The organism is Micromonospora sp. WMMD730 (assembly GCF_049178955.1).
GTDB lineage: Bacteria > Actinomycetota > Actinomycetes > Mycobacteriales > Micromonosporaceae > Micromonospora > Micromonospora wenchangensis.
The window spans coordinates 4,406,854-4,464,524 of record NZ_JBMHML010000002.1; the positions used below are offsets into that span (position 1 = coordinate 4,406,854).

General features: G+C 68.0%; 41 protein-coding genes and 4 pseudogenes (2 of these 45 only partly in view). 22 read left to right on the top strand and 23 right to left on the bottom strand.

From position 1 onward, the window contains the following. The 6 genes from ACN265_RS18905 to ACN265_RS18930 all read left to right on the top strand — a co-directional run. A protein-coding gene (locus ACN265_RS18905) for a cytochrome P450 (RefSeq protein WP_421408764.1) crosses the window boundary here: on the top strand, window positions 1–2,471 show its 3' portion. 511 nt of this gene lie to the left of the window's left edge; only the last 2,471 of its 2,982 coding nucleotides appear in the window; its start codon lies beyond the left edge, outside the window; the stop codon is at window positions 2,469–2,471. A gap of 44 nt (window positions 2,472–2,515) precedes the next feature. Continuing rightward, the gene (locus ACN265_RS18910) at window positions 2,516–2,791 is read left to right on the top strand and encodes an acyl carrier protein (RefSeq protein WP_421408765.1); all 276 of its coding nucleotides are present in this window, start codon (window positions 2,516–2,518) and stop codon (window positions 2,789–2,791) included. A gap of 84 nt (window positions 2,792–2,875) precedes the next feature. Beyond that, a complete protein-coding gene (locus ACN265_RS18915) occupies window positions 2,876–4,006 on the top strand; it encodes an SDR family oxidoreductase (RefSeq protein WP_421408766.1) in 1,131 nt (376 codons plus the stop codon). Further along, on the top strand, window positions 3,996–4,403 hold the full coding sequence (locus ACN265_RS18920; RefSeq protein WP_421408767.1) for a nuclear transport factor 2 family protein: 408 nt from the start codon (window positions 3,996–3,998) through the stop codon (window positions 4,401–4,403). The genes ACN265_RS18915 and ACN265_RS18920 overlap by 11 nt, the downstream gene beginning before the upstream one ends. A 98-nt stretch (window positions 4,404–4,501) precedes the next feature. Beyond that, the gene (locus ACN265_RS18925; protein ID WP_421408768.1) at window positions 4,502–4,741 is read left to right on the top strand and encodes an acyl carrier protein; all 240 of its coding nucleotides are present in this window, start codon (window positions 4,502–4,504) and stop codon (window positions 4,739–4,741) included. Then, complete coding sequence (locus tag ACN265_RS18930; RefSeq protein ID WP_421408769.1) at window positions 4,738–5,961, top strand: beta-ketoacyl-[acyl-carrier-protein] synthase family protein; 1,224 nt, start codon at window positions 4,738–4,740, stop codon at window positions 5,959–5,961. Before ACN265_RS18925 ends, ACN265_RS18930 begins: the two co-directional genes overlap by 4 nt. Here the strand turns inward: ACN265_RS18930 and ACN265_RS18935 are convergent. Then, a complete protein-coding gene (locus ACN265_RS18935) occupies window positions 5,954–6,307 on the bottom strand; it encodes a transposase (RefSeq protein ID WP_421408770.1) in 354 nt (117 codons plus the stop codon). The genes ACN265_RS18930 and ACN265_RS18935 overlap by 8 nt on opposite strands. A 180-nt stretch (window positions 6,308–6,487) precedes the next feature. Then, window positions 6,488–10,552: an NACHT domain-containing protein gene (locus ACN265_RS18940; protein ID WP_421408771.1), complete on the bottom strand. Its 4,065-nt coding sequence runs from the start codon at window positions 10,550–10,552 to the stop codon at window positions 6,488–6,490. A 351-nt stretch (window positions 10,553–10,903) separates the two neighbouring features. Between ACN265_RS18940 and ACN265_RS18945 the strand changes: the two genes are divergently transcribed. Continuing rightward, window positions 10,904–11,833 (top strand): hypothetical protein, encoded by a 930-nt coding sequence (locus tag ACN265_RS18945; protein ID WP_421408772.1) that lies wholly within the window; start codon window positions 10,904–10,906, stop codon window positions 11,831–11,833. 126 nt (window positions 11,834–11,959) lie between these two features. Here ACN265_RS18945 and ACN265_RS18950 read toward each other — a convergent pair. Together ACN265_RS18950 and ACN265_RS18955 are read right to left on the bottom strand one after the other, a co-directional pair. Further along, window positions 11,960–12,472 (bottom strand): annotated as a pseudogene (locus tag ACN265_RS18950) (transposase); the annotation flags it as partial. A gap of 202 nt (window positions 12,473–12,674) precedes the next feature. Beyond that, window positions 12,675–13,771: pseudogene (locus tag ACN265_RS18955) on the bottom strand (IS701 family transposase); the annotation flags it as partial. Between the two features lie 422 nt (window positions 13,772–14,193). On the opposite strand from ACN265_RS18955, the gene ACN265_RS18960 reads away from it, so the two are divergent. From ACN265_RS18960 to ACN265_RS18985, 6 genes are all read left to right on the top strand, one after another. Then, a complete protein-coding gene (locus ACN265_RS18960) occupies window positions 14,194–15,603 on the top strand; it encodes a Wadjet anti-phage system protein JetD domain-containing protein (RefSeq protein ID WP_421408773.1) in 1,410 nt (469 codons plus the stop codon). Between the two features lie 33 nt (window positions 15,604–15,636). Next, window positions 15,637–16,911 (top strand): hypothetical protein, encoded by a 1,275-nt coding sequence (locus ACN265_RS18965; RefSeq protein ID WP_421408774.1) that lies wholly within the window; start codon window positions 15,637–15,639, stop codon window positions 16,909–16,911. A gap of 112 nt (window positions 16,912–17,023) precedes the next feature. Then, window positions 17,024–17,485, top strand: a complete 462-nt coding sequence (locus tag ACN265_RS18970) for a hypothetical protein (protein ID WP_421408775.1) — start codon at window positions 17,024–17,026, stop codon at window positions 17,483–17,485. Next, window positions 17,482–18,096 carry a hypothetical protein gene (locus ACN265_RS18975; RefSeq protein WP_421408776.1) on the top strand — a complete coding sequence of 205 codons (615 nt, stop codon included), beginning with the start codon at window positions 17,482–17,484 and terminating at the stop codon, window positions 18,094–18,096. The genes ACN265_RS18970 and ACN265_RS18975 overlap by 4 nt, the downstream gene beginning before the upstream one ends. Then, window positions 18,093–21,212, top strand: a complete 3,120-nt coding sequence (locus ACN265_RS18980) for a hypothetical protein (RefSeq protein ID WP_421408777.1) — start codon at window positions 18,093–18,095, stop codon at window positions 21,210–21,212. Before ACN265_RS18975 ends, ACN265_RS18980 begins: the two co-directional genes overlap by 4 nt. A gap of 588 nt (window positions 21,213–21,800) precedes the next feature. Next, complete coding sequence (locus ACN265_RS18985; RefSeq protein ID WP_421408778.1) at window positions 21,801–22,793, top strand: DUF4238 domain-containing protein; 993 nt, start codon at window positions 21,801–21,803, stop codon at window positions 22,791–22,793. A gap of 775 nt (window positions 22,794–23,568) precedes the next feature. Here the strand turns inward: ACN265_RS18985 and ACN265_RS18990 are convergent. The 12 genes from ACN265_RS18990 to ACN265_RS19045 form a co-directional block, all read right to left on the bottom strand. Then, entirely contained in the window at window positions 23,569–23,916 is a 348-nt protein-coding gene (locus ACN265_RS18990) for a hypothetical protein (RefSeq protein WP_421408779.1), read from the bottom strand. A 174-nt stretch (window positions 23,917–24,090) separates the two neighbouring features. Further along, a complete protein-coding gene (locus tag ACN265_RS18995; protein WP_421408780.1) occupies window positions 24,091–24,771 on the bottom strand; it encodes a hypothetical protein in 681 nt (226 codons plus the stop codon). Window positions 24,772–24,889: 118 nt separating this feature from the next. Further along, window positions 24,890–25,801, bottom strand: coding sequence for an endonuclease/exonuclease/phosphatase family protein (locus ACN265_RS19000; RefSeq protein ID WP_421408781.1), 912 nt, complete (start codon window positions 25,799–25,801; stop codon window positions 24,890–24,892). Next, on the bottom strand, window positions 25,798–27,849 hold the full coding sequence (locus tag ACN265_RS19005) for a Helicase associated domain protein (protein ID WP_421408782.1): 2,052 nt from the start codon (window positions 27,847–27,849) through the stop codon (window positions 25,798–25,800). Before ACN265_RS19005 ends, ACN265_RS19000 begins: the two co-directional genes overlap by 4 nt. Further along, window positions 27,846–28,970: a hypothetical protein gene (locus ACN265_RS19010; RefSeq protein ID WP_421408783.1), complete on the bottom strand. Its 1,125-nt coding sequence runs from the start codon at window positions 28,968–28,970 to the stop codon at window positions 27,846–27,848. Before ACN265_RS19010 ends, ACN265_RS19005 begins: the two co-directional genes overlap by 4 nt. 93 nt (window positions 28,971–29,063) lie before the next feature. Beyond that, on the bottom strand, window positions 29,064–30,200 hold the full coding sequence (locus ACN265_RS19015; protein ID WP_421408784.1) for a class II histone deacetylase: 1,137 nt from the start codon (window positions 30,198–30,200) through the stop codon (window positions 29,064–29,066). Window positions 30,201–30,348: 148 nt separating this feature from the next. Further along, window positions 30,349–31,611, bottom strand: coding sequence for a histidine decarboxylase (locus ACN265_RS19020; RefSeq protein ID WP_421408785.1), 1,263 nt, complete (start codon window positions 31,609–31,611; stop codon window positions 30,349–30,351). Next, window positions 31,608–32,276, bottom strand: a complete 669-nt coding sequence (locus ACN265_RS19025; protein ID WP_421408786.1) for a hypothetical protein — start codon at window positions 32,274–32,276, stop codon at window positions 31,608–31,610. The genes ACN265_RS19020 and ACN265_RS19025 overlap by 4 nt, the downstream gene beginning before the upstream one ends. A gap of 363 nt (window positions 32,277–32,639) precedes the next feature. Then, window positions 32,640–34,097 carry an APC family permease gene (locus ACN265_RS19030; RefSeq protein ID WP_421408787.1) on the bottom strand — a complete coding sequence of 486 codons (1,458 nt, stop codon included), beginning with the start codon at window positions 34,095–34,097 and terminating at the stop codon, window positions 32,640–32,642. Then, window positions 34,094–34,486: a hypothetical protein gene (locus ACN265_RS19035; RefSeq protein ID WP_421408788.1), complete on the bottom strand. Its 393-nt coding sequence runs from the start codon at window positions 34,484–34,486 to the stop codon at window positions 34,094–34,096. Before ACN265_RS19035 ends, ACN265_RS19030 begins: the two co-directional genes overlap by 4 nt. Before the next feature lie 113 nt (window positions 34,487–34,599). Beyond that, window positions 34,600–35,283, bottom strand: coding sequence for an N-acetyltransferase (locus tag ACN265_RS19040; protein ID WP_421408789.1), 684 nt, complete (start codon window positions 35,281–35,283; stop codon window positions 34,600–34,602). Then, window positions 35,280–36,506 carry an FAD-binding oxidoreductase gene (locus tag ACN265_RS19045; RefSeq protein ID WP_421408790.1) on the bottom strand — a complete coding sequence of 409 codons (1,227 nt, stop codon included), beginning with the start codon at window positions 36,504–36,506 and terminating at the stop codon, window positions 35,280–35,282. Before ACN265_RS19045 ends, ACN265_RS19040 begins: the two co-directional genes overlap by 4 nt. A 265-nt stretch (window positions 36,507–36,771) precedes the next feature. Between ACN265_RS19045 and ACN265_RS19050 the strand changes: the two genes are divergently transcribed. Further along, window positions 36,772–38,412: a hypothetical protein gene (locus tag ACN265_RS19050; RefSeq protein ID WP_421408791.1), complete on the top strand. Its 1,641-nt coding sequence runs from the start codon at window positions 36,772–36,774 to the stop codon at window positions 38,410–38,412. Here ACN265_RS19050 and ACN265_RS19055 read toward each other — a convergent pair. After that, window positions 38,395–38,961 (bottom strand): GNAT family N-acetyltransferase, encoded by a 567-nt coding sequence (locus ACN265_RS19055; protein ID WP_421408792.1) that lies wholly within the window; start codon window positions 38,959–38,961, stop codon window positions 38,395–38,397. The genes ACN265_RS19050 and ACN265_RS19055 overlap by 18 nt on opposite strands. A gap of 134 nt (window positions 38,962–39,095) precedes the next feature. Then, window positions 39,096–42,152 (bottom strand): tetratricopeptide repeat protein, encoded by a 3,057-nt coding sequence (locus ACN265_RS19060; RefSeq protein ID WP_421408793.1) that lies wholly within the window; start codon window positions 42,150–42,152, stop codon window positions 39,096–39,098. A gap of 365 nt (window positions 42,153–42,517) precedes the next feature. Between ACN265_RS19060 and ACN265_RS19065 the strand changes: the two genes are divergently transcribed. Beyond that, window positions 42,518–42,955 (top strand): hypothetical protein, encoded by a 438-nt coding sequence (locus tag ACN265_RS19065; protein WP_421408794.1) that lies wholly within the window; start codon window positions 42,518–42,520, stop codon window positions 42,953–42,955. Window positions 42,956–42,993: 38 nt separating this feature from the next. Then, the gene (locus ACN265_RS19070; RefSeq protein WP_421408795.1) at window positions 42,994–46,836 is read left to right on the top strand and encodes a tetratricopeptide repeat protein; all 3,843 of its coding nucleotides are present in this window, start codon (window positions 42,994–42,996) and stop codon (window positions 46,834–46,836) included. Between the two features lie 515 nt (window positions 46,837–47,351). On the opposite strand, the gene ACN265_RS19075 is transcribed toward ACN265_RS19070, so the two are convergent. Continuing rightward, complete coding sequence (locus ACN265_RS19075) at window positions 47,352–47,774, bottom strand: Imm1 family immunity protein (protein ID WP_421408796.1); 423 nt, start codon at window positions 47,772–47,774, stop codon at window positions 47,352–47,354. A 170-nt stretch (window positions 47,775–47,944) separates the two neighbouring features. Between ACN265_RS19075 and ACN265_RS19080 the strand changes: the two genes are divergently transcribed. Next, the gene (locus ACN265_RS19080) at window positions 47,945–48,355 is read left to right on the top strand and encodes an Imm1 family immunity protein (protein ID WP_421408797.1); all 411 of its coding nucleotides are present in this window, start codon (window positions 47,945–47,947) and stop codon (window positions 48,353–48,355) included. A gap of 56 nt (window positions 48,356–48,411) precedes the next feature. Here the strand turns inward: ACN265_RS19080 and ACN265_RS19085 are convergent, their stop codons facing one another. Then, complete coding sequence (locus tag ACN265_RS19085) at window positions 48,412–48,969, bottom strand: hypothetical protein (protein WP_421408798.1); 558 nt, start codon at window positions 48,967–48,969, stop codon at window positions 48,412–48,414. A gap of 350 nt (window positions 48,970–49,319) precedes the next feature. On the opposite strand from ACN265_RS19085, the gene ACN265_RS19090 reads away from it, so the two are divergent. The 3 genes from ACN265_RS19090 (at window position 49,320) to ACN265_RS19100 (ending at window position 52,184) form a co-directional block, all read left to right on the top strand. Then, window positions 49,320–49,862, top strand: a complete 543-nt coding sequence (locus ACN265_RS19090; protein WP_421408799.1) for an excalibur calcium-binding domain-containing protein — start codon at window positions 49,320–49,322, stop codon at window positions 49,860–49,862. Between the two features lie 1,262 nt (window positions 49,863–51,124). Continuing rightward, window positions 51,125–51,553, top strand: a complete 429-nt coding sequence (locus ACN265_RS19095) for a hypothetical protein (protein WP_421408800.1) — start codon at window positions 51,125–51,127, stop codon at window positions 51,551–51,553. 379 nt (window positions 51,554–51,932) lie between these two features. Beyond that, entirely contained in the window at window positions 51,933–52,184 is a 252-nt protein-coding gene (locus ACN265_RS19100) for a hypothetical protein (RefSeq protein WP_421408801.1), read from the top strand. Window positions 52,185–52,311: 127 nt separating this feature from the next. On the opposite strand, the gene ACN265_RS19105 is transcribed toward ACN265_RS19100, so the two are convergent. Beyond that, window positions 52,312–52,608 (bottom strand): hypothetical protein, encoded by a 297-nt coding sequence (locus ACN265_RS19105; RefSeq protein ID WP_421408802.1) that lies wholly within the window; start codon window positions 52,606–52,608, stop codon window positions 52,312–52,314. 524 nt (window positions 52,609–53,132) lie between these two features. Here ACN265_RS19105 and ACN265_RS19110 point away from each other — a divergent pair. After that, window positions 53,133–53,312, top strand: a pseudogene (locus ACN265_RS19110) (hypothetical protein); the annotation flags it as partial. Here the strand turns inward: ACN265_RS19110 and ACN265_RS19115 are convergent. Beyond that, window positions 53,293–55,383: a cyclic nucleotide-binding domain-containing protein gene (locus ACN265_RS19115; protein WP_421408803.1), complete on the bottom strand. Its 2,091-nt coding sequence runs from the start codon at window positions 55,381–55,383 to the stop codon at window positions 53,293–53,295. The pseudogene ACN265_RS19110 and the gene ACN265_RS19115 overlap by 20 nt on opposite strands. 756 nt (window positions 55,384–56,139) lie before the next feature. On the opposite strand from ACN265_RS19115, the gene ACN265_RS19120 reads away from it, so the two are divergent. After that, on the top strand, window positions 56,140–57,189 hold the full coding sequence (locus ACN265_RS19120) for a hypothetical protein (RefSeq protein ID WP_421408804.1): 1,050 nt from the start codon (window positions 56,140–56,142) through the stop codon (window positions 57,187–57,189). A 98-nt stretch (window positions 57,190–57,287) separates the two neighbouring features. Here the strand turns inward: ACN265_RS19120 and ACN265_RS19125 are convergent. Then, a pseudogene (locus tag ACN265_RS19125) lies at window positions 57,288–57,671 on the bottom strand (IS701 family transposase) (its annotated part continues 243 nt past the right edge of the window); the annotation flags it as partial.

Below are 57,671 nucleotides of genomic sequence, written 5' to 3' on the forward strand. Positions count from 1 at the left end.
CCGAGTCCGACCTGCCGCGGCTACGGCACTGGTCGACGGCGGTGATGGACGCCAACGACTTCAACCCGCCGGGAACGGATCTCACGGCAGCCGACGCCGCCGTCCACGAGCTGCGCGACTATCTGCGAGACCGCCTGCTCGGGGCCACGGCCGGACCGCGGTCGGACCTCACCGCCGACCTGGTCGGAGGGTGGCCGGCGGAGGACGTCGAGGGCCTCGTCGACAACGTCACCTTCCTGCTGGGCGCCGGCAACGAGACATCGGCGGCGATGCTGGGCACGGGGGTGTTCCTGCTGGCCGAACAGCCGCACCTCGCCGCCCTGCTGCGCGACCGGCCGGACCTGGCGTCGGCGTTCACCCGCGAGGTGCTGCGTTACGACCCGCCGGCCAAGATGACCGGCCGGTGGGTGACCCGACCCACCACCCTCGGCGGGGTGCGTCTGCCGCAGGGGTGCATGGTGGTCGTGCAGGTGGCCGCGGCGGGCCGCGATCCGCGCCAGTACCCCGATCCTGATCGTTTCGACCCGTTCCGGTTCGCCCCGGTCAGCGCCGACGGCGTCGCCCAGGATCCGTCCCGGTCGCTGACCCTCGGTGTCGGCCCCCACTACTGCGTCGGGTCGACGCTGGCACAACTCACCGGTGAGATCGTCTTTCCGCTCGTCGCCCGCGTCTGCGCCGGCCTGAGGGTCGCCGGTCCGGTGGTGCGGGCCGCAGGCATGGTGGTGCACGGCTGGGACCGGCTGCCGGTGGCCATCCCGGCACCGGTGCACGGGCCGGTCAACCCGCCGCAACCCGCGCGGATCGAGGGCGCGACGCTGCCCGACGCCCTGCGTCGGTTGGCCGTCGCGGCACCGGACACCGGCTGGGTGTTCCCGGGTGTGTCGCAGCGGCTGACCGCAGCGCAGCTGTATCGCGGGGCCGTCGCCGCCGGACGTGGCCTGGTCGCCGCCGGTGTCCGTCCCGCAGACCGGGTCGGGCTGCTCACGCCCACCGGCCCCGACCTGTGGCTCGGCGCGTTCGGCATCATGCTGGCCGCCGGCAGCGTGTCCGCGTTGCCGATGCGTCCGATGGGCGAGTCGCCGCAGGTGGCGGCGGCCCGCATCACCCGCATCATCGACGCCGCCGGGATGCGCCTCATCGTGGCCCACCCGCGGTACGAGCGGCTGGTCCGGGCGGTGCGTCAGCTCAGGCCGGGGCTGCGCTGCGTGCCCCTGCCGGTGGCCGGTGACCGTTCCGACCGGCTGCCCGACATCACCCCGGACGAGGTGGCGGTGGTGCAGTACACCTCCGGCAGCACCGCGTTCCCCAAGGGGGTGACGCTGCCCCACGCCACCGTGCTGGCCGGGTTACGGGCCCTGCTCGCCTCGTCGGCGGTGACCGGCCGCGACAGTCTCGTCCAGTGGGTTCCCCACCACCACGACATGGGGTTCTTCACCGCTCTCGGGTACGGGCTGGCCGGGCTGCCGGTCCACATGTTCACCTCCACCGACTTCATCCGCCGACCTGTCGCGTTCCTGGAATACCTGTCGCGGCAGCAGGTCACCGCCACCACCGGCCCCGACCACGGGTACGCGCTGATGACCGAGGCGGTCGACCGGTCCGATCCTCGCGGGCTGGATCTGAGCCGGTGGCGGCTGGCGTACAACGGGGCCGAGCCGGTGCGTCCCGAAACGGTCCACCGCTTCACCGAGACCATGGCCCGGTACGGGGCCGCCGCCGGGGTGATGTATCCGGTGTACGGCCTGGCGGAGGCGACACTGTGCGCGGCGTTCCCGCCGCCGGGCAGCCTGCCGCGCATAGTCCACGTCGACCGTCAGGTTCTTGCCGCCCGCGGACACGTCCGCCACGTTGCAGCCGACGCCGACGGGGCTCGTCCACTGGTGTCCGTCGGCCGGCCGGTGCAGGGTCTGCGGCTGCGGCTGGTCGACCCGTCCGGCGTCGAGGTGCACGACGGCCGGGTCGGGGAGGTGCAGATCATCGGTGACTCGGTCACCCCCGGCTACCTGTTCGATCCCGACGCCACCGCTGCGGCCTTCGACGGAGGCTGGCTACGCACCGGTGACCTGGGGGTACGCCTCGACGGTGACCTGTTCATCGCCGGCCGCGACAAGGACATGATCATCGTGGCTGGTCGGAACATCTTCGCCGAGGACGCCGAACTGGTCACCCGCACGGTTGCGGGGGTGCATCAGGGCCGGTGCGTCGCGTTCGCCGCAGCGCAGGCCGCCGGGCAGCTCGGTCTGGACGAGGAACACCTCGTCGTGGTCGCCGAGAGCCTGGACATGGGCCACGCCGCTCACCTCGCGGCGGACATCCGCCGCCGGCTGCAGGGCGAACTCGGCGTCAGCGCCGTGCAGGTGCACGTCGTACGGCGGGGCACGTTGCCCCGCACCACCAGCGGGAAGTGGCAGCGCGGCGCAGCCCGCGACCTGCTCGCCGGCACCCGGATGCGCACGGTGGCATCGCCGTGACCCCCTCCCGGATTCCGTCGAGAACGACACCGATAGGAGATGTCATGACAACTGTCGACGCCACCCGTTCCGAGATCGTGTCGCGGGTGACGCAGTGGGCCCGCGACGTTTTCCACGCACCTGCCGCCGAGGTGGACGAGGGGACGGTGCTGATGGACATCGAGGGCGCCGACTCCGTCCGGATGCTGCACCTGCTGGGACGCCTCGAAGCGCACTACGGCGTCGTCCTGATGGCCGAGGACACGTGGGTGCCGGCAACCGTCGGCGAGCTGGCCGAGGACCTACGGCAGGCCGTCTGCCGTCGCCCGGTCGACGGCTGACGACGCGGCATCAACCGCCTCGCCGTTCGACCCCACGCACCCTGCGACCACCGGGCCCGCCCGGGAAGGAGGACGACGACACCGATGAGCAGACCGACCACCCACGTCGTGACCGGCGCCACCGGCATGCTGGGCAGCGCATTCGTACTCGACCTGCTGGCCCGCACCGACGATCCGGTCTGGTGCCTGGTACGCGCCCCCACCCGGCAGCAGGCACAGGCGCGGCTGCACACACAGCTGGTCCGTACCGCGCAGGAACAGGACCGGTCACCGGACCTGATCCGCCGTGACCGGCTCCGGGCGGTACCCGGCGACATCACCGACCTGTCCTTGGTGGCGACCGCGCTGCGGTTTCCTCCGGGTCGGGTCCTGCTGTGGCACAGCGCCGCGTCGCTGGCCTACGAACCGGGCTACTCCGCCCAGACGCATCAGGCCAACGTCGTCGGCACCGAACAGATCGTCACCCTCGCGCAGGAACACGACGCGGAACTCGTCCACATCAGCACCGCCTACGTCGCCGGCCGCCGTCGCGGCCCTCAGGCCGAGACACTCCCCCCGTCCGACCAGCCCGTCAACAACCAGTACGAACGCACCAAGGTCGCCGCCGAGCGGCTGGTCGCCGCCTCCGGGCTCACCTGGCGGATCCTGCGCCCCAGCGCGGTCGTCGCCGACAGTCGCACGCTGCGCACCAGCGCCTTCTCCGGCCTCTACGACCTGGCCACCCGGGTCGCCCGGTTCCGCCGGCAGTACGAGAAACGCCACGGCGACCGCCTGTTCGGCCAGCCGTCGAGGCTCTGCGGCGACGGCCGGGGCGAGATCAACCTCGTGCCCCTCGACCACGTCGTCGAACACGGCGTGCGCGCCGGACTCCACGGTGCCAGCGGCACCGTATACCACCTGACCAACTCCACCGCGCCGAGCGCCCAGGAGATGTATGACGTCGTGTTCACCCGTGCGGGGCTCCCCGCACCGGTGTTCGTCGACGATCCCCGCGAACTCGACGCCCTGGACCGGTTGCTGGCCAACGCCCTGGCCTTTCACCTGCCCTACACCTGCTCACCGAAGACCTTCGACAACACCCACACCACCGGCCTGACGGGCGCGTCGGCCACCGCCTTTGCAGCACCCCGCCCCGTCATCGGAGAACTACTCGACCGCCACCAGCCGCGGCCCCGGCCGCTGACCCGAGTCAGGAGCACCCTCGATGTCCGCTGACACCCGCCAGGAACGGAACGTCGCCGCCGTCCACCGCTGGATCGAGTACTACAACACCGACGTCCACCGCATGATCGACGACAGCTACGCCCCCGACATCAACGTCGTGTGCCCGGGGCTCATCGACATCACCGACCGCGCACAGTTCCACGAGATCGAGCAGTCGGTGCTCGACGCCGCACCGGACCGCAGGGCCCGCATCGAGAACCTGATCGCGGCCGATGACCACGTGATCGTCGAAGCGGTCCTGTTCGGCACCGACACCGACTCCGGCACCACCTGGGAAACCCCCTGGTGCGCCATCCTGACCTTCCACGACGGCACGATCGTCACCGATCACACCTACCTGGACCGCACCCGGTGGCCGTGGGTCAAGGACCAGAAACTCGACGGCTGACCCACCGAGATCCATCGGACGTCCGGCTGCCCGACGTACCGCACCGCCGGGCAGCCCGCTCCCCCGGCACCACCACACCACCTCACATCGGAGTCACGATGAACCCGCTGCACCATCGCATAGGCGAGCTGCTCACCACTCGGTTCGGCGTCGAACCCGCCACCATCCGACCCGAATCCACACTCGACGAACTTCACCTCGACTCCCTCGCCCTGGTCGAATTCGCCGAGGTCCTCCAGTCGGAGTTCGACGTGACGATCTCCGACGACGACATCTCCCAGACAGCCTCCGTCGACGACATAGCCGCCCTGCTCACCGCCATGGGCGCGCCCCGGTGACACCGGCACCCGTCGTCATCAGCGGTCTCGGGCTGGTCACCCCCGCCGGCGTCGGCGTGCCTGCCAACTGGGACCGTCTCCTCACCGGCCGGTCGACGGCGGTACGGCCGCCGCAGCTGGCCGGACTACCGGTCGATTTCGCCTGTGTGGTTCCCGACTTCGACGCCGACACACTGCTCGGGCGTCGGAAAACCTGGCTGCTGGACCGCCACGCCCAGTTCGCCGTCGTCGCGGCCCGCGAGGCGGTCGGCGACGCCGGCCTGGACATCGCCGACTGCGACCCGAACCGCGTCGCCGTCATCATCGGCACCGGCGCAGGCGGCACCATCACCGCCGAGACCCAACACCGCATACTGCTGGAGACCGGTGCCGCCCGGATCTCGGCGCTCACCCTGCCGATGGCGCTGCCCAACATGGCGACCGCTCAGGTGGCCATCGACCTCGGCGCACACGGCCCCAGCATGTCCGTCGCGACGGCGTGCGCATCCGGTGCCACCGCCATCGGTCTCGCCCGGGACCTGCTGCGCTTCGGCGTCGCCGACGTGGCGGTCGCCGGCGGCACCGATGCCGCCGTCACCCCGTACTTCGCCGCCGCGTTCGCCCGGATGAAGGCACTGTCCACCCGCGGGCACGACCCGGCCGGTGCCTCCCGCCCGTTCGACGTCGAGCGCGACGGCTTCGTGATGGCGGAAGGCGCGGGCGTCGTGGTGCTCGAGACCGAACAGCACGCCCACGGCCGGGGTGTCCGGCCCCGAACCCACCTGCTCGGCTACGGTGCGTCCACCGACGCCTACCACGCGACCACCCCTGCGCCCGACGGTGCCGGCGTCGAGCGCGCCATGCGCACCGCCCTTGCCGAGGCCGGACTGGGTAGCGACGACATCGGCCACGTGAACGCGCACGGCACGTCCACTCCGCTCAACGACGTGACCGAGGCCGCCGCCGTGCGGCGGGTACTCGGTCGGGACACCGTCATCACCTCGACCAAGGGGGTGACCGGCCATCCCCTCGGTGCCGCTGGCGCCATCGAGGCGGTATACACCGTTCTCGCCCTGCGGCACGGCCTCGTACCACCCACCGCCAACGTGCAGGCGGTGGAACCCGCCGTCGACCTGGACGTCGTCGTCGACGCGCCCCGGAAGAACCAGGGCACTGCCGCGGTCTCCAACTCCTTCGGCTTCGGCGGACACAACACCGCCCTCGTCATCGCCTTCACCTGACTCCGGCGGCCAGACCAACCGGCGACCGTGCCAGGTGATGGGGGCGTGCCGTCGCCCGCTTGAGAATGTCCACGTCTTCGCGCAGCCTGCGATTCTCCCGCCTCAACTGCGCGAGCTCGTCTCGTTCGTTGCTTGTCAGCCCGTCGGTGCGGGCACCGGCATCGAGGTCGGCCTGCTTGACCCAGTCACGCACCGCGGTCTCGGTCAGGTCGAAATCCTGGCTGACCTGTCGAAGCGTGCGATCCCCACGCTGGCACAACTCGACGATCTCGGCCTTGAACTCCGGCGTGAACGAACGCCGAGGCCGCGGCCGCTTCTTCCCCATGCTCTCCATGATGATGGACATCCTCCCGGAGACCCCAGGTCCCCTGATCTTGGATGTCCGTCAAAACGGGGCAGGCCCAACTCGTTCGGCCACCCGCATTGCCTGACGGCCAGGCGCCGCCCAGGACAGGACCCGAGCGGCGCGTCTCCCAAAGGGCGAACGTGGCCTGATGCGGCGCTAGCGTGGTGGCGAAGTCAAGCGTCAGGATCGTCGCGATGGGCCGGCGGTGGGTTGCGAGGCGTCGATGGGCTCCACCCCTCGCGCCTCTTGGGTAGGCATTGAGCAATCAATGACGATGGCTCGGATGCTGCGGCCGATCGGCTCAGCTGCTGCCTTTGCGCGTTCCTCCAGGTTGGCGAAAAGGGCATCGCGGTTGCCTCGGATCGGGTCGTTCTTCCAGGTTCCGGCGCGGAATCCATGGCCCGAGTCGAACCAGGCGACGAGAAAGAGCCCGGCCGCGTCGGCAATCGGGTTGAGGTAGCGCTCGACGAGTTGGGTCTCGAGAGCGTCTGAAACTTCGCCGTTCCAGCAGCCCTTCACCTCGATCACCACTCTGATGATGCGACTGGTGTCTCCAGTGGCCTGCGCCTGTACGAGGAGGTCGCTGCGCTGGCCGATGCCGGTCGGCTTGAGGCGTCGTATCTGCACTTCGCGGTTGACAATGACTCCTGGGAGGTAGGTGCGGATCTGATGGTCAACGAGGTCGCTGATCTCGTCCTCCGACTTTGGCCGGCACATCGGCGGTGTCGCTCCGCATTTCCGGTGGTCCCACAGCAAGGTAGCCAGCGGCGACATGCCTTGGAGAACGTCGTCTTGAAAGTGCTGCAGGGCCTCGATGACCATCGCGAGGAGGTGGACCTCGTTGCGCAGCACGCGGCGAGCGGGTAGAAGCGCGAGACGGACTTCATTGGGACGCAGAGGATGCCAGTCTGCACGGGCGAGGGCTGCTCGAGCCCGCGCAACAAGGCGCCGCAGATACAGATGGTCCGAGCGTCGGGTAGCGAGATCGGCCAGCACGGCGACGGCTTCGGAGGTGCCCCGCTGGGCGAGTGCCGGCAGCATCCGGTCACGTTCATGGCCGATGGTCTCCCGCGGCCCGATCCAGTGGGCACCGGACACATTCGGATCCTCGTCTGGCGGGAAGAGGTCGTACATAAGCTCCCACAGGGCCACGAGGTCGGCCTCGGCGAAGGCGTCCGTATCGAAGGCATGGCTTGCCGCGAGGTCGCCGAGGACTGCGGTGGCGGTCTCGGTGTCCTGCTGGAGCCGGTCGCGCAGCTCGTGCCACGCCCTGCTGCCCACGACTTCCAGCGCTGTGGCCGCGAAGCGCCGGAAACGCGCCGTCGGCTCCATGTTCTCCGCGATCCTGCTTAGGGCGTTATCAGGGTCGAGCACGATGAGTCGGGAAAAAGCGACTGATGCTGCCGCGTCGGTGGACGCGGGATCGTCGGCCAGCGCGGTCAGCCATTCGATCGCGTCTGATTCCAGGGCTGGCATCAAGCGCTGCAGCACGAACTGCGCGAACTCAGGTGCAATTTGCATCTCCCGCTCGGCCGCGACGCGGAATGCCTCACCCGCTTGATCGAAGGCGCAACGCAGAGAGGTTAGCAGAAGGCTTTCACCTCCGTTCCTGGGCGTGTGGATCAAAGCGGGTGCCCAGAACGCCCACCGCTCTGCCGGGAGCTCGACGGTCCCGCGCTCGGCGTTAATCAGGGCGAATGCGCGGACACCAGCGAGGGCGGCGGTGCTGAACTGGTCCGTACCGACGAGTGACTCGCCGTTGTCGGTACCTGCATGGAGATACCGGTCGGCAGATCGGACTACCTGGCGGTGTTCGACATCGTTTAGATATTTCCAGCCTGGGAGTGCGCGTACGTCGATTTCAAGCCCTTGCTCCGCGACCGGTCGGTCGGTTTCGAAGTGCGCCCAATAGCAGAAGCGAGCGAAGGCATCTGCCGGCTCTCCCGCAAGGGTCTCGATGAGGCGATCGTGGAGCTGCGCTTCGGTGGGGCCAGGGCCTTCTGCGACTAGCTCGGCTGTCGTGGGGAGTTCCTCAGGACCCGGCCAGGGGTTCAGCCAGCGGTACGCAGGGGAGGATGCATCGATCGTTTCGATAGTCTCTCGATGGTCGTCCCGACTCGGGTCGACGCTGCCCAGAAGCCAAGCGCGCATGGTGTGTGGCTGCTGTTCGATCCGGGCGTCCAGTAGCTGCGTGACCCATAGCAGATCGTCCGCTTGCAGCAGGCTCGAGCGGACAAGCCCCCAAGCGAGAACGACGTCGTCCTCCGTCCCGATCACCTGAAGGAGCAGCGACCGGCGAACCTTGTCAGGTAGTGCAGGCAGGCTTCTTTTTCTGAGCAGTTTGCGGTCCTCGGTCAGGCAGAGCCGGATCAGACGTGCAACGTCGTCGCGAACATTCACATCCTGGCAGTGAAGGAGCCCGGCTTCAACAATGGCGTCCTGCAGAGCATCCGGGCAGACAGGACGTCCGCTGACACGCGGCATTCCTGGCCGATCCCTCCGATCGAGCCGCGCCAGCCACTGCACGGATTCCCGCACCTCTTCGATCGTTAGGGCGGATGCCGACATCGCCTTAGGTAGCTCCATCGAGGCGAATGCCCAGTAACTCCCGAACAAATCGGGATTAGCCGGCTTCTTCAGGTAACGCAGCAACTCGGATGGGGAGGTTCCGGACCTCAGGCGCGCGAAAAGGCCGACACCGAGGAGGTCGTCGTCTTCGTCCGTCAGGTCATCCGCACGGTCGGCCAATGCCCCCAGTGGAGTGTCGGCCTTTGGGGGAACGAGGTCGAGACTTCTTCGGCCGGCCGCATTTCGGAGCACGATCGGCTCGTCCTCCGACATAGCGAGGCCGACGAGCACATCGTTCAAGCCGACGAGTTGGTTGTCCGATACGATGCGCAGGGCCAGATATCTGGCGTCGAGGGAACGGTCCCGATCGGTGAGGTACAGGCGCGCCAGTTCCTCGATGCCTGGGTAGGTTAGCCCGGACAAATCGAGAGGCACGGCCTCGTCAAGCGAGTAGTCGTCCGCGAGCGCGAGGAGTCGGCGCAGTAGCGACTGTCTAAATTCGGGGTCGGTGAGTTCGACCTGGCTGCCGATGAATGCCGCCGGGTCGTCGTCTAGTAGGTCCTCGAACCGGCCGGGGTCGAGCGCGATGAGCCACGCCGCCACCGCCTGAACCTGAGGTGCGAGCAGCCCACCAGGCACCCGCAGCAGCGCGTCCAGCTGCGCCTTCGTTAGCTTGAGATTCGACAGATGGCGGGCAGCCAGATACTCGGCGACTGTCTGGTGAGTGAACTTCAGGGTGCCGTCCGCCGCACCCTCGAACAAGGCGGTGCCTAGGACAGACGGATACGGCGCCGGTACCGGTGTCTCAGGGAGCAGGCTGGCGTAGTCATCTTCCGACAGGGAGAACTCGTCGACCGGTTCGTGCAGTCTGAACCTCTTACGAGTGGTGAAGAGACTCAACACGGCGAGACGTCCCGCACCCTCTCGGAGGGCTCGGTGCTCGCCAGTGTCTCCGGCCACCTGCCGATGAGGGTTTTGCTCTTTGCACAAGCGGTCAATCGCGCGGTCGTAGAGTTCACGCTGCGTGCTCGGTAGCGCGTCACCTGCGGCTTTGTATTCGTCAAGGAGGAACTCCAGCTCCTTCGGGTGCCGGGTGAGCGGTGTTGCCTTCGCGGTGGTGACGGCTTCGAAGAACTCCTGCCCGGACACGCCGAAGGCGTCGGCAAACGTCACAACGTCGTGTTCGGTCAGGGCGATTAGATCCAGCACGGTGACGTCGTCACCGAGGGCTCGATGGAGTACCTGGTTGACGCCGGGGAGCCAGGCGGCCGTGCGGCACGCAAGGACCAGCCTGAGGCCTTCGGGAAGGTCGGTGACGACATCTTCGATCAGGTTCGCCAGTTGTGTCGTCGGCAACGTCGACTCATCCATGCTGTCCAACGCCAGCAGCCCCTCCGCGCCATAGGGGCTGAGTTCGGCCAGCGCGCGCGTGATCTTTCCATGAAGATCACCGTAGGTGCCCAGAGTGATGAAGCGCGCTCGCTCGCCGAGTGACTTGACGAGACTTCGGAGTTCGACCGTCTTGCCGGCGCCTGGTGGCGCGAGCAGGACCGTGCAACGGCCTGTGACGGCGTCGGCAAGACTCAGCTGATTCGCGTCAGACGGACGGACCACGTTCCGGTCGCTGCTACTCCGGTTCATCCAGAACCGGGCAAGAGGTGTCGGGATCCGGGTCATGTGGTTGATCTTAGATGTTCGTGACGTTGGCCTCTGCCCGGCGACGCGCGCTGTCGTAGCCGATGGGAGTACGTGCGGGCCACTGCATCCCTCGATCATCAATGGCAGCGGCTATCCCGGTCTGCGGCGCAGCGGGTCTTTGAGTCTCGGGATCCCCACGAAGACGCGTCGAGCGGGCTTCCCTCGCTCAGGCGCACCAGGACCTCGGCGTGCCAAGGCAAGCTGCTTGGCGATCGCCTACGGCGCGGCTTCCGGGCCGCCTAACCCTATGGTCAGAGTCACCCCGTCACCGCACCGCCGGCGTCCGATTGCCTGATACCGCCGCCGTCCGCGTCCCGTGATGCTCACATTGTGATCACCGTCATTCTGACCTGGGACGCTGGGGAATCCGGCTATCCGTCTGATCTCTATGCGAGGGATGTGAGACGTACAGCGGGCGGCAAGGCGGTCTCCTGTCGGTGGAGTGTCGGGTCGCGCCGGGGTGGGCTGGGTCGCGGGGACCGAGTCTTCCTGTTCCGGCAGAACCGGGAGCGCGGCATCGTCGCAAGCGGAGCCGTGACCGGGAGCAGTGTCTTCGCCGACGCCCACTGGGAGGCTCCGACCCGCCAGGCGTGGTACATCACCCTGCGCTGGGACACCGTGCTGCCGGTGGAGGACCGCCTGTCGGTCGAGAAGCTGCTGGCAGGCGTGCCGACACACCACTGGAATCATGTTCTCGGGTCGGGGCAGCGTCTGTACCCACCGTCCGATGAGCAACTCGAACGGCTCTGGTGGTCCCACCTCGCCGCCCTGCGTGCTTCACCGGCCGGTTTAACAGCCGAACCTGTCCCGGTTTCCGCGGCCGTCACACCTGCCGGAAGCGCGGAGGCGGTACCGATCGAGAAGATCGGCAGAAGTACGTACTCGCTTCCCAGCTCGGAAAGTGCCGTGGCCGTCAAGCGGGAGGCCGACCTCATGGCCCGCTACCAGGAGCACCTCGAGGCCTTGGGACACACCTGCGCGCGGTACCGCATTAGGCCGCCCGGCGAGCCGTACGACCTCTACACCGACCTGTTCGATCAGACTGCCGGTGTGTTGTACGAGGCGAAGGGAGTCGTTACCCGCGACGCTATTCGTATGGCGGTCGGGCAACTACTGGACTACAGCCGACACATTCCCGGCCTGCCTGAGCGTGCCGTCCTCCTGCCGGCTCAACCGGGGGACGACCTGCTGGCCCTCCTGCGCGCACAGAACATTCAATGCGTATACGAGCTGTCGCCAGGCCGTTACGGATGCGACTAGTAGTGCTTTGTTAGGTTCGGTGGCGTTTGTTGCGGTGTAACGGTTTCACGGATTGGTGGCAGGTGATGCAGGCGCCGGTCCAGGTTGCGAGGAGTCGTTGCAGCTCGCGGATGACCGCGTAGAGGGTCAGGCCGGCGCATCCGCTTTTGGGTCCAGACGCAGTTCGGTGATGAACAGATGCGCGGCGGTGACCAGGGTGACGTGGCGGTGCCAGCCGGTCCAGGAGCGGCCCTCGAAGTGGTCCAGGCCGAGGCCGGTCTTCAGTTCTCGGTAGTCGTGTTCGATGCGCCAGCGGATCTTGCCGTAGCGGACAAGACGGGCGTGACTGGTGGTGGCTGGCAGGCTGGACAGCCAGTACTTGACCGGCTCGGCCTCGTCATGCGGCCACTGGGCGATCAGCCACCGCTCGGGCAGGGTGCCGTCGGTGTCACGGGCGACGCGGTGCCCGGCCGGGCGTACCCGCAGGAAGATGAACTGGGAGCTCATCGTGCCTTTCGAGCCTTCCCGCCAGGTGATCGTCTCCGCAGCCTGGCGGCCGGCGGCGCGGATGTGTTCGACCAGGCTGACCGCCGTCTTGGGGTAGCGCGGTTCGGTGCGGGTGGGTGGGCGGCCCCGCCCGGACCACACCCGCGGCACCGGTTGCACCTCTGGCTTGTGGGCTAGTACTCCAGCCGCACCTGGTGAAGTCAGTGTCTTCGCTGGTAGTGGGCCAGTTTGGCGCGGTACTGGTGTCGTCGTCGCCATCGTGACCATCGATGGATGTGGTCGAAGGGGCGGGTGGTGGTGATCAGGTGTGCCAGGAGACGGCGGACCTCGCCGAGGGTGAGGGGGATGAGGCCGTCATCGGGTTCGGTGCCCCCTTTCTAGCGTGGGCGGCGGTGACGGTGAGGTAGGCATGGGCGCACAGAACGAGAGTTATGTGCCGGTACCAGGCGTCGTACCGACGCACCTGGTAGTGGTCGAGGCCGATCTCGGTCTTGGCGGTCTGGAAGCACTCCTCGATCGCCCAACGGGTCCCGGCGATGCGGATCAGCTGCTCGTCTTGGGTGCCTGCAGATCGGTGGGGTTGGTGATGCTGCGTCGGATCAGCAGCCAGTGGCCGGATCCGTCGCCCGTACCGGGCAGGGAGGCCACGGCCCAGTCATAGAGTCGCGGTCCCTTGGCGCCGTCGCCGCAACTGCGCCGCTTCCACGCCAGGGCCGGCGCGTTCGCGGCGAGGACGTCCGGGCGGGAGCTGCCCACCGTGGTCGGGACCCGCTGGTTGCGGGGCACGGCGAGCACGTAGCCCATCCGGTGCTGCTGCAGCCACGTGCGGAACTTGGAGTCCTGTCCGTAGGCCTCGTCCGCGGTGACCCACCTCGCCTGTAGGCCGGCGGTGATGGCGCGTTCAAGCATTCGCAGGCCAAGCGCGGGTTTGGTGGCAAACCCGACGCTGGCCGCGATGCCGGCTTCGGCGCGGCGGGCGGGGTCGTCGCACCAACCACGGGGCAGATACAACTCCCGGTCGATCAGCGTGCGCCCGGCTGGGCTGGTGTAGGCGAGGAACACCCCGAGCTGGCAGTTCTCCGTTCGTCCAGCCGTGCCCGAGTACTGGCGCTGCACCCCGGCCGACTTGATTCCCTTCTTCAGGAACCCGGTCTCGTCGACGATCAGCACCCCGTCGTCATCGCCGAGGTGCTCGGACAGGTAGGCGAACAGGTCATCGCGGACCGACTCCGGGTCCCACGCCGACCGGTTGAGCAGCCGCTGCATCCGATCCGGCGTCGCGTCGCCGGCAGCCTCGGCCAGGGTCCAGCCGTTCTTGCTGGCCAGGGGTGACAGCAACCCGACCAGGTAGGTCAGCGCCTGCCGGCGCGGCTCCGCCCGCCCGAACCGGTGCGCGAACCGCGCCAACAGATCATCCAGACCCGCCCGCCAGCCCACAATCTCATCGATCAGCACAAGCCCGAGAGCCTGCCCCCACGGCGACTGGCCACAACAGACAGACAGTGCGATCACGGAACCACCGACCGAATAGCATCGACACAAGCAGCTACGTGATGGGCTCAACCCCGACATCGATCACGCCAATGAGCTGCCCAAACTCCAGATGAGGCAACTGCGGCTGGAGTATTAACCACCCCCGCCCGGACCGCAGCCGCACGGTCCTGCCCCTGTGCCCGCCGAACCACCGGCCTGAGTCCGAAATCGGTCACTCGCCAAAGCTGGTGAACTCTCCGTAGCTAGTTGTGCCAAGATTGTCGCGGCGTTGCGGCCGCACTGGGGGCGGGCGCGCCGACGAGGGTCGGGTGATGAAGCGGTGGGCGAGAGCTCCATGACAGGCCGGGACCACACCAACAGCGAGACTACGTTTTCAATCTATGCGTGAACATTACGAGCCCCTGCTCGGTGAGCTGGGCGGGCGGACACGGATTCCGCTGAGAGGGCTGCCGAGCGGCTGTGAAGCGGTCACCGTCCCTGTTCGCCGCAATGGCGAAGCCAAGATACCCAAGGATCGCCGCGGACGGGTCAAGGTGTCGCACGTGGACCTGGTGGCGGCCGACCCTGTCCCCCTGTTCGAGCCGCCACCGAATCTGGCGACCGCCGACCTCATCTGGATCCTATCGGCGGGGCGCCGGCAATGGCCCTCGGTGGTGAAGCGGTTCGGCGACCGCGCCGATGCGGTAGCTCTCTCCCTGGTCCGTGCCGGCGGGATTACTCTTCGCTGCGGTGTCGATCCCGACGAGCTGACGATCCGCACACCGGACGGCTGGTCGTTGTCCACCGCTTGGTCCGAGCAGGCGGTGGACGAGATCGCGGACCTCCGGCCGCAGCGGGATCCCGACGACGTCCGCCGCGAGCTTCTGGGACTGCTCGATGGCCTGACACCGCCGACCCTTGCCGCCGAACGGGCCGCACTGGCCACAGTGCCTGCCGGCTCCCCGCTCGCCCCACCTCCCGAAACGGTTTCCGGAGCAAAGAGCTGGGCGACCTACGAAGCCGCGCTCCGGGCAGCTTGCTGTTGGGCGGGCATGGACCGGACCCCCGGTGCGGCTGAGCTTGCCGGCCTGGCCTGGGGCGACACCCACATCACCTGGTCGGCCGCCCGGTCGATCGTCTTCAGCCAGCTCGTCGGCCGGGAATTCTCGCTAGCGGTCAACAGGTCCGACATCGCGATCAGGGTGCGTGGTCCGCTCGTTTGGCGCAACGGGAGCGTCGTAGCCGACGCCATGCGTGGTGTGCCCTGGATCGGCCTTCCCTCCGAGGGGGTCCGGATCGTCGGGGACATCGACTTCTCCGCCCGAGGAATCCTGCTCGTAGAGAACGCGGAAACCTTTCAGGAGGTCTGCAAGCTCGACGATGTGACCGAGTTCTGGCTGTGCATTTGGGGCCAGGGCAAGGCCATTGTCAACACCATCGACCTCATCGCCGTGCTGCCGCCTGTGCCGGTAGCCGCCTGGATGGATCTTGATGCGGCTGGCTTAGAGATCTTTACGATGCTTACCCGACGCCTCGGCCGGGACGCTGTACCGGTCGGCATGGATCTGGAACTGCTCGAGTCAGGCCGCCCGCGTCAGCGCAGCAAAGCGGCCGAGGAGGCCAAAGCTACGGAGGACGATATGCGCCTTGCTGCGCGTATCAGAAAAGACCTGCCCGAGCCGTTACGGGCCGTAGCTGACCGGATCACGCAGACCGGGAAGGCGGTTGAGCAGCAGACTCTGCACAATGTGGTGCTGCCCTCCCTGAGCCGGACACTGGCCGAACGAACGGGCGTCCATGCCGGCCACTGATTTCGACGAACCCCTGACCGGCTGCGAAGTGGCATGAGCACCGACAGCCGAGCGGAACCCACGCTGTTTGACGTTTCCGCCCTACCCGCCCGGGACGCCTTCATTCGGCGCGCGGAAGCACTGATCGCGCCGCTGGCTGCGGATGCCGGGGCGGTCGTGCAGAATCGCGCGACGCTTGCCGTTGCTGAGGCCGTCTACAACGCCTTTGGGGATCTGGACGCCCGCGGAGGGCTGAGCCGAGCTCAGCTCGCCGCGGCCTGCCGTGGCGTCTGCACCGAGGCGGAGTTCGACAGCAGGTTCGGCCTGTTTTGCCGCATGGGTATGCTGCTCCCCCGCTTCGAGAAGAGCAATCAGCAGAGGTACGTGTTCAACCCGACCAGCGCCGCTGGGCTCCTCGTGTTCGAGCGCCTGGAAGAACGTGGTGGCGTCGACGAATTACTCACCTTGCTGGACCGCACCCGCAAGGCGTTGTCCGCGGGTGAAGCCAGCCGTGAGCAGGTGCTGGCGAGCCTCGTCCAGGCTCGGCGCATGATAACGATCGCCTCTGATCACCTGCTGCGGCTTGTCCAGTCGAGCCCGTTGTCGGAGCTGATGGCCGAGCGCGCCCACCATAGTCATGCCACGCTGATGAACGACGTGGCGCAGCTTCACGACCAGGTTCGGACGACCTTCCTGGATCTCGACAACGTGGCCTTCCGGCTCGTGGTAGAAACCCAGCGGTACGTCGGCGCACGTGAGCAGTTCGTAGGACGACTACTCGACGAGAGCGCGGCGGCGCAGGACTTCTCGTTGCTCACCCCAGAGCAATACCTCGAGGCCGCCCTGACGGCCAACACCGAGAGGCTGGCCCAGGTATTCGCCACGACGGTGTTCGATCCGCCGGCGCCCTGGCTTGGTCCGGCGATCGTCGCGCAGGGCGTCGCGGACTTCCGGCCCCACCCAGTCACCCGGCGCCGGCCTCAGCAGCCGCTGGATCCACGACCGGACGACGACCCGTTGGCGAAGGTCGAGCAGCGCACGGAGGAGGCCCGGCAACGCCGCGAACGGCACGTGAAGGTGCTGCTACAGGGGGCAGAAGAAGCCGATCTCACTGGTCGCATGCTGGCCGCAGGCTGGCCCGGGGCGGCGCATCTGCTGGTGAGCGTGCTCGGCGCGCACAGCGATCCCACGCTTCCCTACCGGGTAGAGATCAGCGACGAGCTCATAGTGGATGCCGAGGCCGCCGTCAGCTATCTCAGCCCGGTGACGGTCCACCGGCTACCTCCCGGATTCGAGACGACGCGGGAACACGATGGCCGACCAGGATGATCCGGCGTTCGCGCTCGCGCGGCTCCGAGCCTCCTCGACCCTTCCCGTTCCCGCAGACCCGGAGGTCCTCCGGGCCTGGCGAGCAGCCGCTGCCCGGGGAGGGCGACGCCTGGTGGATGTCACTGGCCACGCCAGGAACGGGCGACTTGCCCTCGGCTGGGTCGCGGGCGCGGAGCCGATTGCCGGGGGCGAGAGCGGCGTCAGCCGCACGGCTCCGAGCCGGACGCTCCTCCTCGTCTTCGCCGCAGCAGTGCGAGCTTGCTGGCCCGACCGCTCCGAGTCCCTCTACCCCGGAACGGCTGCGAAGGAGACCGAGGTTCTTGCCGCTGTCGCGGCCCTCGGCCCCCTCACCGCCAGCGCGGCCGACGGCGGCGTCCCGGGCGAGCGGCATCACAAGGGCGCGTTGCGCAGGCTCTACGACTGCGGCCTGCTGGAGCCGACCGGACCTGACTGCCGCCACGTCCGGCTCGGCCCTATGGTCGCTCTGTGGTCGGAGACCGAGACGAACGCCCTCCGCGCCGTCTACGACCAGCTGCCGCTACCACCGCCCGAGGAGGCCAGCGGAACGTCATGACCGAGGCCCAGCTGAACGACCTTCCCGAGAGCCGACAAGCCGAGGTACGAGCGGCCCTCACCGCAGTGGAGACCGCGGAAGCGCCCGTCCCCGCCTCGGCGTTCCGCGCCCTCATGGATCCGACGCTCCGCGCCGTCCTGGAGCGCTGCCTGGCCGAGCAAGGCCGAATCCTGATACGAACGAGGCAAAGCTTCTTGTCCGGCTACGCCGACACCATGACCGAACGACTGGCGCTTGCAGGCGTCGGACTGCTGCGTCAGGAGGAACAGGCCGTCCTCACGCTCGTGATCCTGCACGGCATCGCGATCCCCCGCGCGGCCGGACGCCTCCGTTCCCAATCGTGGACGGACGCGGAGCCGGTGCCGCGAAGCCGGCTCGTCAAATCACAGATACCGGATAGCAAGATCGGCGCCGCATTGCAGCGGCTGCGGGACGCGGGGATCTTGGCATGGGGTCCGCGTAGGACCGTCGTACCGGGTCCGCAGTTCCATCGGCTCACCCCCGCCGTCACCGAGCGACTATGGGAGAACCTGATCCTGCTCGCCGAGCCACACGGAATCATGGCAGAGGTCATCCAGAGACGCCGCGATCGCGCGAAGGAATCTTCATGACTCAGGACGGGTTCGCCTTCATGCCCGAGGCCCAGGCCGGAACTTCCCGGGCCGTGCGTGGCGTCATCGGCGACCGGCATCTGACGGCGGTGCAGACGTTCGACATCGCGAGGCTGACCACGCATCCAGTGCCGTTGGTTCCGGGATCGTTCGTCGCCGTTTCAGGAATCGGGCCGAAGGGGGACTCGAACGGCTCCGGGAAGACCTCGTTCCTCGCTGCGGTCTCACTCCTGCTCGGCGAGGCTCAGTGGCGGTTAGAAGGCAACGGGGCCCAGTACGCGGCGAATCTGCTATTCAAGCCGGAGTCCGCAGGCCTGGATCCCGAGCACCGCTGGGCACCGGCCGACCGAGGCTTCATCATCGGGGTGTTCGGCGAGCCCGGTGACGCTGAGACGACCGTAGTGACCGTGTGGATACGGATTGCCTCGGCACCGCCGTACCTCAAGGTTCGATGGACGTACGGATTGCACGTCACCGTCGCCGACACTCCTCAGGCCCGGGACGACGAAGCGGAGACGCTCTGGAACGGCCTGCCCCGCGCCCAGGAACTGGGGCCTCGCAACTTCGCCGCCGAGCTGTACGGCGAGGCACCCCGCTGCATGGCCTATCTGGACACGCCGATGCGACCCACCGCACCCTCTCTGCTGTCGCAGCAGATGACGGAGATGACCCCCGAGCAGCTCGGCACCGCCCTCATCGAGCTGACCGGCCGGCAGGGACTCCTCGAGACCGAGCTGGTTCAGCGTGGCAAGCTCGCCGACCAGCAGGAGACGCTCCGCGCCAAGCAGGCCGAAGACGAGAAGGACCGCATCCGGGAACAGACCGACCTTGACGCCGTCGGCAGCCGTGACAGATCGCGGAAATATCTTGAGCAGGGCGAGTCGCTCTGGCAGCTGCATTTCGCGAGGGGGTTGCTGGGTGCCCAAGAAAGAGACGATCTATTTCGGGAACAGATCGGGCGGCTCGAGGCAGAAGTCGCCGATAATCAACAATACCTCGACCATGCACAATCCCAACTGGATTCTATGCTAAAGCGCAAGGATCTGAATGCCGAACTCGCCGGGGCCCGCGATGCACACGAACGGGCGGACAGGAATCACAGGACGGCCACCAACAACGAGTTCCTTCTAAAGGACAAGCTCAGCAAGGCTGTAGAGAGACGAAACGAACTCGTCCCGTTCCGCAGCCGGGTCCCGATCCTCGAGCTTCCCGAAGCACGGGATGCGGTAGAGAAGGCGGAGCGCTCTGTCCTTAAGCACAAATTCCTCTATCACCAAGCAAAGGAGCGCCACGATCAGGCGGAGAGGGAACTGATCGCGGCCCGGGCGGGGCAGGGTGGACCTGCAGCCGAGTCGCTCGCCGCGCTTGAGAGCGCGGGGGTGCCTGCCGTGTCCCTGCTCGATGGCATCGACTTGGACGAGGCCGCTCGCCCGGCTTGGGAACCACGGCTGTGGCCCTACCACTCCGCAGTGGTCGTCGGGCCAGAGCATGAGAACGCAGCGCTACAGGCACTCTCGGAGGTCGCCGGGGCGATACTGCTAAAGGCGGACGCCTCGCTGAGCACACCGCCCGCTAGCCTACCGACCGGCATCACGTCGGACCTCCCCGTAGATGCCTTACTCAAACGCATCGCCGGCCGGACCGAATACCGCAGCGACCCGGACCGTGCCTACGACCAGGAGCTGCACGGGACGACGGTTGGCGGGTTCCCTGCCCCCATCTCGGGAAGGGCAGCTCGCATCGCAGCGGCGGAGGCCGCCCTCGGGTTGGCTAGGGTCACGATGGAGGCGGCCGCGACCCACCTCGGAATCACTGATCTTGAGCTCCAGGCGGCAGAGGAAGCTCTGTCCGTGGCCGAAGCAATCGTTGAGCTCGGCAAAGTAGAAGAACAAAAGCGGGCCCTCGAGGAGAAGCTCGACGCTATGGCGCTCGAGCTCGCCGGCCTGGCCGAAGAACTGGACCGCACCCTCAACGCGATGGTCGCCGCCGATACCGCCGTCCGCACTCATCAACAACAGATCGGCCTAGCCAACGCCCTCGTGACCCAGCTCCGCGGAAAGCGCGACAACGCGGCAGAGAAATGCAACAATCTTGTCATCGAGCGGGACCGGTTGAGGCTCGATTACTGGGTAGCTGGGTGGGGTGACACCCCTGCTGCCGCCGCCGAACTGCTCGCCGCGCAGGGGGAGGACATCCGCCGCCTCCAACCGCGGAGCCTACGCCACAGAGCCGCGGAGAAGCTGAAGGACGCCTTGGACGCCTACGGGAGGACGAGCGAGCTGCTGCCTCCCGAGCTCGCCGAGGCCCAGCAACGACGGCAGAGGCTCATCGACAAGGATCCCGGGGTGGGCGGGGATGACACCGACTTCACCACCATCGCCCGGCCCTTACGGGACCTGCTCGACTCGCGGGCCGAGCACGACCAGATCCTTGAGGCCAGGATTCTGCGCGCCCAGGGCGAGCGAGCAGAACGCCTCGGCGCCCTCGAACACGAGACGGGCCTGATCGAGCGGGACCTGCACAGCCTGCAGGACATGATCAGCAGCCGCGTCGAGGCCGCCCTCGACAAAATTGGAACCAAGCTGAACGAGCTGAACAAGGCGCGCGGCCTGTGGGGCGCCGAGCTCCGGGTGAACGAAGCCCGGCCGGCTACAGCCACGAGCCCGTGGAAGTGGGAGGTCGTACCGCGCTGGAAGCGTTCGCCGCAGGGCGGAATGGTTTCGTACCGCGAGGTCGCCAACGGAGCCCAGGTGAAGGTGTTCGCCATCGAGCTGGTCCTGGCCGCCCTGCTCGCCGCCGAAGGTTCCCGGGGCCGGGTGCTCGTCCTGGACGAACTCGGCAACAGCCTCGGAGACGTCAACCGGCGCGACGTTCTCCACGAGCTGAACACGGTGGCGGCACGTCAGGACGTCACGATCCTCGCGACCTGCCAGGACTCGGTCATCGGCGATGCCGCCGGCGAGTGCGGTGAGATCCTTTGGTTCTGCCACCACACGGACAGTGACGCCTACAACCTACCAACGCGGGCCTGGGGCTACGACCCGGACGGGAAGCGGGTGGAGGTCGTACGCAGCTGGTTGACCACCAGGCGAGCCAAGGCTGGCGAGGCCCGGTAGTTGTGCCCTTGCCAGGTTGCAACGAGTTGATGGCAGGAAGGGCAGAACCCGAGCCAGGTGCTGGTCACCTTCGGCTTCGGCTGTCGGCGGGCCAAGGACGCGACGACCGGCGTCGGCTGCTGCGCCGGCTCCTCCACGGCTTCGCCGCCGCCCTCATCATCGTCGCCGCCCTCCGGAGCGCCGTGCACCGTCGCGGTCAGGTCGTCCAGCTCGGAGGCGACCTACTCAGCCGCCTGCTCGATTCGCGCCTGCTAGGTACACACTGACTGTATGATCGCGGCCAGCTCCCGCAGACGGGCGAGACCATCGGCCTCCATGGCCGGGTCCGCCGCGCAGGGCCTCGAACGCCGCGACGGCCTGGCTCTCCAGTTAGGTCAGCGCGTCGAGATCGAGCCCGTCCAGGCTCGGAGGGATCTGAAAGTCCACCATGGGCTCCTCAGCACGGTAGGATCTCATCCCCGACCGGTCCGTAGCCAGCATCGGCGGTACAGCCCACAGCACCGCCCGCCGCTGCGTTGCATGTCGCACAGCAGGCACCCCCACCTCGGCGCTCCGAAATCGCTGGCCAGCTGCCGTAGCCTTGAAGGCGTGGCGGGCAAAGACAAGTTGCGGCGCCGGCATCACATCGTGCCGCGGTTCTACCTTCAACGATTCGCTGACCAGCGAGGGCTACTCAGGCGCATCGTGCTCCCCGGCGACGTCCGCCACTCTGTTTCTGTCACGGATGCTACGGTGGCTAAAGACTTCTACCTCATTGAGGAGAAGGACGGAAGCCGCAGCGACCGGGTGGAGCAGCTGCTCGGCGACGTCGAGACCGAGGCCGCAGATGCGTTTCGCACGGTCGTCGACCGCCAGGTGTGGCCAATCCCGGACGACGCGCGGCTCGCCATCGCTGGTTGGGCGGCCTTCCAGATTCTCCGCACCACCGTTCAGCGGCAATCCGGTGCGGAACTCGCCGACATGCTGTTCAAGCTGCAGATGGGCGCTGGCGGCAAACCCCAGCTCCGCAGCATGCTGCGCAAGAGCCTCAACCGGGAGCCTACCGAGGCAGAGGTCGAGGAGCTCTGGACGGAGGTCAGTGACTTTGACTCCTACGCAGTCGCGCCCCATCCGAACTCCCACATCAAGACGATGCTGGAACTGATGCCCACTGCTGCGTACACGTTCTATGAGCGAGGCTGGACCCTAATCCACTGGAAACGCAAGGCCCTCGCTACGAGTGATCATCCGGTTGTCCTGGTGGCCAATCCCGATCGACCACAGTGGTCCGGCGTGGGGCTGCGGACAGCCGGTGCCATCCTCGTGCCGCTCGACCGCCGCGCTGCACTCTGGATGGAAGCGCCGAAGGCAGCCGACGAGCAACTAGCCGGGACTACAGCAATGGCCAACGTTTACAACTGGTTGATCGCCGGCCAGGCACACAAGGCCCTATTCCATCACCCTGACGACGATCCGCTTTCCGGCATCGATCTCCCACAGCCGCGCGGCAGGCTCATGGGAGGGTATGAGCAGGTCAAGGGCTTCGTCTATCCGGACGGCATGCCTCCTATCCCAACGGGCGTTGACTTCCTCCCTTCTTAACGAGCCGAATTGGCCCGCCGCCGCCCGTGCGCACGTCGGCGATTTCCGCCTCCGTCTTCGACTCGCACTCGCCGCCCTGCCGACCGTGCCCGTAGGACAGCACCCACACCGTCGCGCCCCGGCGCTGCGCGCCGCAGTAGCAGCCCACTGCTCACCGGCCCAGTTCAAGATCGCGCCGCCTACGACGCGACCCCGAGCCCGTGATCCCCTGCTGATCCCCTGGCCGTCCTCGTCCTGCACCACGTCGAAGCGACAGCTACCCAGGATGAAAATGGCTCACTGCACTGCCCCTGTCGCTCCAGTAGCGATGCAACGATCGATCCGGTGGTGGCTCTCCGCACTCAGACTGCACGGCGCGGCGCATGATGCGACGCTCAGGGCACCGGCTCGCGAACTTCATCGCGGACTACGTCGAAGCGTCGACCGACGTTACCTTCCCGCATCCAGTACATGGAGCTCCATACCCCTCCCACGCCTATGGCACCCATCCCTTCGATGCAGAGCAGCTTGTAGAGCGGGCGGATCGCCACCATCGTCAGCCAAGATTTCGACCTGACCGAGACCGCGGTGCGTGACTGGGTCAAGCAGGCCGACCTCGATGCCGGCACCCGCACCAACGGGCTGACCAGCCTTAGATGTCACCTATCGGTGCAGCAGACCCATCGGTTCCGGACGCCGCTTCCCGGGGCGCGGCTGCGCGTACCGCATCAGCGTGAACGACCCGTCGCGAACTGCTTGGCAACGCCAGTCGTGTTGTACCGGAACCGGGCCATCTCTACGGTGACTGAGTACTTTTCAGCGATGGCATCGATGTTGGCCCCGTGGCGGGCGGCAGAGATGAGCAGGTCGCCGCGAGGGCCGCTTCGATCGCTTGCAGGTAGCCGGTGCTACGTGACCGTGAGCCGGTGACGATGAGGCATTCACGGGCCTGCGCCACAACGGTCAGCATCGCCTCGTTCAGGTCGACATACCGGGCCAGCAGTTGTGGCCCGTCGCCATGGTCGCCCAGGTGGTTGTCCTGGTGGGTGAACAGCTCATCGACGCTCTTGCCGTAGATGGCGCACAGCGTCTTGCGGTGAGCGTGGCTGGTGGTGTGCCGGCCCAACTCCCAGCCGCTGACCATGGTCGGGGTAACACCGGAATGCCCACCGGTGGTGCGTTGATCGAACGCTTCGACGACCTTCTCCAGCGTCCACCCTCGCGCGAGGCGGGCACGGCGCAGGGGGGACGGCTCCTTGGGGGTTGCCTGACGACGAATGATGACTTCGACCTCCCAGTCGTCGCGGCCGAGGTGCCGCTAGTGACCGTGCACGGTCATCTCGCGGGTCGGCGAGTCGACCGTGACCTTGTCGCAGATGCTCAGCAGATCGGGATGGTTGCGCAGCCGGGTGTAGCCCTGAGGGGGATGGAACGAGCCGAGTTCGACCTTGAGCTGGTCCAGCGGCATCCCCGGGTACTGGACGACCCGCTGGATGGGGCTCGCGAACGCTTGTGGCAGGTCCTGCACATACTCGAACACCGAAGCGCCGTTGCCGGCGCGGGCCTGCTCGGCGATGTCGGCGATCCGCTGCGGTGTGTCCACCACGGCGGGCCCGAGGTCGATCACCGCGCCAAGGCGGGACACCGGGGCGGTGAGGTAGACGTACCAGCGCACCGACTGGCCGGTCAAGAAGCGGCGTCGGAACTCGTGGCGCTTCTCGCCGGCCCAGATCAGGTCGAAGTAGATCGGGTTGAGCGACATCAGCACCGGCTCACGGACATCGACTGAGGCGTCATCTTCGTCGAAGAGGCTGGGTTGGGCGCTGCTGGTGGACAGATTCATCGTCACCCCATCCATCTTGCGGCCAGCCTGGTCCTGGAGGTAGTCCAGGTCAGTCGGTGTGTCGCGAGGTCGAGCGGCGGTGCGCCCGCCCGGTGCGGCCTCCTTCCAGCGGCCATCCCGGCTGGGCCGGCAGGCCACGGGGGTGGGCAGGCGCACGTCGTGGAGGCCCGCCGAACTGATCGCGCCGTGGGCGTGACCCGCTGCTCAGGCTCCCTCGATCTGCCGTCTGCAGCTGGGGTGCAGCATCCCACCCCTGCCGCGTGCGGGATGTTAGTCATGCCTGCTCCCGCGTGTTGTGCTGCGAGATGGCGTGTATGCGCAGGGTGCAGCTGATGCGGCGGTGGTCGGAGGGCCAGGTGGTGGGGTTGTTGTCGGGTGGGATGTGGACTTGGTAGGTGCCGGGTACGACGTCGGCGGTGTCGAGGAGGGCGTGGTTGGCGAGGATGTAGTCGATGTGTAGGCCGTGGGGGCCGTTGACGGTGGGTGGCAGCGGGGTGGGGGCCTGGGGGTCGAGTTCAGCGAGGTGGTGGAAGCCGGCGCTGTTGACGCGCTGGCTGGTGGTGGTGTTCCAGGTGCCGATGAGTCGGTCGATGGCGCGGGTGTCGGCCTGCCAGGTTCCGTTGTGGTGGCGGGCTTTGTGGTCGCGGGTGCTGGCGGGGACGGTGGTCCAGTCGCGTGTCGGTAGGTGGGGGCCGGAGCTGGTGGAGTTGAGGTCGCCGGCGATCAGGGTGGGGGTGGGGCTGGTGCCGGAGGTGGCGAGGAGGCGGGCGCGGGCCAGGCGTTGTTCTCCGTCGGCGTAGGGCCAGTGTTCGGTGTAGACGTGGAGGCGGTAGGTGGGGTCGGTGCGGAGGCTGAACCGGGTGAGGTTGCGTTTGTCGGGGAAGTCGGGTTCTTCTGCGGCGTCGAGGCGGAGGACGCGGGGGTCGTAGATGACTGCGGTAGCGAGTGCTCCGGTGTGTAGTTCGCCGACGTAGGGGCGGCCGGTGACGTCGGTGAGGTGTGCCATGGCGGTGTGTAGTGGTCGTCTGCCCCGGGCGTTCCAGAACTTCGCCTCGCAGAGCATCAGCAGGTCGGGGTGGGGTCCGTCGAGGAAGGCGTGGGCCAGGGGGACGAAGTTGTAGGTGCCGTCGGGTTGGAGTCCGCCGGCTTCGAAGTTGAACAGGGACAGGTTCAGGTCCACGCTCATCGGGTGCTCCCGGGTGCGGTGTCTCGGGTGGTGACCGGTGATGCTGGAGGTGTCACCGGCTTGTTCCTGCTTACGGAGTGCGTCCAGGGGAAGCCCAGGGCGTCGAGGGCGTCGATGCGGTCGCGGGGGACGAGGTCGCGTTTGCGTTGGTGGCGCAGGTTGTGGGCGATGATTCCGAGGTTGATGTCGCCTTCGCGGTGGTGGCGGGATACCCGCAGGTGTCCCTCCCGGGTGTGGAAGGCGGTGAACGCGGCGAGGTGTCGTTGCCAGCGGGCGTCGAAGACCCGCCAGGTGATGCCGCACTGTTCCAGGGCGAGGACCTGGTCGGGGGTCAGCTCGCCGCGCCGGTAGCGGCCTCGGCAGTTGTGGATGAAACCACCGAGGTCGATGTCGTCTTCCCGGTGGTAGCGAGGCACGTCCAGGTGGCCTTCGCGGTGTTGGTAGGCGCGGGCGGCGGTGATGCCGGCTGTCCAGCTTTCGGTGGGGTGGGTGGGTGCCCTGCCGATGGTGGCGTGGTCGAGGATGCGGATGGTGATGTCCCGCAGGAGGGTGTCGGTGAGGTACCCGTCGGGCATGCGTAGGAGGACCCGTTCGGGGAGTTGTGGTTGTCGGCTGCCGGTGCTGGTGCGGGCGTGGCGGCGGCGGGTGTCGAGGTCGGCGGCGAGGGTGTCGTCGTGGGCGCGCATCGCCCACAGCACCTGCAGGGCGGCCATCCACTCGTCGTCGGCATGCGGTAGCCGGGTGGGGTCGTCGGGCAGCAGCAGGGGAACGAGGATGGTGGCGATGCCGCTGCCGTGGGGGTTGCGGCGTAGGGCTCGTCCGACGGTTTGGACGACCTGGACGGTGGAGCGCATGGGTCGGGTGAGGACGACGGCGTCGACGGCGGGGACGTCGATGCCTTCGGTGAGGGCGCGGGCGGAGGAGATGACGGTCCATCCGTCGTCGGGGGGTTCGGCGAGGCGGTCGAGGTGGATCTGTCGTTGCCGCAGGTTCTGTCGGCCGTCGACGTGGCCGGTGGTGAGCCGGCCCTTGGGCTGTTGTGTGGTGGGGAGGCGGGAGGCGGTCCGTGCGAGTGTGGAGGCGAATTCCTTGCTGTCGGCCACGCGGGGGGTGAAGGCGAGTACCCGGCGTAGTCCGAACTCGGCGGCGGCGCGCAGCAGGGCGGTCTGTACGACGGCGGTGCGGAGTGGGGCGTCGCCGATGGCGGTGACCCGATCGTCGTCGGTGCTCTGGAGGACCCGTAGGGCGTCGTGGGTTTGGACGCCGACGACGACGATGCGGAAGTCGTCGAGCCAGCCGTCGGTGATGGCCTGGCCGAACGGGTATCGGTGCCACACGGGTCCGAACACGCTCGGGTCGTCCATCGACAGCACCTCGTGTGACTGTCCCTTGCTGCGGCGGGCGGTGATGATGCGGGGTGTCGCGGTCATGTTCACCCGTGCCCTCGCCGGGAGGCGGGTGTCGTCGTGGACGCGGGCGAACGTCTTGCCGACGAGACCGGCGGTGCGGTGTGCTTCGTCGATGATCAGTAGGTCGGCGGTCATACCGGCGGCCAGGAGTGCGGCGCCGACGCGGTCGGCGGAGTTGTTGGTCACCGCGAGCAGCCGCATCCGCCCGTGCGGGGCGTGGTGTAGCCATGCGGTGATCTCGTCGGTGTCGGCCAGCACCGGGCAGTTCATCGTGTCGGTGTGGCCGGCGACGTCGGCGACGGAGTCGTCGCTGCACACCGCCGCCGTGTGGACGCCGAGGGGACGCCACACGCGCAGGGTCTGACCGACCAGCGCCAGCGACGGGCACACGATCACCACCAGACCCTGCGGGCAGCACCGCACTGCCGCGTGTGCGGCGATCAGTGTCTTTCCGGTTCCGCAGGCGGCGATGACCTGTCCCCTGCCGTCGCGGGCGGCACCCTCGACGATCGCTTCGACTGCCTCCTGTTGATATCCGCGCAGCGGCGGCAACGCGTCCGTAGGCAGGGATCGCCGGTCGGTGGCGTCGGGTCGGTGTCCGCCGGCGTTGCCGTGTGCGGCCGTGTGCGGGGCCGTCATGGCTGCGCCACTGGGGTGGGAAGGTTCACTGCTGCTCCTGGGCTGCTGTCGGGGTGGGTGGTGTGGTGGTGCCGCAGCCGGTCGAGGTGTTCGGTCATGCGGGCGGTGGCGGGATGCCCGGGGTGGGCGTGGCGGTGGCGGTCGATGGTGTCGGTGAGGAGGGTGTGGGCGGCGTGGTGGTGGCCCAGGTCGTGCAGGACGAGGGCGGTGGTGGCCCGGACGGCGAGGGTGGGGTGCGCGTCAGGTCCGGCGGTGGCGGCCAGGTGATCGGCGAGTTCCCGCAGGAGTTGGTAGGCGCGCTGGTGGTGGCCTGCCTGGCGGTGGGCGGTGGCGAGGGTGTGCGCGGCGGCGAGGGTGTCCGGGTGGGTGGGGCCGTGGAGGTGGGTGAGGCTGCGGTGGGCGTAGTCGGCCCAGCGGATCGCTGCCTCGCCTTGTAGGAGCGGGGCGAGCAGATGTGCGGCGTCGGCGTGAGCAGTTTCGGTGGCGGTGGTGGTGGGGTCGATGCTGGCGAGGATGTTCCGCAGGATGGTGCGGGCACGCTGCGGGTGGGTGCCGGTGAGCTTGCGGGCCAGGTCGAGGTGTCCGAGCGGAACCGGTTGGGGTGGGCGGGTGGTGGGCCAGGTGATGCGCAGGTCGGTGGGGTGGATGCCGGCGGTGATGCGGGTGATCAGCCGGTGGGCGTGGCCGGCGGCGATACTCGCCGCCCTGGGGTGGGTGAGGGCGGGTACGAGGTGCGCGGCGTGCCGTAGGACCACCAGGCCGACGGCGTTGGCGACTGCTGTCGCGTTGAGTACGGGTCGGCGGCAGGGTGGTGGGCAGTCGTAGACGAGGCCGGCCCAGGTGAAGACCGCCGTCATGGGGTGTCGGCAGAACCGGCAGTGCAGCAGCCCGTCGGGCAGCAGGACCGGGTCGACGTCGCTGCTGGTAGGCGGTGTGGTGGGTGGTGTTGCGGTGGCGTGGGTGCGGGCTTTGGTGACCCAGGTTTGCAGGAGGCGGCGGTCGAGGTGGAGTTCCCGGGCGACGGCGCTGATCGGGCCGCGTCGTCCGGCGGCGCGGGCGGCTTCGACCTGGTGTATGGCGTTGGTGATGACGTCGGAGGTGTAGGTGCGGCGCGTGGCCATCAGGAAGGTCGGTCCCTCGGCAAGACGAACGGGCAGGGAAGCAAACAGGGCGTTGGCGGGCCGGCTATAGCGATCACCAGGCCGGGCCGGTGGTCAGGGCGTGGGCGCGGTGGCGGGCGTGGTGATGTGGGGCACGAGTGCGGCGGCGGCGTCGATGACGTCCTGCTGGTGAGGGCGCAGAGGTTCGGCCGTGTAGCCGGCGACGACCGTGGTGTAGGGGTCGGCGACCCGGGTGGTGGTGCCGGTGAGTCCTTCGAGGACGGCGAGGGTGCAGTAGGGGGTGTAGAAAGGGCTGTATCCGCCTTCGTGGGCGGCGATGAGTCGTCCGTGGCATAGCCGGTCGGCGGCGTCGACGAGCAGGCGGGTCATGGCGCGGTAGGTGGTGGTGGTGAGCATCTGTCGGGCCATGGGGTCGAAGACGTTGGCGTCGACGCCGTTGGCGAGCAGGATCAGGTCGGGGCGGAAGCGGTCGAGGGCGGGGATGACGACCTGCCGCATGGCGTGGAGGTAGGCGGCGTGGCCGCTGCCAGGCGGTAGGGGCACGTTGAGGGCGTGTCCGGTGCCGTCGGCGATGCCGTTTTCGTGGGTCCATCCAGAGTCGGGTGGGAAGCAGTTGGCCTGGTGCAGGGAGATGGTCAGGACGGTGGGGTCGGGGTAGAAGATGGTTTGGGTGCCGTTGCCGTGGTGGGCGTCCCAGTCGACGATCGCGATGCGGGTCATGCCGTGGAGGGTTTGGGCGTGGCGGGCGGCGATGGCGAGGCTGTTGAACAGGCAGAAGCCCATACCGATGTCGGCGGTGGCGTGGTGTCCGGGTGGGCGGGTCAGGGCGTACCCGTTGGTGATGTCGCCGTCGGCGGCGGCGGTGACGAGGGCGATCAGGCCGCCGGCGGCGAGGCGGGCGATGTCGTAGCTGCCGTGCCCGACCGGGGAGAACCCGTCCCCGGCGTCCCCTCCCCCACGCAGGTCGCTCTGCGCGCGAATGTGTTGCACGTGTGCGGGGGTGTGCACGCGGAGCAGTTCGGTCATGGTGGCGCGCCGGGGCTCGATGATCAGCAACTCACGCAGGAGCCCGGAGGCGTGGATCAGTTCGTGGGTGCGGCGTTTCGCCTCCGGGTTCTCGATGTGCGCGGCGGGCTGCACCCCGGCGGTCGGGTCGGCGGGTAGCAGGCCGGCGCTGGTGCCGGTGTCGTGCCACAGGTATTCGGGGTGGAAGACATAGCCGGTGGTCACAGTGATCGCCTCGCAAAGGGGATTGGCAGACAGGGTTCGGGCAGCGGTGAGCAGGTGCGCCGCGACGCGGAAAGCCGGGGTCGGGAAGCCGGGACGCGGGAAGCCGAGGGGCTCGGCGAAGCCAGAGCGGCGGGGTGGCAAGCAGCGGTCAGGGAGTGCCGATACCGGCGACGGGTGGAGATGCTCGCCGGGGATGGGGGATCGACCTCGGCGGGTGTGGGTGACCCGGGTCGGGGCTGCTGGCCGGCGCGGTGGTGTCGGTGAGGTCGGTGACGAAGGCGTCGATCTGGCCCTGGGTGACGCCGGGCATGCAGATGAGGTGGCTGATGTCCGCGTCGGTGGCGAGCAACCACTTCGTCCGCACTGCGGCGGGTGGGGTGGGCAGGACGACGGTGAAGGCATGGGGGTGCCGCCAGGCGGGCCAGCCGGCGGCGGTGAGCCGGTCGACGGTGTATGCGGCGAGGCGGCGTGCTTCGCTGACCCGCCATCGGTGTCCTTCCCGGCCGTGGGTGGCGATGGCGTGCCAGAGCAGGGCGGCGGCCAGTCCGCATCGTGATCCGGTCACGGTGGAGTCGAGCGTTGCGGTGTAGGTGACCGGGGCGCCTTCGCGGCGGAGGCTGTCGCGGATGAGGACCACCCCGCACGGTGTCGGTACCCCGAGGAACTTGTGCCCGGACACGGTGATGCTGCCGATGCCGCTGTCGTCGTCCAGGCGGAGTCGCCCGTCGAGGGCGAGGGGGATGCCGGACAGGGCGGCGTCGACGTGCACGTGCCGGCCTGGCACGTCATGTTCGTCGAGGATGGTGTGGATGCGGGTGGTGTCGTCGACGGCTTCAGTCATGGTGGTGCCGGCGGTGGCCACGACGATCGCCGGCCACCGCCGGTGTCGGCGTACCCGCACGGCGAGGTGGTCGTAGTCCATCTCCCCGTCCGCGCCGGCGTTGACCACTACGCCGCGTGCTCCGAGCATGTCGACGATTTTCGGGATGGAGTAGTGGGCGGTGGTGGAGTAGTAGATGCGGGCGTTGGGGAGGCGGCGGCGGGCGGCGTGCAGGGCGGAGAGGTTGCCTTCGGTGCCGCCGGTGGTGACGTATCCCCATCGGTCGTCGGTGGGCATGTGGAGGGTGTCGGCGAGCCAGGCGATGACGGCTTGTTCGAGGATGCGGGTGTGTGGGGTGCCGCCGGTGTCGGTGGGGTCGCCGATGTTGTTCCACAGGCGGTGGCCGAGGCGGGCCATCACCTCACGGTGGTCCAGGTCGACTGCGCCGGGGAAGCCGATGCTCGTTGGTGCGGCTGTGTCTGCCTCGGCGACGAGGTGGTCCAGGACGGCGGTGATGTCGACCGGGGTGCGGCCGAGGTCTGCGGCTTCGGCGAGGTCGCGTAGACGAGCGGGCGTGGGGGTGTGGGTCATGCCGGTCGTCCCGGGAGAAGGTGCCCGGCGAGGGTGTGGTGTAGGCGGGTGAGCTGCGTCCAGGTGTCACGGGTGACGGTGTCGCCTTGGTCGGTGAGGTGTTCGTGGGGGTTGTGGTAGGTGATGCGGTCGGGGTCGAGGGGTTTGGTGCTGCGGACGCCGTCGGCGCCGATCGGGGCGTGGGGGTCGCGGTCGATGTGCAGGGCGGTGCCGTCGGTGAGTAGGACGAAGCACTGGCCTTTGAGGTCGAAAACGGAGCGGCGGCGGTGGTCGTCGGGCTGGCGTAGGGTTCGGGCGAGTTGCTGCCAGCGGCCCTGGTCGGAGTCGAGGGTGGTCACCCCGACACCGACGTAGACGGCGCCTTCGGGCAGGGTCATGTCGCCGCCGTTGACCATCGAGCCCTGCGGCCCCAACGGGTGCCACGGGCGGCCCGTTGCCCCGGCGCGGGTGATGCTGTCCCCGACGACGTCGGTGAGGTCGGCCAGGAGGCGGGGTAGGTGCTGGGATTCCGGGGAGGCCAGCCACAGCCGGTAGGCGGTGTGGAGTTGGTAGCCGTGGGGTTGGGCGGGGGCTTCGGAGACGAAGAACAGCATCACTCCGTGTGGGCCGAGTGCGTCCCGCTGCCCGTAGCGTTGGTCGGCTTCGAACATGTGCCCGGTGTTCAACCGTTTTCCTCGGAACACCACCTGCTGCCGTAGGTCGGCCCACCACCGGGCGTCGGTCGACACCCTGCTGTCGGGCTCTTCAGACTGTGGGGGTGGTGACGGGGTGTGCTGGGGTGGGGCCGGGTGGACGGGGACGTCACGGCGGTGTGGTCGTTCGTCGGGCATGCGGTAGTCCGGCGGAGGCTGGATCAGGCGGGGACCTGGTGGGGGTTGGTGGTCTGCTGGGCGGCGGGGGCCCGGTGGTGGCGTCGGTCGTGGGGGTTCGGGTCGCCAGGCCGGGTCCAGGGGGTCACTGCTGCGGTGCCCCGGTGCTGCTGGTGTGTGGGTGGTGTAGGTCTTCATGGTCGGGTTGTTCCTCGGGGTTCAGATGGAGATGTGCAGGGCGTCGGGAACGGCGTGGGTCTTCGGGGTGCCGTGGCCGATGCCGGCGTAGATGTCGGGTCGGGTGCGGCGCAGGTGTGCGGCCCATATGCCGCCTGTGGTGGCGGTGGCGGTGAGGATCGCCGGGAGCAGCAGCGGATACGGCGACCCGGGTGCGGCTGCGAGGAGGGAGCCGACGTTGCCGACCATCGCGACCAGGACCACGGACCCGCCGAGCATCCCCAGCAGGGGTGCGACCTTCCACTGCCAGATTCCGGGCCGTTGACCTCGCACGGCGGGTGGGGCGGCCAGTGCGGCGATGGAGGCGGCGAGGAGGAGGCAGAGCAGGCCGAGTGCGCCGAGGGTGGACAGCCAGGTGAACATCACCGTGACCGGATCCGTCCCGGTGACGGCGAACGCGGCGACGACGAGTGCTGCCGTCGCGGTTTGGGTGAGGGAGCCGCGGCGTGGGGCGCTGATCCGGGTCGTGCTGTCGGTGCGGGCGAGACGGGTGGGGAGGACGCCTTCGCGGGCCATGGCGAACACGTAGCGGGCGATGACGTTGTGGAACGCCAGCATCGAGGTGACGATCGCGAACACCAGCACCACCCCGGCGACGCCCACCCACGCGTGGCCGGCGGGTTCGAGGATCGTGAAGGGTAGGCCGGAGGACGGGTCGGCGGCGCGGGCGGCGATGGTGTGGGGGCCTGCGGCGACGCCCATCGCCCATGCGGCGGCGGCGTACACGCCGCCCAGGACCAGGACCGCGGTGATGGTGGCGCGGCTGACAGACCGGCGGTCGACGGCTTCCTCGACGAACGAGCCGGGTGCGTCGACACCCATGAACGCGGCCACGCACAACGCCACCGCCCCTCCGATCCCCCCGACCGCCAGGCCGGAGGCGTCGAATCCCTCCCACGACACGGTCCCGCCGGCGGGTGTACCGAGGCCGGCGGCGACGAACAGGCCGACGATCAGCAGGGACACCGTGAGGACCCCGCCGAGGACCCAGGTGGACAGGGCGATCGCCCGTACCCCGAGCGCGCCGACGACGGCCCAGGCGATGCCGGCCCACACCCACCAGGTGCCGCCGAGCTGGCCGGCGAGGGTCGCCCCGAACAGGCCGTACAGGCTGGTCTGGATCGCCGTGTACGCGACCAGGGCGACCAGGCCGGCGGCGACACCCCAGCTGCGGTTGATGCCGTGGGCGAGGATGCCGTAGTAGACGGCCGGGTGACCGACCTGCCGGGCGAGTGCGGTGTAGCCGACCATCAGTACCGCCACCACTGCGGTGACCAGGAGGAAGGTGAGGGGTAGTGCGGTCACCCTTGTCGTGGCGTAGGTGGTGACCAGGCCACCGGCGAGGACCACCATCGGTGCGGACGCGGCAGCGCCGAAGATCGACAGGCCGGTCGGGGTCATCGTCCGGCGGGCGAGCGCCACCTGCTCGTGGATGCTCATCGCTTCCCCCGCTGCGGGGCGTCCGGGCAGGACGGCTTGCGGCAGCCGCGGACCGGGTGGGTGGTGACGTCGGCGGCGTGGACCGGCACCAGGTATACCGCCGTGGGTCGTACCGGGCCGGTGCGCCAGTAGCTGCGGTCGCGGTCGAGTCGCCGCAACGCCACGTCGGCGCGGGGGGTGAACCCGAACAGGTCGTGCGTGCCGTCGGGCCATTCCCGGCGGAGCGCGTACCCCCACAGGTGCACCTGGGGTTCGGTGCCGGCGTCGTCCGCGCTGGCGGGGGTGGTGGGGCGGGTGCGGGTGGGGGTCAGCCAGGGCGGCAACCACCAGCCCGCCGTACGCCTGCGCGGCGGAACCATGACCAGCGGACGGTCGACAATGGTCAACATGAGGTAAGCCCTCCTTCGAGAAAACGGGTGCACGGGGGTGACTGGCGGGCCGCACGGCCTCCGCCAGCTGCTGATCGGGATAGCGCCCTACCGGGCGCGGTCAGCGAGGACGGTCAGGGAGAACGCGGCGGTGCCGGGAGGAGCCGGCCGCGCAGCGGGGTGACGCCACGGCGCAGCCGGGCCCGTGGGGGAAGCCCCCCACACGACCGGCTGGGCCCGGGTCGCCACATCCGCCACAGGGCGGGACCGTCGGGCTCCAACAGGATCGGTGACCTCGGCTCGTATCCCAGCCCGGCCAGCAGGCTCTCCCGGGGACGACCACCGGGCAGCTCTGTGTACGCGGGGAGCCCTTCGGTGTCGAGGACCCGGTGGTGGGCGGTCAGCAACGTCCGCGCGGTGTCGTCGTGGCCGGGCCGGGCGGCGAGGTGCGCCAGGTGCGCGTGGGGGACGTGCGGGACCACGGCGTCGAGGTAGGCGTGCCACAGGGCGAACCGGGACGCGTACGGGCCGAGGGCCTGGTGCAGGTCGTACATCCACGTCGCCGACGGCACCGGCGCCTCCCGCCGCCGACGCCACACCGCCACCACCGACCGGTCCCCCGTCGTGTCGACCTGGCCGTGCGCCAACCCCCACGACACCAGCAGCCGCGCATACCGGCGCAGCACCAACGGTCGTTCGGCGGCATCCGGCACCAGCCAGCCACCCACCACGCCGACCGACAGCGCCTCCGCGACGAGCACTGACAGCGCATCGAGATCCGCGCCCGAGGCGCGACGCACCACCACCGTCCGCGTCACGACACCACCCCCGACCCACCGTCAGCGCCGCTGCCCTCGGATGCCTCGGCGACCGCGGTGTCGGCGTGACGTTGCCGCGACGCCCACGCATCCACGTCGAACCCGCCCCGGAACGTCACCGCCACATGCAGGTCGTCAGGCTCGACACCGCCGATCGGCAGCCACGTCCGCGCTTCCTGAACGAACTCCGGCGGACCACACACCAACACCGCCTGCCCCGGCTCGTAGTGGTGCAGCACCGACCCCAGCAAACTCCCCCGAGCAACCGGATCGACACCACCGTCCCCCGAGAGCACCACCACCACCGTCAACCACTCACCATGCTCCCGCTGCAACCCGTCCAACACCGCCGCGTCATACAGAACCCCCAACGTGCGAACACCCACCACCAACGTCACCCGCCGCCCGCCCGGCGACATCCCAACCTGCTCCACCAACGCCCGCAACGGCGCAAGCCCCGTACCCGCAGCAACAAGCAGCAGATCGGCATCACCAGCGGCCGCCAACGACAAGCCCACCTCACACGGCGGCCCCAACCACAGCAGCTCCCCCGCCACCACCTGCCTCACCAGCACGGGCGAGACGACACCACCGGGAACAGCACTGACGTGGAACTCCACCGTCCCGTCCGGACGCGGCGCGTTCGCCGGAGACAACCACCGCCACCGCCCCGGCAACCGAGGCGAACACACCGGCAACGCATCCCCCGGCAGGTAGTGCAGCCGCCGCACCGGACGCACCGTCACGACCGCGACGCACCCGGACGCCGACACCACCGACTCCACCACACCGAACGTCACCTGCGGGCCATCGCCCAGCATCTCGGCGGACTGTTCGGCCAGACGCAGCACCCGGAAGCAGCCCTGCTCCCACATCCGGGCCGTCTCCGGCACCCACGACTCCCCCGCGAACCGCCGCACCGTGTCCACCAACGCCGCCGCGATCACCGTCCCGTGATACGGATACAGACCGAACCGCCGGTACAACCGACCCAACACCACCAGCCCAGCCCGATAAGCAGCAGGATCAGCCCCGTGCGCGATCGCCTCTACCAACGTCGAGAAGAGCACCGGCGCAAGCCGCTCCGGCAGGAACCGCACACTCCGATCCACCATGTACGACCAGAAGTACGCCGCCGGCCGATCATGATCAGCGACGATGCAGGCCAACGACTGCTCAGGATCAGACGCGGACATGAACCACTTCCTCCGGTGGATCGTCACGTCCACCCCTCTCGACACCGGCATCGGACAACGCCTCCGGGCATCACTGGTCCACATCCTTCGCAATGCGAAGAAGGCGTAGGAACGCGGTCGCCCGGCAACTGCGTCCACGATCATTGACGCGGCACGGACACCGCCACCTGTGATCATTAGGAGGTTTCTTCCCCGCAATTCCCCGTGTCGCGGGGAAGTTACATAGACGGCCCAAATTGCGTACGGTGGGGCAGCACCATCGATGGGAACGGCTGACGGGGAAGGGCCGCACATGACCGACGGGAATCCCGAGAGCCTGCGGCAGCAACAAACGCGCCTCGCCGCCGAACTACGGTCAGCGGGAAGAACATGGGTCGAGACCGCTGAGGTCTTCCGCGACAGGTTCCGACTCAACCCCCGCGTCGCCTTGCGCGTCGTTCGTGGATGGAGCCAGGCGAAGGCCGCCGAGGAATGGAACAAGCGCTGGCCCAACGAACCCAAGTCGTTCAAGAGCTTCTCGTACTGGGAGATCTGGCCTGGCAAGGGCGGCTACTCACCCTCCCAGGACAACCTGGCCCGCCTCGCCGAACTCTACGAATGCAGCGTCGCCGACCTCCTGGCCGACCTGCCGAGCTTCCGCCACCTCGACTCCGCCACCGGATCGACCCCCGTCACGCCCGAGGGGGTGAAACCCGGCCTCGCAGGTGAAATCATGGTGCCGAGCGAGGCAGAGATCCTGCTTCGCGACCTGCTCGGTCGACGCCCCGGCACCGACGCGGACACCCCGCCACAAGCGGAAACCGCCGGCCTGTACCGCCGACCCGAGGAGGTCAACTTCGCAGAGTTGGCGCAGGTCATCACCATGTGGATGCAACGAGTACCCCACCCCCAGACCCGACGGGACATGCTCGGCAAACTGACCGCCGCACTGGCCGTCGCCGCGACAGCGCCCCTGACCGACTTGGCGGGCTTCACCGAAAGCGCCACCGCCGCACCCACGCTCAGCGATCCCGCACGGTTCGAGCCGGCTACCTTGGCGCACTGCGAAGCCATGATGCCCAACCTGCGTAAACAGGGCGACGTCCTCGGTGCTGCCGCCACCCTGCCCACCGCCCTGGCCTATCGGCGCGTCGCCGAACAACAGGCCAAAGCCGCACCCCACGGCCCACACCGGGACCGCGCCATCGCCACCTACGCCGAACTCACCCAACTCGCCGGCTGGCTCTGCTTCAACATGGGCGACTACCACACCGCGCAACGCCTCTACGACGACGCACGCACCGCCGCCCACGACGCCCGGGCCGTCGAACTCGTCACCTACATCCTCTGCACCATGAGCCACCTCGCCACCTGGCAAGGCAAACCCCGCATCGGCATCGACCACGCCGCTGCCGCCTCCGCCTGGGCCGACCAGACCGGCAGCCCCTACGCCCGCGCCTACGCCGCCGACGTAGCCGTCCGCGCCCTCACCGCCGACAACCAAAACCACCAATCCAAACAAGCCCTCGACCGCGAGTACGCCGCTCTACAGGAAGCACTGACCGGCCAGCGCCCCAGCCAGTCCTGGTGGTACTTCTACGACGAGTCGTTCTACTGGAGCACAAGCACTCAGAACGCGTTGAAGTTCGACGGAGTCGATCGAATCATGGCAGCCTCAGAGAAGGCGTTGAGGCTCAGCGACAACGGCAACATTCACGAGCGGTCGTTCCGCCTTCTCTACCGCGCAGATGCTTTCGCGCGTCAGCAGAACATCGGCCTGGCCTGCCAAACCACCATCGAAGTCGTGGAACTGACGTCGGTGAACTCGACTCGCCGCATCGAGCAGCGTTTACATGAGATGCGCCGAGGGCTCGATCCGTGGAAGCGCACTCGCGCTGTCAAGCAGCTCGACCAGGCAATCGCCGCCTACCGGTCGTCAACGCCCGTCAGGTAACGGGAGCGGACGCACGAACATCGCGTACACCCGGTAGTACGCCCCCGGCCGGCCCGGAATGCTGCCTACCCGCTGCCAACCCCATCCCTCGTACAGAGCATGGGTTGCCGTGGCAACCGGGTTGGCCGTCAAGGTCGCGCGCTCCTCGCGCCGTCCCCTCAGGAACGAATCGTGCAGGCCGCGCCCGACCCCCCGGCCCTGCCATGCCTTGCGCACCTCGATCTCGGCCAGGACCACCGTGCGTTCGCCACCCTGCTCATCGGTGAACCCCTCCTCCGGAGCCGGTTGAAGCCCCGCGAACCAGTCCCGGTCCTGCCGCAGGCTGTACCCGAAAACGAACCCCACCAGTTCGTCCCCCACCCGGGCAACGACCAGCTCGTAGTTCCGCGCACCCAACGCCGCCGTGGCCCGCCCCCGGAACGCGTCAACCTTGACCGTCGCGTCCTCGCCAGGAACCTGCCCGTAGGCATCCGCGTAGACCTCACACAGCTCATCCATCAACCCGGCAGCAGCCTCCGCACCAAGGCGGGCATACGTCACATCGCTCACGCCCACCACCCTACGGACGCCCCCACGCCCCACCCTTCCCCGTGCCACGGGGAACTACGCTGAGCAAGCACCGACGACTCTCGCCGAGCTTCAGCGCCGTGCCAGGCTATTCAGGATCTTTCCTGAGGCAACCGTCACCCTGGGTCCGTGCCGCCACCGGTAGCCTCATCGAGCTGCCGCCGCAGTTCTGCGGCCTCGACGGCCCGGCCCAGTCCGTCGAGGACATCGGCGAGAGTCTGGTAGGCAGCGAAAAGCTGCCCGACGAACGCGGCCGGCAACTGTTCGGTCAGACGCTCGTAGATGGCGACCGCCTCAGTGACCGCTTCCAGGGCCTCGGCGAAGTTGGCCTGTATGTTCACGCACACCCACCCGTACGCCCACAACGACGACGCGAGGTCGGGTAGGAAAGCGGCGGGGTTGGCCCCGGCCAACCGCCGGCGGATCGTGACAGCCTCCTCGACGGGAGGTAGGGCCTCCTCCCGCCGACCCAACTCGGACAGCCGGAGGCCGAGGTTGTTCAACGACGTCGCGAGGTCGGGTAGATAGGCGACGGGGTTCGCCTCGGCCAACCGCCGGTAGATGGCAGCGGCTTCCTCGGCGGAAGGTAGGGCCTCCCACCGACCCAACTCGGACAGCCGGAGGCCGAGGTTGTTCAACGAGCCCGCAAGCTCGGGCAGGTAGGCACCGGGGATCGCCTCGGCCAACCGCCGGCGGATCGCGACAGCCTCCTCAGCGAAAGGTAGGGCCTCCTCCCGCCGACCCAACCCAGACAGCCAAGCGCCGAGATTGTTCAACGAAATCGCGAGGTCGGGTAGATAGGCGACGGGGTTCGCCTCGGCCAACCGCCGGCAGATGACAGCAGCCTCCTCGGCGGAAGATAGGGCCTCCTCCCGCCGACCCAACCCAGACAGCCAAGCGCCGAGATTGTTCAACGACCCCGCAAGGTCGGGTAGATAGGCGACGGGGTTCGCCTCGGCCAACCGCCGGCAGATGACAGCAGCCTCCTCGGCGGAAGATAGGGCCTCCTTCCGCCGACCCAACCCAGACAGCCAAGCGCCGAGATTGTTCAACGACCCCGCAAGGTCGGGCAGGTAGGCGGCAGAGTTCGCCTCGGCCAACCGCCGGCGAATGGCGACAGCCTCCTCGGCGAAAGGTAGGGCCTCCTCCCGCCGGCCCAACCCGTATAGCCAGATGCCGAGGTTGTTCAACGACCCCGCAAGGTAGGGCAGGTAGGTAGCGGGGTTCGCCTCGGCCAACCGCTGGTGGATGGCAGCGGCTTCCTCGGCGGAAGGTAGGGCCTCCTCCCGCCGACCCAACTCGGACAGCCAGAGGCCGAGGTTGTTCAACGACATCGCGAGGTAGGGCAGATAAACGGCAGGGTTCGCCTCGACCAACCGCCGGTAGATGGCAGCGGCTTCCTCGGCGGAAGGTAGGGCCTCCTCCCGCCGACCCAACCCGGACAGCCAGAGGCCGAGGTTGTTCAACGACATCGCGAGGTAGGGCAGATAAACGGCAGGGTTCGCCTCGACCAACCGCCGGTAGATGGCAGCGGCTTCCTCGGCGGGAGGTAGGGCTCGGTCGCGGAGGCCTGCGTTGGCCAATCGCCGCGCATGGATGGCGTGTAGGAGGGCGTGTTCGGCGGGGTCGGTGGTGGCGGCCAGTCGGTGTGGGGTGAGGGCGGTGGTGATGGCGGCGGCGGCGATGTCGAGGTCGACGTGCCGGTCGGCGGGCAGAACGGCGTCGATGGCGTCCAGGACATCGGGATCGACATCGGGGATGGTGGCCAGGCGGGTGATGGTGGTGCCGCCAGCGGCCAGAGCCAGGCGCGGGTGTGTGCGCAGGACGGGGTACAGGATTTCGGTGGCCACGTGGTCCCAGCGGCGGGCGGTCTCAACGAGCACCGTGACGGCGTGCGCCGCCCATGGCGGCGGATCGGTGTCAACGCGCAGCAGGTGCTCAACGGCGGTAACGGCCCAGTCGTCGCTGTCCCACCCATCCTCGTCGTCAGTGTGCCGGTGCCCGGGTGTGGACAGGGCGATCAGGTCTTCACCGAGCCGGTCGGGATGCAACGCCTGGAATACCGTGTGGTGGTCCTCGGGTGGGTAGCAGAACCGGTGGTCGTCGATGATCGTCGTGGCGGCGGGTGCGGTGAGCCCGACCCGGTGCAGCAGGTCGGTGGCGGTGGCGCGGGACACGGCGGCGGTCAGCGTGGCCAGATACACCGTACGACCCATCACCTCGGGCGGGGTCTGACGCGGCTCGACCGGGCGGTGGTGCAGCGCGTACCAGTGGTCACGCTCGCGTTCCAGCAGATACGACGACAGCGCGTGCGGGTCGGTCGGCGCTGTCGTGTTGCGGCGGTGGGCGTCGACAGCGACCAGGGCCGCCATGTGTACGGACAGCACCTGCCGGAACGTCTCGTCGGCCAGATTCGGCGGCGGGAGCCGGTCGGCGTCGGCGACGTCCATTGCGATGGCGAACCGGTCACGGGCCTGCCGGAACAACACCCGCCCGTCGACCTGTCCCCCCAACGGTGGTAGCAGCTGGCTGGTGGCCTCGACCTGGTGGTCGCTGCGCAGCCGGTTGCGCAGCGCCGGCCACCATGCCGTTGTGGAACGGGCCAGCAGCAACACCCGCACGGTGACGCTGGTCTGCACGTTCATGCTCTTCAGGTGGGTCAGCAGGCTCTGTAGATGGGATACCGGCCACCGGTCGGCGTAGTCGACGACGACCAGCAGCGCACCACCGGCAGGCAGGTCCATCCGGTAGCCGCCGGTGAAGACCGGCTCGTGCAGCACCCGCCACACCGTCCACCCGGACTTCGCCCACACGTCGGCGACATGTCCCGCCAGCCGGGTTTTTCCCTGCCCTCCGGCGGCGTGGAGCAGCCGCACCAGCACCCCACCCGGCCGGCCCATCCACTGCGCCACCTCGGCAAGGTCGTCGTCACGCCCGACGAACGGCACCACCCGGTGCTGGGCCAACAACAGCCGACTTGGACGCTGCCGCGCCTGCTCCGTGGTCACCGTCTCCACCACCGCCGGGAACTCCTCCACCCGGTACGGCGGCCGCCCGGTGGTGATCGTGACGTCGCCACGCACCCCTGACACCATGATCACGTCACCGAACGCGACCACGCCGTCGAGCCGCTGACCACCCGCCGACCCCGACCCGCCCACCGGCTCAGGCACCAACCTCGGCGACGACCACACGGGCGCAGTCACGAACTGATGTGCACGTCACTCCGACCCCGCCGAGCACCCTCACCCCGTTCCAACCCGTCACCCGCCCATCATCGACCGCCACACCCGTCACGGCACCCTCGCGCCGGGTCGCCTACCCGACACCTGCCAGGAACCGGCAGTCATCAATCGACGATGCCACCGAGATCGGAGAAGACGGCTCCGATAGGGCCTGACCTCGCCGTACAGACCGACGCGGATCCAGAAGAGCGTGAAGATCAAATGATCATGGCACCCCATGCACGCCGATCATAAGCGCAGCAACGGCCGGGGGCGGGAATGCCGCCATTGCCGCATCGGTCCATGATGGCGTGATGACGCTTGGTAGTCGGCTTCGCGGGCGGGCGGTGGCATTCGCCGTCGGGGTTCTGGTCGTGGGGCTGGGTGGGTTCCTGGCGGTCCAGGGTCTCGACAAGGCCGACAAATGGGCCAGTGTATTCGGGGTGTTCGTCGGCCTGTCAGGGGTGGCGCTGTCGGTGGCTGTGGGGGTCCGTGCTCGCCGGGAGGCCGGCGGACAGTCGGTGACCGGTTCGACGATCGGCGGCGGGGTGACCCAGGTACGTGGGGTGGGCGGCAGTGTGCGCATCGGCCCGGCCTCCGCGCCGCCCGTGGTGTCCACGCCGCCCGGGTCCTCGCCGCCGCAGGTGTCGTCTCCTTCGCAGGGTGACGGGCAGGCGGTGACGGGGTCGTCGACGGCGGGTCCGGTACGGCAGATCGACGGGGTCGGCGGCGACGTCGAGCTTGACCGGTGACCCGCTGGTGGGGGCCGTCACCGGCCGCCGGACAGACGGTGACCGGCAGCGTGGTCTTCGGCGACACCGTGCAGATCGCCGGTGTCGACGGAGACGTGACCGTCAGTCTGGACCGGCCGCCGTACCAGGTCGCGACCGCTGACGACGCCCCGGTGCCGTTGAGCGCGACGCGGGCGCGGGCGCAGCCGAGCAGGCTGCTGCTGGCCCGGCACCAGATCGTGCCGTTCACCGGCCGTGAGCGCACCCTGGACAGGCTTGCCGAATGGGTCGGTGGGGATGAGCCGGTGGCGGCGCTGCTGGTGCACGGTGCGGGTGGACAGGGCAAAACCCGCCTCGCGGCGCACGTCAGTACCTCATGCGCAGCGGCAGGGTGGGCGGTGTGGCAGGTGACCCACACTCCCATCCCGATCGCCGGGTCCTCGCCGGTGTCGCGGGCCGCGTTGCCCGGTGGTGCGGTGTTGGCGGTCGTGGACTACGCCGACCGGTGGCCGGCGTCTGCGTTGCTGGCTCTACTCACCCAGTTGCGGGATCTGCACGTACGAGCAGGGGCCCGGGTGCGGGTGTTGATGCTGGCCCGCTCCGACGGCTACTGGTGGCCGGCGCTGGCCGACCGGGCCGACAGCACCCTTCGCATCGAGGTAGACCAGCTGGCGTTGCCCGCCCTGTCTGCTGACAGCATCGATGACCGGCCGGGTCTGTTCGCCACTGCTGCCGGCCGGTTCGCGGCTGTCCTGGGCGTCGCGGCCCCGGTCGAGGGTTGGCCGGTGCCGGATCTGACCGGAGGCGGGTTCGGGCAGGTTCTGGCCGTACACATGGCGGCCCTGGCCGAGGTGGACGCAGCCCGGCGCGGTGATGTGCTGCCCGGAGGCCCGGATGCGGTGTCGTCGTATCTACTGGGCCGGGAGCAGGCGTACTGGCAGCAGCTACACACCCGGACCGAGGCACCGGTGCAAACCCCGCCCGAGGTGATGCACCGGGTTGTCGTCGCGGCGACCCTGACCGGAGCCCGACCCCGCAGCGAGGCCCGCCACGCCCTGACCGACGCCGGCTTCGCCGACACCGGCCCGGCCGCCGACCGACTCATCGACGACCACACCACCTGCTACCCGCCGTCGGACACCCGGACAGTGTTCGAGCCGCTGCATCCCGATCGGCTCGGCGAAGACCTCCTCGCCCTGTCGACCCCCGGCCACGACAGCAGCAGCCGGCTGGAGCGTGACTGGACCCCCGAGGCGATCACCGCCCTACTCACCACCAGCGAGGCACCACCGGCCTGGACCAGTTCCGCGATCACCGGGCTGGTCGAGGCCGCACACCGCTGGCCACACCTGGCCACCACCGTGCTCTACCCGCTCATCCGGGCACATCCGCGACTGGCGATCACCGCAGGTGGAGCAACGTTGACCCGCCTGGCCAGCATCCCCGGCATCGAACTCACGATCCTGGAAACCCTCGAACCCCTGCTGCCCCCCGACCGGCACATCGACCTCGACATCGCCGCCGCCGCCATCACCGACACACTCACCCACCACCGCCTCACCCACACCACCGACCCCGCCCATCGAGCCCACCTGCACGCCAACCACGCTTGGCGCCTCGCCAATGCCGGCCAACGACAACGAGCCCTGGCCCCGGCAGAGAACGCTGTCCGCATTCGGCGCCGCTTGGCCGAGGTCAACCCCAACGCTCACCTACCCAACCTCGCCAAGTCTCTGAACGCCCTCGGCACCCTTTTGGCGATGCTAGGTCGACGGGAGCAGGCCTTGGGCTCGGTGGAGGAAGCGATCGGCATCTACCGCCGCTTGGTTGGGGCTAACCTCGACACTTACCTGCCCGATCTCGCCGGATCGTTGAATAACCTCGGCACCCTACTAGCGGCGCTGGGCCAGCAAGAACAAGCCCTGGCCCCGGTGGACGAAGCCACCAGCATCTACCGCCGCCTAACCGAGGCCAACCCCGACACCCACCTACCCAACCTCGGCATGTCGTTGAGCAACCTCGGCATCCGTCTGTCGCAGCTGGGCCAGCGAGAACAAGCCCTGCCCCCAGCGGAGGAAGCCACCAGCATCTACCGCCGCCTCGCCGAGGCCAACCCCGACACCCACCTACCCGATCTTGGAATGTCGTTGAACAACCTCGGCAGCTGCCTGTCGCAGCTGGGCCAGCGAGAACAAGCCCTGGCCCCAGCGGAGGAAGGCACCGGCATCTACCGCCGCCTCGCCGAGGCCAACCCCGACGCCTACCTACCCGATCTTGGCGTGTTGTTGTACAACCTCGGCAAGTGCCTGTCGGCGCTGGGCCAGCGAGAACAAGCCCTGGCCCCGGTGGACGAAGCCACCAGCATCTACCGCCGCCTCGCCGAGGCCAACCCCGACGCCTACCTACCCGGCCTCGCAATGTCGTTGAACAACCTCGGTAAGTGCCTGGCGGAGCTTGGGCGGCGAGAGCAGGCCCTGGCCCCAGCGGAGGAAGGCACCGGCATCTACCGCCGCCTCGCCGAGGCCAACCCCGACGCCTACCTACCCGGCCTCGCCATATCGTTGAGCAACCTCGGTGCCTTTCTGTCAGGGCTGGGCCGGCGGGAGCAGGCCTTAGCCCCAGCGGAGGAAGCTGTCCGCATCCGGCGCCGCCTAGCTAAAGCCAACCCCGACACCCACCTACCCGACCTCGCCATGTCGTTGAACAACCTCGGCATCCTGCTGGCGGCACTAGGCCAACCCGAACAGGCTCTGGCCACAGCGGAGGAAGCTGTCCGTATCCGGCGCCGCCTAGCTGAAACCAACCCCGACACCCACCTACCCGACCTCGCCATGTCGTTGAACAACCTCCGCAGCTGCCTGTCGCAGCTGGGCCAGCGAGAACAGGCCCTGGCCCCAGCCGAGGAAGCCAGCGGCATCTACCGCTGCCTAGCCGAAGCCAACCCCGACGCCTACCTGCCCGATCTCGCCGGATCGTTCAACAACCTCGGCACCCTACTGGCGGCACTAGGCCAACGCGAACAGGCCCTAGCCGCAGCAAAGGAAAGCACCGGCGTCTTCCGCCGCCTAGCCGAAGCCAACCCCGACACCCACCTACCCAACCTCGCCGGATCGTTCAACAACCTCGGCACCCTACTGGCGGCACTAGGCCAACGCGAACAGGCCCTAGCCGCAGCAAAGGAAAGCACCGGCGTCTTCCGCCGCCTAGCCGAAGCCAACCCCGACACCCACCTACCCGACCTCGCCATGTCGTTGAACAACCTCGGCAGCTGCCTGTCGCAGCTGGGCCAGCGAGAAGAGGCCCTGGCCCCAGCCGAGGAAGCCAGCGGCATCTTCCGCCGCCTAGCCGAAGCCAACCCCGACACCCACCTACCCAACCTCGCCGGATCGCTGAACAACCTCGGCACCCTACTGGCGGCACTGGGCCAGTGGGGTGAGGGTTTGGGCCCTACCGAGGAAGCCAGCGGCATCTTCCGCCGCTTAGCCGAGGCCAACCCCAACGCCCACCTGCCCAACCTCGCCATGTCATTGAACAACCTCGGCAGCTGCCTGTCGCAGCTGGGCCAGCGGGAGCAGGCCCTAGCCCTGGTAGAGGAAGCTGTCCATATCCGGCGCCGCCTGACCCTGGCCAACCCCGATGCTCACCTACCCGACCTCGCCATGTCGTTATGGGCGTACTCCTGGGTCTGCGTGAACGCGCAGACGAACCTGCCGCAGGCCCTGGACTCCGTCACTGAGGCCATCGATCTCTACCAGTCCCTAGCCCGGCAACTGCCACAGGTGTTCGAAGGACAACTGTTCTCGGCGTACCAGACGTTAACCGATGTCCTTGACGGACTCGGCCGAAGCGATGAGGCAGCAGACCTGCGCAGGCAGCTCGACGAGGTAACCAGTGGGCCGTAGACCGAGAAGCATGATGACGCGCGATCTCACCGCGGACGGTCGAGCCGGCGCACCTTTCCGCGTTGTGTCGCGGCTACTGCTGCTGTCTCTGGCGGCTTTGGGGTGCCGGGATGCCGTCGAACACACCCGTTCGCCGTCATCGAATGGGATATCGCCTCCGTGTCGCACATCGAGCAGATCACCGGAGAACTTCGCGCCCTGGTGGCCGGCGTCGAACGGCCGCAGGGGTCAACGGCCGCCGCCGACCGGCGGGCGCAAGGTGGCGCTGCATGCCACGAGCGCCGGCCTCCTCGGAGTCACGGCGGGCCTGGCCCGGGTGCGTAGCGCGCTCACGGATGTCCAGGGCGGTCTGGGAGGCTGGTCCCTTGACGCGCTGGCCGACCAGGGTGCGTAGGAACCACTACGGCGTGGCCGACCTCATCGACAATAGGCCAACAGCAGAGTCCTCCCAGCTCGAACGTCACCAGAGAGGGAACAGGACGGCAGGCGAGCAGGCTACTGTTACGCGCGGGCGATCAGTCTGCGGCAGTCAGGCGGGGTGGTTCGCCGCCGGTTCTGAGGAAGGCGACCGCCAGTTGGATGGCCGTCTCCGGCCGGAGTTGCAGGTGCTCGGCCGGGCATTCCGTGGATACTCCGCCGAAGTCGAATCGGAGCCCTGCGGCCGGGGTTTCTGCGGTGGGGTCGGTGGGGTCGGTGAGGTAGCCGCCGTCGTCGGCGATGTGTACCGCGAATGCGTGGGTGGGGTGGCCGAGGCCGATCTGGATGCCAGGTGGTAGGTCGTCGGGGTCGTCGGCGGTGTCGCCGAAGATGGTCAGTACGACGGGTTCGCCGGCCTGCTGGATCTCGTGCAGGAGCGCCTCCAGTGCGTCCGGGCCGGTCAGTTCGACCTCGTGGTTGTCGCGCTGGTCGCCCCGGTCGTAGGTCCAGGTCACCTTCATGCGATCGCCTTTCCGTACTCGGGATTTCGACCGGGACTGGCCGCTGACCTGCAACAAACTCCTCCCCCGGTCCTGCCCGCCGGTGCCCGCCTGACCGTGTGGGCGACACAGGACGGCGGACGAACCTGGTGGACCACGACCTACACAGGCACGGGCGAGAGGATCAGGTCATGACATACCGCGTGGTGTTCGACATCTGCGAGCAGGAGCTACCTGACGCGGAGGCCGCCCGGGTGTTCCTCGACAAACAGACGCTGATGATCGGACCACACGGCACCCGGGCGCACGCGTTCTGGTTCGCACCGAGCGGAGCTGACGACGTCCTACGCCTCGACATCGACTACGACAACGGAAGAGCCGCGCTGCGCTGGCTGCCCGACGGCGGTTACGCGGTGGAACAGCCGCTGGCCGAACCGATCGTGGTTCTGGAGTCGTCTGACTCCCCTCTGGCCACCATCCCCGCCGAGTTGGCCGTGCTGTCGGTGGAAACCGCCCACCGGGCCGTCATTGAGTACATCGCCACCGGTCAACGCCCATCGCTCGTCCGATGGGCAGACCACACGGCATCGCATAAGAAGTAGGGCTGCTCAGGTTTGGAGATGGTCGTGAAGCGGCAGCTGCCCATTTCCGCACACCGTCACTTCACGCTCAAATCGACAATGACTCCCTGGTCGGCGCATGCCGACTGCAACCCCGACAGGTGCGTCCCCAGCGGACCCATGAATGCCAGTCCCGCCATCCCGCTGTCGTCGCCCAGCCCCTGCATCTGCCACGCCACGTCCACGATCGCCGTTCCGTGCTCGCGCAGCTTCTCGTACCGTGAATCCTCGAAGATCGCCCGTGCCTTCCGGTACTCGGCCTCGGTCATCTTCTTGTCGACGGTGGTGTCACCGCCGGTGGTCTTGGGGCTGCCGTCCATCTTCTTCCCGGCGGCCATCACCTTGCACGCGGCCACCCCCGAGTCCTCGCGGATGAACTGGTCGTACACGGCGTAACCGCCGAAGCCGAGGACGACGAACACGGCCAGGGCTACGGTCCCGGCAAGGAGGATCGGATTCCCCGTCTTCCCAGCCGACGTGGGGGCCCAGGCGGTGGTGGTCCCGGCGTCCGGGTAGTCGTGCTGCCCGTGGGGGTTGGCCCACTGCTGCTGCGGGCTGGTGTCCTGCGGGCTGCCGGGGTACTGCGGCATGGTCACGATGACTCCTTGGTCGGATACACGGTTGATGCTGGCCGCTCGGGTCGCTCCGATGGGGGTGACGTCGGCTTGGTGACAGCGAGTGTGGTCGGCTGAGGGATCCGTCTCCGCTGCTCGGGCCGGGCATTCACCGACCCGCACCCGAAGGCCGAACCGAAAAGCTACGCCATTGCGCCGATTTCCTGTGGGGCGGTACCGCATGCGCAGAGATCGCCGTGCTTTCGGGTAGGGGCACACAGGTGGTGCGGCAAATCCTGCGGGGTGCCGCCGAAAGCGCAGTCGTCTTCTCGACAGACGCCCGCCTAAAAGGACCATCCCGCTGCCTGGCTCACCGCCAGCACACTCGGCCGGTGACGAAAGCACTCACCACCAAACAAACCATCGGCATCACCCTCGCCGGACTATTCGGGCTGTGCTGCTGCGGCAGCGGCCTTGCCGGCGCATTCGGCGACAGCAATGAGACGAAGCCGGCATCGGCACCAACGGTGTCCACAACGATGGAGGCACGGAAGCTCGGCGGGGCACTCGCCACCGTCACCCCCACGCCCGACGACACGCCGACCCCCACTCCGAGTCCCAGCCCGAAGAGGACCAGCAAGCCGAAACCTGCCCTGTACTACAAGAACTGCGACGCAGTCAGGGCAGCCGGTGACGCCCCGTTGTTCGAGGGTGAGCCCGGCTACCGGCCCGGGTTGGACCGCGACGGCGACGGGGAAGCCTGCGAGCCGAGCGGCGGCAACGGCGACCTGGGCGGCTACGACGACACCAACGGCGATGTGTACTACGCCAACTGCAGCGCGGTACGCGCGGCGGGCGCGGCCCCGATCCGGCGCGGTGATCCCGGGTACTCACGGAAACTGGACCGGGACGGCGATGGGATCGCCTGCGAGTAGCGCCGTCGTCGTGCCGGCTGGGAGGGAACCACCGTCACCTGACCCCGACCGACCGGCGACCGCGTCGGGTGATGGGGGCGTGGGCTTGTGTGCGGCGGATGGCATCCCAGGCAAGGGCGCGGGCCCGCTGCGTCGGTGTCATTCGCAGGTTGCTTCTCGGGCAGCCCGGTGGGCGGCGACGGCGGCCTGCCGGCGGGCGCTGGCTTCCGCGATGGCCTGGGCAACCCGGTCGGGTCGGCGCAGCGGATTGCGGGGCAGCCGAGGCACGGCTGCCGGGTGGACACCGCGGACACCGTCCGGCACCGGTCGGGTGGGATCGCCCCCGATCACCCGCAGGGGGGTCGGCCCGCTCGGGGTGTCGAGGGTGGAATCCGGGTCGGTGTCGCGTGGGCGCGCAACAGCAAGGTCCGTACGGACGACGGTGACTTCTTCCTGGGTTGTCTCGCTCCTCGTGGTTCCTCCTGGTTCCTCTGTCCCCCGTTTTCCGGGGGACGTGGGGACGGTTTCCGGGGGACGTGAGGACGCATTTCGGGGGACGTCGCGCCCGGTTTCCGGGGGACGTGGCCGATCGGGCTCCCCGGTGTCGTCCCCCGTTTCCCGGGGGACGTGAGGGGGGTCGAGGTGCAGGCGGTACCGGGCGGTGTGGGTGCCGTCGCGCCGCAGGGACGCCTTCCGGTCGGTGCTGATCGCTCCTGCGGCGGCCAGGGGACCGATGGCCCGTTCGACGGCCTTGATGTCGGCCCGGGTGAGGGGTCCACTCCTGCCCCGGCCGAGGGCGAACTCGGCGAGGGCGTGGTGGCCCCGACCGAACCAGGGGCGGGCGTCGTCGTCTCTGGATACAGCGGCCATGTAGGCGAGTAGTTGCATCGAGGTGGCAGGTACCTTGCCGGCGTACAGGGCGTACGCGGTGAGGACGTTGCTGGCACCCACAGAAGCGGCTCCTGATCTGTCGTGCGGACAAGACGGTGCCGAGCCGGACGGCGGGAAAGCGCCGCCCGACTCGGTGGTCAGGGGTCATGCGCCGTTGCTGGCGCGCGGTTCATGCCTCCCGTATGAGTGCCAATGCCATGTTCGGGATGCACATTGCACATTGCCTATCGCGTGCGTCTTGGCTTACTGGTTTGGCCCGGGCCGCCCGGAGGGGATGACCATCCAGCCCGGATCGGATGCGGGCTGGCATCGTCGCCGGCGCGTGCAGCCGGGCAGTCGGACCATCTGTCCGACAGAGACGGCGCGTCGCAGTGGACGAAGTGCTCAGTCACGTGTTAGTCCGGCCGCGGGCGGGGTTCGACGCGGCGGGGACGTACGCGGTGTTCCACTACGACGACGAGACCGCCGGCGAGGCGCTCAAGGAGTGTGATCCCGGAGAACTCGTAGCCGTCGTCAGGGGGAGGTCAGGCGCCCATGGCAGTGACTGGCTCTACCCGGGCCGTTGGGTGCCCGACCTGGCCGGGTCGGTGTTCGTCGCCACGCAGGTGCGGCCCGCCGCGCTCCAGCCGCTGATCACCGCAACGACCGACGACGACCAGGCTATAATGTGGGGCAGTGGCATCGGCAGGGCGCTGCGGGCCGGCTCGCTGCACCTCGACCAGGTCACCCCGACGGCTACCGGCAGTAGCCCCATCTGCTCCTGCGGCCACGGACGGACGGCTCACTGCTGGACGCGATGCGGGCGGCGACGTGGACGATGAGCGCTCCCGACGGCCTATCCGACATCGGTGCCAGCCTCGTGCGGCACGGGTACGTCACGTCCGAGGTGAGCGTGGTCGACCCCCCGCTGGGAACCGACCCTGGACCAGGTCGGCGACGACGCGTTACGACGACACCTGCGCGGGCTGTGCCTCGACGCCCGCTGGGCGCGGATGGCCGGCGCGCACTTCCTCGGCCCCGGTGAATGCCCGGGCGACCTGCAGCCGATCGCCGACCTGCCGGGCACCACGGTGATCGCCGGCTGGGAGTTCAGTGAGGGCCAGGGCGCCATGGTTGTTGTGCTCCTGGATGGGCCTTGCGGCGGGTCACCCGGATGATGCCGGTAGGTGTCGGGTCGACCCGGTGACGGTGAGGAACCTGATGACGGAGGGCCTGGCGGAGAACCAGGGCAGGCTGGAGAACTCGACGCTGCCGGGGGCGATTCTCTGGCTGTACGGCACCGACGACATCACCAGCCCGGCCACGGTCACCTACGACACCGTCAACAAGATGCTGATCAACGGCAACGACATCAACCTCGCCGTCCTCGAAGGTGCCGGCCACTACGACGTGTCCGCTGCCGGCCAACCCCTGATCGAGGCCCGGCTGAGGCAACTGTTCGACATCACGTAGCGCCGCCTCGCCGTTGAGGCGGACGCCGGTGGGTTGAGGTGAGCCGCCCGGCCGCGCGGGCCGTAGGGCGCGCATCGGTGAGCGGGCCAGTGCCACGGCCGGCCCAGGAGCAGCGCGACCTGCACGTTCAGGCGGCGCGCCACCGGTTGCGGCTGTCCATCGCTGACGGCCCGCACCGCATCAGCTTCCCGGTGGAGGTCCTACCCAACGCGCCCCGCGGTGTGCAGAACGCTCCGGGGTAGGCGCACTTCTGCACCGAGGGGGTCGTCGTCTTGACCGGGGTCGGCTTCGGCTTCGGGACGGTGGTGCGGGGAGGGCTGGTGGTCTTCCGGACGGTCGGGGTGGGGGTCGACTTCGGCGCGGCGCTGGGGGTGGCCGTTGTCGGGGCGGGTGTGTCGGCGGTGGGGCTGACACTGGTGAGCACCCCGCCCGCCTTCTGCGCCTGCACGGGGGTGGTCGCGGTCGCAGCGGAAGAGGTCGCGGCGGGAGCCGAGCGGGATTTCGCGTCGTCGCTGAACGCGCCGGCGATCCCGCTGCCGCAGCAGCACAGGCCGAGAAGCCCGGCGAGGGCGACGCCGATGCTCTGCTTGGTGGTGACTTCGTCACCTGGCCGAGTCTGCTGGCAGCGGTGAGGCCGGTGGATGAGCCGTTCAGGCGGGTGTCTGTCCGGAAGGCGGCTGGGGCTCAATCGCACCTCTCTGCCTCCGTGATGCGAACCCACCCGAATTGCGCGCCTCGCGCAGCTCGGCCGCCGTCGGCTGGGTCTGGGCGTTCGTCGCCGCCACCAACTCACCCCACACACGCGAGCACTACAAACGACGCTGAGAAGTCCATGCCGACCGCCACGCCGCCGCCCTATGCCACCTCTTCAACCGGCTCATCGGCTGCCTACACCAATGCCTCACCACACGTCAGCTCTACGACTAGACCAAGGCATTCCCTACCCGAAACCTTGCCCACGCTTGCCCCTTACAGCGATCGGAGGTCTGGAAGATCCTGACCAAGCTGCGCTGCTATCCACGCCGCGCCACCGCGATCATGCAGGCCATCCTCGTCCTGCACCACGCCGAAACAATCACGACGCAGGATGAAAAGAGGCATCTCAGTATCAGTCTGTGGGTGCGCTAAGAAATGCGCGCGGTGCGCCAGTTTTTTCGGTCAGGCTGTAGGGAGGCTCACGCAGGCCGTCGCGCAGGTCTTTCAGCTCATCGATCAGGCGCTTCATCGCGATCGCCTCGCCTCGGTCCGCTTTGATCGGCGCATAACCATGCACGATGTTCTTATGGTCGCCACCTGGAAGAATGACCGGGAATACGCATCTATGATCGAAAAAGTGCTGGTGCGCATTTATTTCCCGAATGACCCAGTTGTCAGCGTCCGACTTCACCATGACGTGGGGCGACACGAGCGCCACGAGTGCTCGAGACTGACGAATTGCAGCCGCAATCCTGCCCGGGAATTCCTCGCCGGTTCTAGGAACGTCCCGGAATACGCGCAAGCCCGCGTCTTTCATTGCTCTCTGCCACCGGTCGGCAGCATCCGCATCACCCTGATTGTAAGATATGAATGCGTCGTATTCAAAACAGCTAGCCGCAGCCAGCCGAAGATCCTGGTAAAAGGCATCGCGCTGTGGCGCATCCAAACCAATGAGTCCGCTCTCACGCAAGTGGAGAACGGTCACCGGTTCTTCCTCGATATGGAATTCTCGTTTCGGCAAGATCACAGTTCCGGGCAGATTGACCCACAGTAGCGGATACCCCTCGCTTTCTGGCAGTGGCCGCCGATCAACCCCAGAGGTTTCTGATCTCATGGCTTCTCGCAGTTGTCCGCCGACGAGCAGATACGCACCATGACCTGCCGTTGGATCGTCCTCCACACCCCGCCCTGGCACGTCGTCCTTTCTACGAGCTTCCTGCACCAAGTCGTACGTGAAATGCGTCGATCGCGTTCGCTCGATCTGAATTAAGTCACAGTGCTGCACGATCTTTGCGCGGATGAGCTTCCAGGAACGTTCGCCGCGAGCGCTGGGGGCGGAGTTAGTGCCCCCTCCGAGGAATTGAACTCGAGGCCCGACGTGCTCGAGCGCTCGCGCTCGCATAAACGCGCGCACATTTGTCCATACATCTGCGGGCAGTCGAGCTTTTAGCTCCTTGATGTCAAACGTGAGCAAAGTCGTATCGGTCAACGCTACCAAATCGGCCGTCCTGCGCCGCGACATGGCGAAGGCCAGTTCGCCAACAATCTCACCTTCCCCATGAATGAAATCCGGTGCCGAGCTCACACCTTCACCCTCCCTGCCGGGAAGGTACACCCCCACCTGGCCGCGCAGAATAACGAACATCGTCTCGCCGCCATCACCAGTACGGCAGATATATTCGTTGTAGCCCCGCTCGACGAGTTGACCGGCCAAAATCACGTCTCGAAAACTCGGCTGCGTTAGGTGTTCGAAGAATGGGTTCGAATCTCCCCGAACCTCTTCACGGAGATATCCTAAATGGCGGCGCTCTAGGTCACGAATCGCCGCCTCTGCTTCTTCGTCACTGCTGTCAATCTGTAGGATGCGCTTGGCGCGGTAGACGGTCTCCCATCCCAACCCCGCTGTCCTTGCAAATTCCAATCTTCGGCGGTCCTCCTCCGTCGGATCATCCCAGGCCGAACGATCCTCGCCAACGGACATAAGTTCGAGGTCCTGTTCCTTGCCACTCTTGTCGCGGAGCCTCCGCTCGCAATCAAAGACAACACGAATGGCAATATCTGCGCCTTCGATCGCTCGGCGAAACGCGCGGGATACCAACACGCCGGCAGCGGGCCCTCGACTCAGGAGCCATCCCGCTGTGTTGATGCCGGCGCCTACCGGCTGCCGGCGACCGTCTGCGCCGTCTAGAAACCGCACAAGGCCAGCATGCGCAGTTACGCGTAAAGGAACTCGCTCGCTTATCGACCACCTACGCAGGGCCGTTACGAGATCGAGCGCAGCCTGCTGCCAATCGGCTCCACAAAAGATGACGTGGCCACCGTCTCCACCGGATGCCCAGACGACCTCACCAGCGCCTACGGTCTGCATCGCTGCGGCCACGATGTCGTTGATGGCGGCGATGCGGCTCTCCTGAACCTGAATATCGACCGTTGTAGAGTGTCCGACAATATCGCACGAGACGATAGGGACTGCGGAGCCGTCCGGTGTCGTCCGCTCGGCCACGTCGCCTCCAAGGTTTCAGCAGCACAGTGAGGTACGACCAACCTGTCCGATCAGTCGCCCAGAGTCAACCGATCCCGAGACCAATCGGTTCCAAGCGAGGGCTGTCCATGAGGCGTCTTGCTCGGTCACGTGGCGAGGCCCGGATCCATCGAGTACCGGGCAACCCTCAAGCGGCTCGTAGGCTCTAGCTGGCTCTTGTCCCAAGGGGCACGCGACCGACGATCGGGTTATGTGGTCCTAAGCCGACACGTCGGCACGCAGAGGTGCGCTACTCCTTCTTACTCGTGTCGGCAATCTGTCACTATCCTGATGCTCCCTCTGCCGTCTGGTTGAGTAGCGCGGTGGATCATCTCCGATGAACGCGACGGCAGGGAAGCGCTCGCGACTGTCATGCTGGGGCCAGCCTGGACGGTCAAGCCGGACGCTCCTGAGGACACCGGCCGTCATCCCTTGGCCGTCGAAGCAGCTAACGGGGCGCATGACACGACGTTGGTCTCTGGCGTCAGTACCACCACCCCTCATGCTCGCTCATCTTGTGATGCACGCGCGCCCTGCGATCAGGACGCAGCGACGTGGCTGGGCGGATCGAGAACTACCTGGAGGCTCTTCACACCCTGACTACTGGCATCGGCGTTTACACGCGCGGCACGCCTTTGCGCCCACCGTATCGACGCTGGCCTAAATCGAGACCCGACGATTGTTATCAGACTGCAACGACTTCCTGATGTGCCATGTAGCCCAACTGAGGAGACATCGATGCGCCCGTCCGTAGTGGTCGTTGGCAGCGCTCATCCGGATCGCGAGTACGCGCCGGAGATGCGGGAAATCAGCCTCGTGTCGGGGGCGTGCGAGGAGATTGGTGGGGAACTAGCACGGGCCGGATGCGACCTCATCGTGTTCTCCAGCAGTGACGACTACATCGAGAAGGACGTGGTCCGTGGCTACCTTGCCGCGCTGCAGGTGCAGGACGGCGCAACCGTCACGGTAAAGGCACCGTTCAGTCAAGTTACCTCCTTCGAGGTTTCCCCGCATCTCGAAAACGTTCTTCGCGTCGAGCCAGACTCGATCGAAGAGTGGGAAGTGTCTTACTACCGCGCTGTTTTCGAGGCTGACGGCGTGATCGTAGTCGGCGGGGGGCGGGCGACCCGGATCGCTGGGGTTATGGCGATCACACGGCGTACCCCAGTCATCGCGCTTGCTCGCTTCGGTGGTGCCGCGCTGAGTGTGTGGCGACATCTCGACCGGCACCACAACGACGCGACGCCCGGGGCGATCAGCCGGATGGCGGCACCTTGGGGCGACGATACGGCCGAGTATCTCGTGGGTAGCCTGTTGGACCAACACGCCCGGGTGCGGGAGGCGGAGCGGGCGGCATGGCGCGATCAGTCTCGCGTCCGGCGGGCGCGTACCATGAACGGATCAGTGGCAGCGGTCGCAATCGCCGTGGCGGTACTTACCGTCGTCCTGACCTACGGCACCGGGACGACCCTAACCGCAGTGGGATACCTGATCGCCGGATCAGTGCTGATGGCCGCTGCCGGCGCTCTAATCAGCGACACCTCTGCGGAGGAGCCCAACCTGCCCTGGGCGCTAGCCCGTGGCCTAGGCGCCGGAACCCTTGCCAGCATGCTGTACGTAGGCTCTCAGACGCTCACCAATCCTGATCCGCTGGACGTGGAGGCCATCCGGCGGCTGGCCTGGCTTCTCGTCCCGCTGGGACTCGCGTCGGGGTACACACTGGACATTGTGTTTTCCCGACTACGGAGCGTCAACGCGCTGGCCGAAAAACCGTTCGCTCAACCGTAGTTTTGTCCAGAGTTTCTCGACCACCTGACGATTCGCTTAATGGCGTCAAGCGGTGGCAAGGCCAACTCGAAGCCGGCAGCGAAATGGGTGTGGTGTCGCCACGTCCGGAACTTCGAGTCCTGCCCGTAGGCCTCGTCAGCGGTCACCCATCTCGCCGGCAGGCCCGCGGTGACGGCGCGTTCGAGCATCCGCAGCCCCAGCGCGGGCTTCGTGGCGAATCCAACGCTGCCGGTGATGCCGGCTTCCTCGCGGCGGGCAGCGTCGTCGCACCAGCCGCGAGGCGGATACAACTCCCGGTCGATCGACGTGCGCCCGGCCGGGCTGGCGTAGGCCAGGAACACCCCGAGCTGGCAATTCTCCGTCCGCCCCGCCGTGCCCGAGTACTGACGCTGCACCCCGGCCGACTTGATCCCCTTCTTCAGGAACCCGGTCTCGTCGACGATCAGCACCCCGTCGTCGTGACCGAGGTGCTCGGACACGTA

Bases quoted from the DNA above. Each gene is read 5' to 3' on its own strand.
- ACN265_RS19000 (WP_421408781.1), bottom strand. From the start codon at position 25,801: ATGAGCGTGGACCTGAACCTGTCCCTGTTCAACTTCGAAGCCGGCGGA.
- ACN265_RS18980 (WP_421408777.1), top strand. From the start codon at position 18,093: ATGACTCAGGACGGGTTCGCCTTCATGCCCGAGGCCCAGGCCGGAACT.
- ACN265_RS18975 (WP_421408776.1), top strand. From the start codon at position 17,482: ATGACCGAGGCCCAGCTGAACGACCTTCCCGAGAGCCGACAAGCCGAG.
- ACN265_RS19030 (WP_421408787.1), bottom strand. From the start codon at position 34,097: ATGAGCATCCACGAGCAGGTGGCGCTCGCCCGCCGGACGATGACCCCG.
- ACN265_RS18940 (WP_421408771.1), bottom strand. From the start codon at position 10,552: ATGACCCGGATCCCGACACCTCTTGCCCGGTTCTGGATGAACCGGAGT.
- ACN265_RS19020 (WP_421408785.1), bottom strand. From the start codon at position 31,611: ATGACCCACACCCCCACGCCCGCTCGTCTACGCGACCTCGCCGAAGCC.
- ACN265_RS19100 (WP_421408801.1), top strand. From the start codon at position 51,933: ATGACGGAGGGCCTGGCGGAGAACCAGGGCAGGCTGGAGAACTCGACG.
- ACN265_RS18910 (WP_421408765.1), top strand. From the start codon at position 2,516: ATGACAACTGTCGACGCCACCCGTTCCGAGATCGTGTCGCGGGTGACG.
- ACN265_RS19035 (WP_421408788.1), bottom strand. From the start codon at position 34,486: ATGTTGACCATTGTCGACCGTCCGCTGGTCATGGTTCCGCCGCGCAGG.
- ACN265_RS19075 (WP_421408796.1), bottom strand. From the start codon at position 47,774: ATGAAGGTGACCTGGACCTACGACCGGGGCGACCAGCGCGACAACCAC.
- ACN265_RS18920 (WP_421408767.1), top strand. From the start codon at position 3,996: ATGTCCGCTGACACCCGCCAGGAACGGAACGTCGCCGCCGTCCACCGC.
- ACN265_RS18965 (WP_421408774.1), top strand. From the start codon at position 15,637: ATGAGCACCGACAGCCGAGCGGAACCCACGCTGTTTGACGTTTCCGCC.
- ACN265_RS18915 (WP_421408766.1), top strand. From the start codon at position 2,876: ATGAGCAGACCGACCACCCACGTCGTGACCGGCGCCACCGGCATGCTG.
- ACN265_RS19050 (WP_421408791.1), top strand. From the start codon at position 36,772: ATGACCGACGGGAATCCCGAGAGCCTGCGGCAGCAACAAACGCGCCTC.
- ACN265_RS18925 (WP_421408768.1), top strand. From the start codon at position 4,502: ATGAACCCGCTGCACCATCGCATAGGCGAGCTGCTCACCACTCGGTTC.
- ACN265_RS19005 (WP_421408782.1), bottom strand. From the start codon at position 27,849: ATGACGGCCCCGCACACGGCCGCACACGGCAACGCCGGCGGACACCGA.
- ACN265_RS19065 (WP_421408794.1), top strand. From the start codon at position 42,518: ATGACGCTTGGTAGTCGGCTTCGCGGGCGGGCGGTGGCATTCGCCGTC.
- ACN265_RS18990 (WP_421408779.1), bottom strand. From the start codon at position 23,916: ATGGTCAGCGGCTGGGAGTTGGGCCGGCACACCACCAGCCACGCTCAC.
- ACN265_RS18935 (WP_421408770.1), bottom strand. From the start codon at position 6,307: ATGTCCATCATCATGGAGAGCATGGGGAAGAAGCGGCCGCGGCCTCGG.
- ACN265_RS19010 (WP_421408783.1), bottom strand. From the start codon at position 28,970: ATGGCCACGCGCCGCACCTACACCTCCGACGTCATCACCAACGCCATA.
- ACN265_RS19120 (WP_421408804.1), top strand. From the start codon at position 56,140: ATGCGCCCGTCCGTAGTGGTCGTTGGCAGCGCTCATCCGGATCGCGAG.
- ACN265_RS18960 (WP_421408773.1), top strand. From the start codon at position 14,194: ATGCGTGAACATTACGAGCCCCTGCTCGGTGAGCTGGGCGGGCGGACA.
- ACN265_RS19080 (WP_421408797.1), top strand. From the start codon at position 47,945: ATGACATACCGCGTGGTGTTCGACATCTGCGAGCAGGAGCTACCTGAC.